The 57671-nt window shown below is 37.2% G+C and carries 54 protein-coding genes (1 of these 54 running past the window's edge); 34 read left to right on the top strand and 20 right to left on the bottom strand.

What is annotated here, in order from left to right:
* Both ACPDHL_RS08350 and ACPDHL_RS08345 read left to right on the top strand, forming a co-directional pair.
* Window positions 1-128, top strand: the end of a protein-coding gene (locus tag ACPDHL_RS08350; protein WP_430532318.1) for a sulfite exporter TauE/SafE family protein. Its footprint begins 568 nt before the window's first position; the window shows 128 of its 696 coding nt (coding positions 569-696); its start codon lies beyond the left edge, outside the window; its stop codon occupies window positions 126-128.
* A 618-nt stretch (window positions 129-746) separates the two neighbouring features.
* Complete coding sequence (locus tag ACPDHL_RS08345; RefSeq protein ID WP_430532317.1) at window positions 747-1145, top strand: hypothetical protein; 399 nt, start codon at window positions 747-749, stop codon at window positions 1143-1145.
* Window positions 1146-1270: 125 nt separating this feature from the next.
* Here ACPDHL_RS08345 and ACPDHL_RS08340 read toward each other — a convergent pair whose 3' ends face one another.
* The gene (locus tag ACPDHL_RS08340; RefSeq protein ID WP_430532316.1) at window positions 1271-1720 is read right to left on the bottom strand and encodes a hypothetical protein; all 450 of its coding nucleotides are present in this window, start codon (window positions 1718-1720) and stop codon (window positions 1271-1273) included.
* A 232-nt stretch (window positions 1721-1952) separates the two neighbouring features.
* Here ACPDHL_RS08340 and ACPDHL_RS08335 point away from each other — a divergent pair, with 232 nt between their 5' ends.
* The 13 genes from ACPDHL_RS08335 (at window position 1953) to ACPDHL_RS08275 (ending at window position 10504) form a co-directional block, all read left to right on the top strand.
* Window positions 1953-2981 carry a cytochrome-c peroxidase gene (locus tag ACPDHL_RS08335; RefSeq protein ID WP_430532315.1) on the top strand — a complete coding sequence of 343 codons (1029 nt, stop codon included), beginning with the start codon at window positions 1953-1955 and terminating at the stop codon, window positions 2979-2981.
* Between the two features lie 208 nt (window positions 2982-3189).
* Entirely contained in the window at window positions 3190-3963 is a 774-nt protein-coding gene (locus ACPDHL_RS08330) for an exonuclease domain-containing protein (protein WP_430532314.1), read from the top strand.
* A gap of 13 nt (window positions 3964-3976) precedes the next feature.
* On the top strand, window positions 3977-4588 hold the full coding sequence (locus tag ACPDHL_RS08325; protein ID WP_430532313.1) for a fumarylacetoacetate hydrolase family protein: 612 nt from the start codon (window positions 3977-3979) through the stop codon (window positions 4586-4588).
* A gap of 6 nt (window positions 4589-4594) precedes the next feature.
* A complete protein-coding gene (locus tag ACPDHL_RS08320) occupies window positions 4595-4948 on the top strand; it encodes a hypothetical protein (RefSeq protein ID WP_430532312.1) in 354 nt (117 codons plus the stop codon).
* The gene (locus tag ACPDHL_RS08315; protein WP_430532311.1) at window positions 4945-6189 is read left to right on the top strand and encodes a competence/damage-inducible protein A; all 1245 of its coding nucleotides are present in this window, start codon (window positions 4945-4947) and stop codon (window positions 6187-6189) included. The genes ACPDHL_RS08320 and ACPDHL_RS08315 overlap by 4 nt, the downstream gene beginning before the upstream one ends.
* An 80-nt stretch (window positions 6190-6269) precedes the next feature.
* Entirely contained in the window at window positions 6270-6506 is a 237-nt protein-coding gene (gene rpmB / locus ACPDHL_RS08310) for a 50S ribosomal protein L28 (RefSeq protein WP_430532310.1), read from the top strand.
* 26 nt (window positions 6507-6532) lie between these two features.
* Complete coding sequence (rpmG, locus tag ACPDHL_RS08305; protein ID WP_002990305.1) at window positions 6533-6715, top strand: 50S ribosomal protein L33; 183 nt, start codon at window positions 6533-6535, stop codon at window positions 6713-6715.
* Window positions 6716-6722: 7 nt separating this feature from the next.
* Complete coding sequence (locus ACPDHL_RS08300) at window positions 6723-6875, top strand: DUF4295 domain-containing protein (protein WP_002990306.1); 153 nt, start codon at window positions 6723-6725, stop codon at window positions 6873-6875.
* 136 nt (window positions 6876-7011) lie between these two features.
* Complete coding sequence (gene ftsY / locus ACPDHL_RS08295; protein ID WP_430532309.1) at window positions 7012-7965, top strand: signal recognition particle-docking protein FtsY; 954 nt, start codon at window positions 7012-7014, stop codon at window positions 7963-7965.
* 8 nt (window positions 7966-7973) lie between these two features.
* Window positions 7974-8408: a lipocalin family protein gene (locus tag ACPDHL_RS08290; protein WP_430532308.1), complete on the top strand. Its 435-nt coding sequence runs from the start codon at window positions 7974-7976 to the stop codon at window positions 8406-8408.
* Window positions 8409-8410: 2 nt separating this feature from the next.
* Complete coding sequence (locus tag ACPDHL_RS08285; protein WP_430532307.1) at window positions 8411-8740, top strand: DUF721 domain-containing protein; 330 nt, start codon at window positions 8411-8413, stop codon at window positions 8738-8740.
* Window positions 8741-9124: 384 nt separating this feature from the next.
* Window positions 9125-9838, top strand: a complete 714-nt coding sequence (gene ric / locus ACPDHL_RS08280) for an iron-sulfur cluster repair di-iron protein (RefSeq protein ID WP_430532306.1) — start codon at window positions 9125-9127, stop codon at window positions 9836-9838.
* Window positions 9839-10051: 213 nt separating this feature from the next.
* Complete coding sequence (locus tag ACPDHL_RS08275; protein WP_430532305.1) at window positions 10052-10504, top strand: CopD family protein; 453 nt, start codon at window positions 10052-10054, stop codon at window positions 10502-10504.
* A gap of 247 nt (window positions 10505-10751) precedes the next feature.
* On the opposite strand, the gene ACPDHL_RS08270 is transcribed toward ACPDHL_RS08275, so the two are convergent.
* From ACPDHL_RS08270 to recF, 4 genes are all read right to left on the bottom strand, one after another.
* The gene (locus ACPDHL_RS08270) at window positions 10752-11327 is read right to left on the bottom strand and encodes an RNA polymerase sigma factor (protein WP_430532304.1); all 576 of its coding nucleotides are present in this window, start codon (window positions 11325-11327) and stop codon (window positions 10752-10754) included.
* Window positions 11324-12430: a glycosyltransferase gene (locus ACPDHL_RS08265; RefSeq protein WP_430532303.1), complete on the bottom strand. Its 1107-nt coding sequence runs from the start codon at window positions 12428-12430 to the stop codon at window positions 11324-11326. Before ACPDHL_RS08265 ends, ACPDHL_RS08270 begins: the two co-directional genes overlap by 4 nt.
* A gap of 62 nt (window positions 12431-12492) precedes the next feature.
* On the bottom strand, window positions 12493-13503 hold the full coding sequence (murB, locus tag ACPDHL_RS08260) for a UDP-N-acetylmuramate dehydrogenase (protein WP_430532302.1): 1011 nt from the start codon (window positions 13501-13503) through the stop codon (window positions 12493-12495).
* 28 nt (window positions 13504-13531) lie between these two features.
* Window positions 13532-14614: a DNA replication/repair protein RecF gene (gene recF, locus ACPDHL_RS08255; RefSeq protein WP_430532301.1), complete on the bottom strand. Its 1083-nt coding sequence runs from the start codon at window positions 14612-14614 to the stop codon at window positions 13532-13534.
* Window positions 14615-14748: 134 nt separating this feature from the next.
* Between recF and ACPDHL_RS08250 the strand changes: the two genes are divergently transcribed.
* The 6 genes from ACPDHL_RS08250 to ACPDHL_RS08225 all read left to right on the top strand — a co-directional run bounded on the left by ACPDHL_RS08250 (window position 14749) and on the right by ACPDHL_RS08225 (window position 20910).
* Window positions 14749-15540 carry a tetratricopeptide repeat protein gene (locus ACPDHL_RS08250; protein ID WP_430532300.1) on the top strand — a complete coding sequence of 264 codons (792 nt, stop codon included), beginning with the start codon at window positions 14749-14751 and terminating at the stop codon, window positions 15538-15540.
* A gap of 1 nt (window position 15541) precedes the next feature.
* Window positions 15542-16030, top strand: coding sequence for a 6,7-dimethyl-8-ribityllumazine synthase (gene ribH, locus ACPDHL_RS08245; protein WP_430532299.1), 489 nt, complete (start codon window positions 15542-15544; stop codon window positions 16028-16030).
* A gap of 155 nt (window positions 16031-16185) precedes the next feature.
* Window positions 16186-18294: a DNA mismatch repair endonuclease MutL gene (mutL, locus tag ACPDHL_RS08240; RefSeq protein WP_430532298.1), complete on the top strand. Its 2109-nt coding sequence runs from the start codon at window positions 16186-16188 to the stop codon at window positions 18292-18294.
* Window positions 18294-19043 carry a rhomboid family intramembrane serine protease gene (locus tag ACPDHL_RS08235; RefSeq protein ID WP_430532297.1) on the top strand — a complete coding sequence of 250 codons (750 nt, stop codon included), beginning with the start codon at window positions 18294-18296 and terminating at the stop codon, window positions 19041-19043. The genes mutL and ACPDHL_RS08235 overlap by 1 nt, the downstream gene beginning before the upstream one ends.
* 1 nt (window position 19044) lies before the next feature.
* Entirely contained in the window at window positions 19045-19869 is an 825-nt protein-coding gene (locus tag ACPDHL_RS08230; RefSeq protein WP_430532296.1) for a rhomboid family intramembrane serine protease, read from the top strand.
* Between the two features lie 3 nt (window positions 19870-19872).
* Window positions 19873-20910, top strand: coding sequence for an endonuclease/exonuclease/phosphatase family protein (locus tag ACPDHL_RS08225; RefSeq protein ID WP_430532295.1), 1038 nt, complete (start codon window positions 19873-19875; stop codon window positions 20908-20910).
* On the opposite strand, the gene ACPDHL_RS08220 is transcribed toward ACPDHL_RS08225, so the two are convergent.
* Entirely contained in the window at window positions 20907-22049 is a 1143-nt protein-coding gene (locus ACPDHL_RS08220) for an MFS transporter (protein WP_430532294.1), read from the bottom strand. The genes ACPDHL_RS08225 and ACPDHL_RS08220 overlap by 4 nt on opposite strands.
* Window positions 22050-22137: 88 nt before the next feature.
* Here ACPDHL_RS08220 and ACPDHL_RS08215 point away from each other — a divergent pair, with 88 nt between their 5' ends.
* The gene (locus ACPDHL_RS08215; protein ID WP_430532293.1) at window positions 22138-22911 is read left to right on the top strand and encodes an AraC family transcriptional regulator; all 774 of its coding nucleotides are present in this window, start codon (window positions 22138-22140) and stop codon (window positions 22909-22911) included.
* 227 nt (window positions 22912-23138) lie between these two features.
* On the opposite strand, the gene ACPDHL_RS08210 is transcribed toward ACPDHL_RS08215, so the two are convergent.
* Both ACPDHL_RS08210 and ACPDHL_RS08205 read right to left on the bottom strand, forming a co-directional pair.
* On the bottom strand, window positions 23139-24314 hold the full coding sequence (locus ACPDHL_RS08210; protein ID WP_430532292.1) for an MFS transporter: 1176 nt from the start codon (window positions 24312-24314) through the stop codon (window positions 23139-23141).
* A gap of 94 nt (window positions 24315-24408) precedes the next feature.
* The gene (locus tag ACPDHL_RS08205) at window positions 24409-24894 is read right to left on the bottom strand and encodes a GNAT family N-acetyltransferase (RefSeq protein ID WP_430532291.1); all 486 of its coding nucleotides are present in this window, start codon (window positions 24892-24894) and stop codon (window positions 24409-24411) included.
* A 366-nt stretch (window positions 24895-25260) separates the two neighbouring features.
* On the opposite strand from ACPDHL_RS08205, the gene ACPDHL_RS08200 reads away from it, so the two are divergent.
* Window positions 25261-25824 carry a DUF1572 family protein gene (locus ACPDHL_RS08200; RefSeq protein WP_430532290.1) on the top strand — a complete coding sequence of 188 codons (564 nt, stop codon included), beginning with the start codon at window positions 25261-25263 and terminating at the stop codon, window positions 25822-25824.
* A gap of 100 nt (window positions 25825-25924) precedes the next feature.
* On the top strand, window positions 25925-27958 hold the full coding sequence (locus ACPDHL_RS08195) for a dipeptidyl-peptidase 3 family protein (RefSeq protein WP_430532289.1): 2034 nt from the start codon (window positions 25925-25927) through the stop codon (window positions 27956-27958).
* A gap of 41 nt (window positions 27959-27999) precedes the next feature.
* Here ACPDHL_RS08195 and ACPDHL_RS08190 read toward each other — a convergent pair whose 3' ends face one another.
* Entirely contained in the window at window positions 28000-28779 is a 780-nt protein-coding gene (locus ACPDHL_RS08190) for a helix-turn-helix domain-containing protein (RefSeq protein WP_430532288.1), read from the bottom strand.
* 89 nt (window positions 28780-28868) lie between these two features.
* Between ACPDHL_RS08190 and ACPDHL_RS08185 the strand changes: the two genes are divergently transcribed.
* Entirely contained in the window at window positions 28869-30077 is a 1209-nt protein-coding gene (locus ACPDHL_RS08185) for a CynX/NimT family MFS transporter (RefSeq protein ID WP_430532287.1), read from the top strand.
* Between the two features lie 217 nt (window positions 30078-30294).
* On the opposite strand, the gene ACPDHL_RS08180 is transcribed toward ACPDHL_RS08185, so the two are convergent.
* Window positions 30295-31539, bottom strand: coding sequence for a T9SS type A sorting domain-containing protein (locus tag ACPDHL_RS08180; RefSeq protein WP_430532286.1), 1245 nt, complete (start codon window positions 31537-31539; stop codon window positions 30295-30297).
* A gap of 232 nt (window positions 31540-31771) precedes the next feature.
* Here ACPDHL_RS08180 and ACPDHL_RS08175 point away from each other — a divergent pair, with 232 nt between their 5' ends.
* Window positions 31772-32476 carry a DsbA family oxidoreductase gene (locus ACPDHL_RS08175; protein ID WP_430532285.1) on the top strand — a complete coding sequence of 235 codons (705 nt, stop codon included), beginning with the start codon at window positions 31772-31774 and terminating at the stop codon, window positions 32474-32476.
* A gap of 822 nt (window positions 32477-33298) precedes the next feature.
* Here ACPDHL_RS08175 and ACPDHL_RS08170 read toward each other — a convergent pair.
* On the bottom strand, window positions 33299-33985 hold the full coding sequence (locus tag ACPDHL_RS08170) for a hypothetical protein (protein WP_430532284.1): 687 nt from the start codon (window positions 33983-33985) through the stop codon (window positions 33299-33301).
* Between the two features lie 125 nt (window positions 33986-34110).
* Between ACPDHL_RS08170 and ACPDHL_RS08165 the strand changes: the two genes are divergently transcribed.
* The 3 genes from ACPDHL_RS08165 (at window position 34111) to ACPDHL_RS08155 (ending at window position 39415) form a co-directional block, all read left to right on the top strand.
* On the top strand, window positions 34111-35328 hold the full coding sequence (locus ACPDHL_RS08165) for a metallophosphoesterase family protein (RefSeq protein ID WP_430532283.1): 1218 nt from the start codon (window positions 34111-34113) through the stop codon (window positions 35326-35328).
* 8 nt (window positions 35329-35336) lie between these two features.
* The gene (locus ACPDHL_RS08160) at window positions 35337-38378 is read left to right on the top strand and encodes an AAA family ATPase (RefSeq protein ID WP_430532282.1); all 3042 of its coding nucleotides are present in this window, start codon (window positions 35337-35339) and stop codon (window positions 38376-38378) included.
* 86 nt (window positions 38379-38464) lie between these two features.
* The gene (locus tag ACPDHL_RS08155) at window positions 38465-39415 is read left to right on the top strand and encodes an energy transducer TonB (RefSeq protein WP_430532281.1); all 951 of its coding nucleotides are present in this window, start codon (window positions 38465-38467) and stop codon (window positions 39413-39415) included.
* A 35-nt stretch (window positions 39416-39450) separates the two neighbouring features.
* Here ACPDHL_RS08155 and ACPDHL_RS08150 read toward each other — a convergent pair whose 3' ends face one another.
* From ACPDHL_RS08150 to ACPDHL_RS08115, 8 genes are all read right to left on the bottom strand, one after another.
* Entirely contained in the window at window positions 39451-39846 is a 396-nt protein-coding gene (locus ACPDHL_RS08150; protein ID WP_182625778.1) for an ExbD/TolR family protein, read from the bottom strand.
* Entirely contained in the window at window positions 39827-40537 is a 711-nt protein-coding gene (locus tag ACPDHL_RS08145) for a MotA/TolQ/ExbB proton channel family protein (RefSeq protein WP_430532280.1), read from the bottom strand. The genes ACPDHL_RS08150 and ACPDHL_RS08145 overlap by 20 nt, the downstream gene beginning before the upstream one ends.
* Before the next feature lie 90 nt (window positions 40538-40627).
* Window positions 40628-41779 carry an MFS transporter gene (locus ACPDHL_RS08140; RefSeq protein ID WP_430532279.1) on the bottom strand — a complete coding sequence of 384 codons (1152 nt, stop codon included), beginning with the start codon at window positions 41777-41779 and terminating at the stop codon, window positions 40628-40630.
* Between the two features lie 91 nt (window positions 41780-41870).
* The gene (locus tag ACPDHL_RS08135) at window positions 41871-46715 is read right to left on the bottom strand and encodes a DNA repair ATPase (RefSeq protein ID WP_430532278.1); all 4845 of its coding nucleotides are present in this window, start codon (window positions 46713-46715) and stop codon (window positions 41871-41873) included.
* Window positions 46716-46833: 118 nt separating this feature from the next.
* On the bottom strand, window positions 46834-48906 hold the full coding sequence (locus tag ACPDHL_RS08130) for a flotillin family protein (RefSeq protein WP_430532277.1): 2073 nt from the start codon (window positions 48904-48906) through the stop codon (window positions 46834-46836).
* 31 nt (window positions 48907-48937) lie between these two features.
* Window positions 48938-49639 (bottom strand): hypothetical protein, encoded by a 702-nt coding sequence (locus tag ACPDHL_RS08125; RefSeq protein WP_430532276.1) that lies wholly within the window; start codon window positions 49637-49639, stop codon window positions 48938-48940.
* Between the two features lie 210 nt (window positions 49640-49849).
* Window positions 49850-51517: a formate--tetrahydrofolate ligase gene (locus ACPDHL_RS08120; protein WP_430532275.1), complete on the bottom strand. Its 1668-nt coding sequence runs from the start codon at window positions 51515-51517 to the stop codon at window positions 49850-49852.
* Between the two features lie 532 nt (window positions 51518-52049).
* Window positions 52050-52286 (bottom strand): hypothetical protein, encoded by a 237-nt coding sequence (locus tag ACPDHL_RS08115; RefSeq protein ID WP_430532274.1) that lies wholly within the window; start codon window positions 52284-52286, stop codon window positions 52050-52052.
* 110 nt (window positions 52287-52396) lie between these two features.
* On the opposite strand from ACPDHL_RS08115, the gene ACPDHL_RS08110 reads away from it, so the two are divergent.
* A complete protein-coding gene (locus ACPDHL_RS08110; protein ID WP_430532273.1) occupies window positions 52397-52978 on the top strand; it encodes a PhnA domain-containing protein in 582 nt (193 codons plus the stop codon).
* A gap of 13 nt (window positions 52979-52991) precedes the next feature.
* Here ACPDHL_RS08110 and ACPDHL_RS08105 read toward each other — a convergent pair whose 3' ends face one another.
* Window positions 52992-53417 carry an NUDIX hydrolase gene (locus ACPDHL_RS08105; protein ID WP_430532272.1) on the bottom strand — a complete coding sequence of 142 codons (426 nt, stop codon included), beginning with the start codon at window positions 53415-53417 and terminating at the stop codon, window positions 52992-52994.
* Window positions 53418-53732: 315 nt separating this feature from the next.
* Between ACPDHL_RS08105 and ACPDHL_RS08100 the strand changes: the two genes are divergently transcribed.
* The 4 genes from ACPDHL_RS08100 to ACPDHL_RS08085 all read left to right on the top strand — a co-directional run bounded on the left by ACPDHL_RS08100 (window position 53733) and on the right by ACPDHL_RS08085 (window position 57376).
* Window positions 53733-54323: a cell wall assembly protein gene (locus ACPDHL_RS08100; protein WP_430532271.1), complete on the top strand. Its 591-nt coding sequence runs from the start codon at window positions 53733-53735 to the stop codon at window positions 54321-54323.
* 41 nt (window positions 54324-54364) lie between these two features.
* Window positions 54365-54742, top strand: a complete 378-nt coding sequence (locus tag ACPDHL_RS08095) for a CD225/dispanin family protein (protein ID WP_430532270.1) — start codon at window positions 54365-54367, stop codon at window positions 54740-54742.
* A 10-nt stretch (window positions 54743-54752) separates the two neighbouring features.
* Window positions 54753-55124, top strand: coding sequence for a DUF2752 domain-containing protein (locus ACPDHL_RS08090; protein WP_430532269.1), 372 nt, complete (start codon window positions 54753-54755; stop codon window positions 55122-55124).
* Window positions 55125-55357: 233 nt separating this feature from the next.
* Window positions 55358-57376, top strand: a complete 2019-nt coding sequence (locus ACPDHL_RS08085) for a S8 family serine peptidase (RefSeq protein ID WP_430532268.1) — start codon at window positions 55358-55360, stop codon at window positions 57374-57376.
* Window positions 57377-57671: the final 295 nt, after the last annotated feature.

Here is a 57671-nt window from a genome sequence, read left to right as displayed (position 1 = left end):
TGAAGTACTATCCCGTTGTAATTGTGTTGATTGGAATGCTGTTTATTATCCGAGGGTTGGGATTAAATATCCCATTTTTGTCTCCAGATACCTTGAATTTGTTTGTAAGAGGAGAAGCAATGTGTTAAAAAATATTTAAAATAGTGACTTTTGTCCGTGACTCTTGTCTTAAGGATAGAACAGCAGCAAGTAAGTATATTATTAGCTATGAAAAAGATTACAAGCCGTTGTTCTATTGCTATAGAAAAAGAGAGAGAAAAAAAAGGAAAGACATCGTCTTTCCTTTTTTTTTGCTTGTATGAGCCTTGGGCTCTTTTTATCGGATAAAAATACAAAGAGCGTAAATCCTAACGCACAAACTGCTAAAATTCAAGCCTTATGCGGAGCAAATCATTCCCCACACGGCCCATTAGAAAGAGTTATTTTATAAAAAATAGGCCTACAACTTCCAATTTAACCTTTGAAAAGTGAATGTTAGTTATTCAAAAATTTCTATTTATTGAGTTTACTCTTAAATTTTTGAATTGTTTACTGCTTTTATATGTGTTTTTGGTGTTAAAATTTTGTATTTGTACTTGATTGTCGGTTATTTTTGTAGTTTATGTGTTTTAATTTAATAAATTGATTTGTTTAAATTTAATTTAACTGCTGTAAAGTTGACTGTTTTGTAAAAGTATAGCTTCATTTTATAAATAAGGTAATATTTCTTAAATTCACAGTAGAAAAAAAATTAAAATTTGTTGTTTATGAAAGCAAAAGTACAGTATAACGATTTCAAAGGTACTGTAGCTGCAGACATATCAGATATGATTGCAGTTAACAAAGGTAATTACATCAGCAGTATTGGGGAGTACTTCGGTGTAGATCAAGAGCGTTTTAAGGTTGTAGGGGTTTCTCTACAAGGAATTCAAGATTTTGAATTAACCATGCTTTGTATTGACAGAGTTAAAAGTACGCCATTCAAAGAACATTTGGTAAAAATGCAATTTGATCTTGATGTAGAAGGACAAAAACAAATGTTAGGTTTGTTATTTAAACGATTAAACGTTGTTCTTTTTGATTCAGGTGAGAACGAGTATGAGAATGATAATTACGATGAGATCGTTAATTATGCTGATCATCACCAAAAGGAATATTTGGATTAACCAGTATTTTAATTGTAAACGAATAAAAAAAGTTCTCAACCTAGTTGGGAACTTTTTTTATGGGATAGCGGGAATAAAAAAAGGACAACTGATTGGGTTGTCCTTTTTTAGTTTTATGGAGGGTATTAATAATTATCTTTTCGCCAAATAGCTACATCGGCCAATATTTTTTCTGTATCGGGGTGGACATCTTCCAAGTAGTTTTCAGTGTATAACGTATAAGTTGCTTTGTCTAGGCGCAATTTTACTTGGCTATTGTTGATAACACGTACTGAGATTTGCCCCGATGAATCTACAAATAATTGATTTCTCTTTGAGGTTTGATCTTCTTCTAACGTAAGGAAAATAGGCGTTTGTGCGCCACCTGTTAGTTTGCTGTCTTGTTGATACACCAAAGTTGCTTTACCGTCTTTGTACGTAAAGTAATAGTTTTTAAACATAAAGGTCTTCGCTGTAAAAACTTTGGTTTTACTTTTATCCAAGGTATAAGGAGAAGAAACTATAGTTTCAGTAGTTTGACAACTCTGTACAAGAGGCGCCAATGCTAGTATGCCAAGAAGAAATAGTTTTTTCATAAGTAAATTTGGTGTGATTCGATAAGACCAAAATAAGATAAAAGTTCAATAAAACAAAATGAAATTTAAATAAAATTAGTTTTTAAGCTCTTTTTAGTTCAAAAGTGGGGGCTATTATACTTGAAATGGTAGTAATTTTTTAAAACAATTTTACTAAATAGCGTGATATTTATCAGGCTTTAAGAAAAAAATTGGCTGTAATTTAATACTAGAATTAAAAGCAGTGTGAATTATGATAAAAAAACTTGTATTAGTTGTCTTAGTGGCATCTTTTGTTGGATGTAAAGGGGATAAGTCGAAGGCGTTCGAATTTGTTCAGAAGGGAAATGCGGAGTTATTAACCCAAGCACAAACGTTCTTTCAACCTATTTCTTCCGTTGAATTGCCTCAATTAGATTCAGCTAAGGTTGCACTAGGAAAGTATTTGTATTTTGATACGCGATTGTCAAAAGAAGGGAATATCAGTTGTAATTCCTGCCATAATTTGAATACCTATGGGGTGGATAATCTCGCTTTTTCACCTGGAGATGACGGGTCATTAGGTGGACGTAATTCGCCTACGGTGTTTCACGCCGCTTTGCACAGCATGCAATTTTGGGATGGACGTGCAAAGGATGTGGAAGAACAAGCAGGAGGCCCTATTTTAAATCCTGTCGAACACAACATCAAGGATGAAAGAGAACTGGAACAACGCCTGCGTAAGGTCGATTTGTATAAAGAGAAGTTCGCTTCCGTTTATCCCGAAATGAAAGAGCCAATTACCTTTTCTACTATTACTAATGCCATTGGTGCTTTTGAGCGTACCTTAATGCCCGCTAGTCGATTTGATCACTATCTAGAAGGGGATCGCGATGCACTAACCCCACAGGAGCAAAAAGGATTGGAAGCCTTTATGGCTGTGGGTTGTACCACGTGTCATAGTGGTGTTGCAATGGGAGGACAGATGTTTCAAAAATTTGGACTCTATGGCGATTATTGGATGGAAACTAAATCTGAAAAAGTTGACAAAGGATTGGCTGATTTAAGTAAAAAAGAAACAGAAAATTACTTTTTTAAAGTACCAGGTTTGCGAAATATCGTTCATACAGGACCGTATTTTCACGACGGTTCTGTACAAGACTTAAAAGAAGCCGTACGCATTATGGCTAGTCTGCAAACCAATATAACGTTGACTCAAGAACAAGTAGAGGATATTACTGTTTTTCTGGGTAGTTTGTCCAGTGATATTCCAGCAGAGGTGAAAAAATCTCCTTTTGAGTAAAATTTTTTGTGAAGCAAGTTTGTAGGCAAACTTTGGCAAGGGCTGTTCTGAAAAGTACAGCTTTTGCTTTTTATAGCTGGGGGATTTTTAAACGTAGTACTGAGGGAGTTACCCAGTCAAAAAGTGAACAACCAAAAAGTTAAGTGGGCAATTTGTATTGGCTAAACTTATACATTTGTTATATTTGTAGCTAAATAAACCAAGAAATATGGAGTTGAAATTACATAGACCTATTTGTTTTTTTGATTTAGAAACAACAGGAATCGATGTGGCAAGAGATAGAATCGTAGAAATCGCAATTCTAAAAGTATTTCCCAATGGAAATAAAGAGAGCAAAACGTGGTTAGTTAATCCTGAGCGTCCAATACCAGAAGCGTCTTCTAAGATTCACGGTATTACAGATGAGCAAGTGGCGAATGAACCGACGTTTAAAGAATTAGCTCCCTTGGTTTATCAAATGATTAAAGATGCTGATTTAGCTGGATTTAACTCGGATCGTTTTGATATTCCCTTACTAGCAGAAGAACTGTTGCGTGCAGGTGTTGACTTTGATTTGGGGAATCGCGTAACGGTGGATATTCAGACTATTTTTCACAAAAAAGAAGAACGTACGTTGAGTGCGGCGTATAAATTCTATTGTAATGAAACTTTAGAAAATGCGCATTCAGCTGCGGCAGACACCCATGCAACCTATGAGATCTTAAAAGCTCAATTGGATCGCTACGAAGATTTGGAAAATGATATGCGCTCGTTAGCTGAATTTACTACGAGAAAGAAAAGCGTAGATTTTGCTGGTTTTATTGCCTTGAATGAAGAGGGGCAAGAAGTCTTTACGTTCGGAAAACACAAAGGTGTTTTGGTAGAAGAAGTGTTGGAAAATGAACCAGGGTATTATGGATGGATTCAAAATGCAGATTTTCCCTTGTACACCAAAAAAGTGTTGACAGCAATTAAATTGAGAAAACTCAATAATAAACTATAAAAAGAGAAGTCGTATGAAAATAATCTGTGTGGGTAGAAATTATGTGGAACACATTGCGGAGCTCCATAATGAAAGACCTGATGAACCGGTTTTATTTATCAAGCCGGATACCGCTCTTTTGGGAAAGGAATTTCCCTTCGTTATTCCCGATTTCTCACAGGATATTCACTATGAGGCTGAAGTAGTAGTCAAAATCACCAAAGTAGGGAAGTATATCGATGCTAAATTTGCGTCCAAGTATTACGAACAAGTTTCGTTGGGCATTGATTTTACTGCTCGTGATTTGCAAAGCAAATTGAAAGAAAAAGGACTGCCTTGGGAAAAGGCAAAAGCGTTTGATAATTCTGCTTTTGTTGGTGATTTTATAGCGAAAGAAACCGTAGGTTCTTTAGACCAACTGGCTTTTTCATTGAAACAAAATGGAACGGTTGTACAACAAGCAACAACGGATCAAATGATTTGGAAAATAGAGGAGCTAATTGCAGAAATATCGAAATATTTCACCCTAAAAACAGGAGATTTAATCTTCACAGGTACGCCTGCTGGGGTTGGACGTGTAGCTCCTGGAGATAGCTTAGAAGGCTTTTTAGGAGATAAAAAAGTATTTGATTTAATCGTAAAATAATTGGTTATGGCACTTTTTTATGATGTGAGATCGCTGTATGACAAACACAATAACAAGGAAGAACTTGTAGTGGAAGAACTGATTGACTACGTGCAACAGATGACAAAGCGATTGGATAAAATGAAAAAGCACATTGATGCAAAAAATTATGAAAAACTTCAAAAACACGTCAAAGTCCTACAGCCAATAATGGAAACCTTAGGCATGGATCAGGCGTATGAAGAATTCAATACGGTGCAGCAATGGTTGGAACAAAAAGGAAAAACCAAAGAGATCAAAGAAGTTTATAAATTGCTGAGAAAACGCATTCGTTCTGCAGCGAAAGAAATCAAGAAAGATTATCAAATAGCAGTAGAATGAAAGCGAGTATCATAACCATCGGAGATGAAATATTGATTGGACAGATTGTGGATACCAATTCAAATTACCTAGCGAATTACCTTGATAAATTGGGGTTTGAGCTTGTGGAAATGTTGTCGATCTCCGATGCGGAAAGCGCGATAAAAGAAGCGATGCAACGCCAACAAGATCGCGTAGATTTGGTGGTAATTACGGGGGGATTGGGACCTACAAAAGACGATTTGACGAAGCAAGTATTTTGTAGCTATTTCGACGATGTATTGGTGGAAGATGCAGCGGTATTTGCTCATGTGAAGGCGCTGATTGAAGATTATTTTAAGCGTCCTATTTCGGATTTGAATCGCAAGCAGGCCTTAGTGCCATCGAAAGCGACAGTACTGTTTAATCAATTGGGAACTGCTCCTGGTATGATGATGCAAAAAGGGCAGACACATTATATTTCACTACCTGGCGTTCCCTTTGAGATGAAGGGAATAGTTTCTTCTGTACTAACGCCGATTTTAAAAGAGAGATTTACCCTGCGTTTTAATGTACATAAAACGATTGTCGTCTATGGCATTGGCGAGAGTTTGTTGGCCGAATACTTAACCGATTGGGAAGATGAACTACCTGCTGAGGTACAATTGGCTTATTTGCCAAGCAGAGGTAGGGTGCGCTTGCGTTTATCCTCTTCGGGAACTGATAAAGCGCGCATCGAAACGAAGTTGGATCAACTTATTGCTGCTATACCGGCGAATGTCAAAGCGCAGATTCGCGCGTATGACGATTTGAGTCGATCTGAAGTGGTGATTGAAAAATTAAAAACTGAAGGTAAAACAATTGCTTGTGCAGAGAGTTGTACAGGAGGGCGATTGGCTGTGCTATTTAGTGAAAAAGAAGGGGCCTCCACCTTTTTTAAAGGAGGAATGGTAACGTATGCCACAGAGGCGAAAGTTGCCGTATTAGGTGTTAAAAGTGAAACCATCGCCCAACACAGTGTCGTAAGTGAACAAGTGGCGTGTGAAATGGCCATTCAGGCTCGTGAAAAATTCAAGGCTGATTATGCGATTTCTACCACGGGAAATGCCGGACCTTCTAAAGGAGATTCGGATGCTGCTGTAGGAACAGTATACTTGGGAATAGCCTCTAAAAATGGGGCCTATGCAATAAAATGCGAATTGGGGCAACCTAGAGAACAGGTGATTGAACGCGCCATTAGCCGTGCTTTGGAGTTGGTTTATAACGAAATATTAAAAAAATAGTCGAAAGATTTTGTTTAATAAAATTCTTTTTCTTTACTTTGCACCCTGATTTTGAATATTGAAATAAAAGATTAGATATAATGTCAAGAGTTTGTGAAATTACTGGAAAGAGAGCAATGGTTGGAAACAACGTCTCTCACGCGATGAATAAAACTAAAAGAAAGTTTTCTGTAAACTTAATTAAAAAACGTTTTTACATTGCTGAAGAAGACAGATGGGTAACATTAAAATTGTCTACCACTGCATTAAAAACAATTAATAAGAAAGGGATTACTGCTGTATTGAAAGATGCAAGAGTAAAAGGATTAGTAAAATAATTCGACCATAAAAAACAAGGAAAACGATGGCAAAGAAAGGTAATAGAATCCAAGTAATCTTAGAGTGTACTGAACATAAAGCATCTGGTTTGCCAGGTACTTCAAGATACATCACAACTAAGAACAAGAAAAACACACCTGATAGATTGGAAATTAAAAAATTCAACCCTATCATGAAAAAAGTAACAATTCATAAAGAAATTAAATAATTAAGTCATGGCAAAGAAAACCGTAGCTACTTTAAGAACATCTTCTAAGAAGTTGACTAAAGCAATTAAAATGGTTAGATCTCCAAAAACAGGTGCTTACACATTTGTTGAGTCTGTTATGGCTCCTGATTTTGTAGATGAATTCTTGAGTAAAAAGTAATTTACCATTAGATATCTTGAAAAAAAGCTGCCTTATTAGGTAGCTTTTTTCATTTGTATACCTTTCAAGTTATAGCCAACTGCTATAAAATGATATACTTTTATTCTTTATATTTGTACAAACTAATAGGAACGTTATGAGTTTTTTTAAAAGAATTTTTTCTTCAGAAAAAAAGGAAACTTTAGATAAGGGATTAGAAAAATCTAAAACGTCTTTTTTCTCTAAATTAACCAAAGCAGTAGCTGGTAAATCCAAAGTTGATGACGATGTTTTAGATAACCTAGAAGAAGTGTTAGTATCCTCTGATGTAGGAGTGAATACGACGCTGAAAATTATCGATCGCATTGAAGCAAGAGTTACTCGTGATAAATACGTTGGAACAGAAGAGTTGAATCAAATTTTGAGAGAGGAAATTGCCAGTTTGTTGTCCGAAACAGACTTAGGTGAATCGACTGAATTCGAAATTCCAAAAGATAAAAAACCCTATGTTATTATGGTCGTAGGGGTGAATGGTGCTGGTAAAACAACAACAATTGGAAAATTGGCCTACCAGTTTAAAAAAGCAGGATTAAACGTAGTATTAGGAGCTGCTGATACCTTTAGAGCTGCTGCGATTGATCAATTGCAAGTATGGGCCGATCGAGTAGATGTGCCAATTGTACGTCAGCAAATGGGAAGTGATCCCGCTTCTGTGGCTTTTGATACGTTGCAATCAGCCGTAACGCAAAATGCAGATGTTGTGATTATCGATACAGCTGGTCGTTTACACAATAAAGTGAACCTGATGAATGAGCTTTCTAAAGTGAAACGCGTCATGCAAAAAGTAATTCCTGATGCACCACACGATGTAATGTTAGTTCTCGATGGGTCAACTGGACAAAATGCATTTGAGCAAGCTAGACAATTTACTGCAGCAACAGAAGTGACTTCTTTAGCTGTGACGAAGTTAGACGGAACAGCAAAAGGAGGCGTAGTGATTGGTATTTCTGATGAGTTTAGAATTCCTGTTCGCTATATTGGCGTAGGAGAAGGAATCGAAGATCTACAAGTATTCAACAAATACGAATTTGTCGATTCGTTTTTTAAATAAACTAGAGGATGCGCAGTATTAAAATTATGTTTAGCCTGCTCTTGGTTGTACTTTTACAGGCTTGTCAATCGAAAGCCGATGTGACCGACATCCAAGCGTATATCAACGGGTATTGGGAAATTGAAAAAGCACAATTACCTGATGGAACCGAAAAAGATTATTCCATTAATGCCACGATTGATTATTTCGAATTAAAAGAAGATCAAACTGGGGTGCGCTATAAAGTAGTACCACAGTTTAATGGGGAGTTTTTGACCAATGATAGACCCGAAGCTTTTGCTATCAAAGAAAAAGAAGGGGCAATTTGGCTGGAGTACAAAACCGAATTTTCTACCTGGGAAGAACAAGTATTGTCAATCAGTGAAGATAAAATGGTGATGGAAAATGAAACTAAAATTAAATACTATTACAAACGAGCACATCCGATACAAATCAAAGAATAAAAGTGAGTAAATACAATCCTTATCAACGCAATAAAGTAAGTCCTCGTGTAAGAGAAGGCAAGGGGATAGCTGATTTAATGCAGCTTTTTAGAACAGAAAACAATTTAGACAATGGGTTGAATGAGTTTGATGTCTATGAGGCTTGGAAAGTTGTATTGGGACCAGGTATCGCTTCTTATACGCAGGATATCGCTTTTAAAAAGAACACGCTCTATGTAAAGTTATCTTCCTCTATTGTTCGAGATGAACTAGGTTATGGCAAGGATAAAATTGTCAAGATGCTCAATGAAGAATTAAAAAGAGACTTGATTGTTGCCCTTGTATTGAGGTAATTAAGTAAAGAAAATAGCAAAGCGATAAGCACGAAAAGACTTATCGCTTTTTTTATTTCACAATAAAAGACTTATTTGTCCTTTATTTGAAAAAATGATGTATCTTTGTAGTGTAAAGTTGAAGTTATGTTTTCTAAAGCTTGTGCATATGCTATTCGTTCTGATGTTTGATTTTGGACAGGTCCTAAAAGGAAAAAGGAGAGCGTTTAAAGCAATAATATAAGTGATAGCTATAGTAGAGTCAGTTGTTATAACAAGTGGCTTAATGTGCAAGCATGACCTGATGGAAAGGTAAAGGAGTGGGAAAGCAATTCCCTTTTTTTATAGTAAAATAAAGGATAAAAAAGTCTTTTAATGACAGTCGAATTAAACTAAAAAACAAGCATGAAAAATAGAACAATAGGCTCTTTTGTAGCAGAAGATTTTAGAACAGCAGCTGTATTCAATAAATACGGAATTGATTTTTGCTGTAAAGGTGGACGTACACTCGATGAGGTATGTGAAAAAAAGACGGTAAACCAAGAGGAATTACTAGGTGAATTAGAACGCGTATTAAGTCAACAAGCTGAAAATAATATCGACTTTAGACATTGGCCATTGGATTTATTGGCTGATTACATTGAAAAAACACACCACCGCTATGTGGAAGAAAAAATTCCGGTATTGCTACAGTTTTTAAATAAACTAAGTAAAGTACATGGAGAAAGACATCCAGAACTCTTTGAAATCAATGAGCTGTTTACGGGATGTGCACAAGAACTCAGTCAGCACTTGAAAAAAGAAGAACTGGTGTTATTCCCTTTTGTGCGAAAAATGGTATCAGCAACAATCACGGGACAAGTAATTGAAGCTCCACATTTTGGAACGGTTGAAAATCCAGTGGCTATGATGATGCACGAGCATGATAATGAAGGGGAGCGATTCCGAAAAATAGCGGCTTTATCCAATAATTACACCCCACCTGCAGATGCGTGTAATACGTATAAAGTGACGTTTGCGATGCTCAAAGAATTTGAAGAAGATTTACATAAACACATTCATTTAGAGAATAATATACTATTTCCAAGTGCTGTGGTACTAGAACAAAAAATGAATTAATTTTTTTGTAGAGAACAAGAGCCGTCGATTGACGGCTCTTGTGTACAAGCAAAGAATGGCTGGAGTCAAGAATGCTATTCGTATTATTTTGTTTAAACAGCCATTTTCTACCGCAAGTTTTCTTTATACGTCGAGGGAAACAAAAAGACAGAAAAAGAGGGAAATGGAGGAGTAGAATCAAGGTTTTATATTCATCTAATAAAAACTAAAGTTATGAATGAGTTACATCTTTTATTGATTCTCCATTTGGTTGGGGCTGCGATTTGGGTAGGCGGACATATATTGTTGTGTACTGTCATATTGCCTCAAGTGTGGAAGGAGAAATCGGTAGAAAAGCTGTTTAATTTTGAACGTCGATATGAGTGGATTGGCATGCCTGCTTTGCTGGTGATGTTGATTACGGGTGTGCGAATGGCTTACCTGTATAATGTAAAAATAGCGCATTGGTTTGCCTTTGAAACGCCAATTGAACGCGTTATTTCACTTAAATTAAGCTTGTTATTCGCAATTGTTATCCTGGCGTTGAGTGCACAGTTTTATGTATTGCCTCGATTGAAAACCAATATACATAAACTGCCATTAATGACTTTTCACATGATTGCCGTAACGGTTATTAGTCTGGCAATGCTAATTTTGGGAAGTTTTGTGCGATACGGTGGACTATAAGATAAGTTTTTTGTCGTTGCTTTTTTGATGTCCCTTGTGTGAAAGACTAGCCACTTTTGTACAAGGGTTATTGTATTATATAGCCTACTTTGAATGAAGGTGATCCTTATTTACTGTGTTTAGAGAACAAAAACAGATCGAGTAAATAAAATAGGAAGACAAGGTATCTTGTAGTTTTCGAGAAATAAGTAATGGGGTAAGAGAATATGTACTCTATTTTGATAAAATGGTCTAGGTATTAGTGGGATTAGATAGTGAAATTTTGATCGATTTGTTTCAAGATAATTTCTGCGAGTAATTTTTTTGCTCGCATAATTTTAATTTTGACGTTGTTTAACGGTTCATTGAGGATGGCTGCAATTTCATTGTACGACAGTTCTTGAAAGAATCGCAATTCAATAACTTCTTGATAATGTGGTTTTAGTAGGCGAATATAATTCTTGAATATTTCTAAATTTTGCTCTCGGATTAATTCATCTTCAATAGTAGCAGAATCGTCTATAATATTGTTGTACTGTTGATTTTCATCAGTGATATCGACAAAATGTACGTTTTTTCTTTTTCGAATTAAGTCGATATGGGTGTTTCTTGCAATGGTGAGTAACCACGTATTAAAAGCGAATTTATCGTCATAGGTTTCAATACTGCTAAAAGCTTTTGAGAAGGTTTCGATAGTAATATCTTCTGCATCCGTTTCATTGCCTGATTGTTTTAGGATGAAATGATATACTTCTGACCAGTATTGATTTAACAGCGAAGTAAACGCAGATTGATCGCCTTGTTTTGCCGCTTCTATATTTTGATTTGTTGAGCTTGTTTTCAAATTTTCTTACGTGTGATAAAGTGTTTAAACGCAAAATAATGGCCAAATAGTATGTGGATAACTTCAAAAAAGGGAAATACCCAAACCAAATCTTTTTCATTGAAGTTCTTTAGCAATTTTGCAAAGTAAAAGGTACTGATTAAATGTCGAATTACAAAGATAGCTAGTACGATTTCCCATTGATATAAGTGCAGTAAAAGAAACACAAGTAGAACGTAGAATATTAAGATACTAAAATGATAGAAGCGCACTTTGAATTGATTGAAAATGCTAGTTCGCTTTAAAAGTAAGTCGTATGTTATCTGAATTTTAAAAGCGTTATTCCACGAACTTTTCTCGTCTAAGCGATTCATACTCTCAGGTGCTATGGTAATTGCCGTATTGGCTTTGGTGGCAATTTGTCTGATGAATTCTTGTTCTTCTCCTTGTGGAATTTTCATTTCTTTAATGAATCCATTTACTTTGTAGAACAGACTTTTCTTGTACGCTTGGTTATAGCTATTGCCATAGAGGGGTTTTCCCATTTCAATCCACACAAAATTGTGTAGGGATTTCAAGAAGTACTGGAACCTTGCGTATTTATTACTCCAACTTTTTTTCTTTTTTTCTAGAGACGTATGGGCAATTACCACTTGTTTTTTGGTGGTAAAAAGTGAGGCCATACTCGCAATCCAATGTGGTGAATTAGGACGTACGCTAGGTTCTGTGAAAAGTAAGTTTTCAAAAGAAGTTATCTTAATTCCCAGTGTTAAAGCGTATTTTTTGTTGCCCCAAAAGGCTTCGTTATTTTCTACGTTGACTAGTTTCGCAAAGCGATGTTGAGCAACAAATTGTTCTAAGATTTCTAAGCTTTCATCTTCTGATGCATTGTTGACTAAAACAAGTTCAAAAGCAGTATAGTCTTGTGCAAGTAAGTCCTCGAGAAATTGCGGAAGCTCAGCTTCATTATCTTTAACATAGACCACAACAGAAACGGGAAGGTCTTGCTGTGTAGGCCTACTTTTTAAGGCTCCATTAAAAGCGATATTGCTGTATAGTACAACATGGTATAGCGCGTGAAATAAAAGAATACCGATCAGTATGTAAAATAAGATGGTGAGCATAGAATATATACAGTTTTAACGAGGAGCAAAGGTATCAATAATCGATTTTTTGTGCAATACATCTAAAAGATATTCACTTCTGCTTCTAAGTGAATATTAAAAATGTTAAAAACTTCATTCTGAATGGTTTCGGATAGTTTTTTTAGTTCAATACCTTGGGCTTTGCCATAGTTAACAAGTACAAGGGCTTGCTTGTCGTGTACACCAGCGTCGCCAATTCGATAACCTTTGTATCCGATGGTCTCAATTAACCAGCCAGCGGGAATTTTGGTATAGGCGTCATTTACGGGATAAAAGGGTAGCGTTGGGTATTTAGCTTGTAAGCGTTCAAATAATTCGTTGCTAACAACAGGATTTTTAAAAAAGCTGCCACTATTGCCAAGTTCGGTAGGATTAGGCAATTTACTGCTGCGTATAGCAATAACTGCATGACTGATGTCTTGAATGGTCGGTGTTGTTACACCCATTGTTTCCAATTCCTTAGTAATAGCTCCATAATTGGTGTGTAAAACGTGGTTCCTTTTGGTAAGCTTATACGTAGCTGAAAGGATGATGTATTGGTCTTTTGCCTCTTTTTTGAAGATGCTTTCTCTGTAGTCAAATTGACAAGCAGCATTGGTGAATTCTTCTATTTCTAGGGTTTTTATATTCAGTGCTTTACAACGCACCATCGTGTCTTTAATTTCAACGCCATAAGCGCCAATGTTCTGAATAGGCGTTGTCCCCACATGACCTGGAATTAGCGATAAATTTTCTAAGCCACCAAAATCTCGAGCTAAAGTCCATTGAACAAAATCATGCCATACCTCACTTGCACTAGCCTCTACAACAACATAGTCATCATTTTCCGCTACAATTTCAATCCCCTTAAGATTGAGTTTAATTACTAGGTTTTCAATGTCTTGCGTCAATAGCATATTACTCCCACCACTTAAAATAAAGTACGTTTGATCAGGCGTTGTTTGAATCAGTTGGATGAGTTCCTCCATGGAATTAGCTTGTGCAAAGCGGTTTGCCTGTACGTCAATGCCAAAAGTATTATAGGGTTTTAGCGAAATATTTTCTTGAATCATAGCGTATTGTAATTGTAATCCGTTTGTTTTATTCTACTGTAAAGATTTTAAAGTCTTGGTTGATCGAATTTAAAAGGGATTCCGTTCGATCCAAGTGTGTATCAGTAATGAACATTTGTCCAAAAGTATCCAAATTCACTAGTTCTAAAATTTGACGAACGCGAAGTTCATCTAATTTGTCAAAAATGTCGTCAAACAACAAAATAGGCGCAATGCCATGTTGTTTCTTCAAAAACTCAAATTGGGCTAGCTTTAGTGCAATTAAAAACGATTTTTGTTGGCCTTGTGAGCCGAATTTTTTAATTGGACTTTCCTTGAGTAAAAAAACAAGATCATCTTTGTGAATGCCGACTGAAGTATACTGTAAGGCGCGATCTTTTTGAATATTTTGATCAAATAGCTCTCGCATACTATGATGTTCCAATTGAGATTCGTATACGAGGTTGACTTCGTCTTTATTTCCTGTAATCAATTGGTGATATTGGTTGAAAATAGGAATAAATTCACGAAGAAAATCGCGTCGAATTTCGTAAATCGGTTGAGCAATGGTTTCAATTTGTTCGTTGTAAATCTCAAGCGTATCGCGATCGTAGTAGTTGTTGGATACAAAGCTCTTTAATAGCGCATTGCGTTGGGTAATCAACTTTTGATGTTGAATGAGCAATTGCAAATAGTTGCTGTTCATTTGAGAAATTACACTATCTAGAAACTTTCGTCTTGTTTCACTCCCTTCTATGATCAAATCGCTATCTGAAGGCGAAATAATTACTAGGGGAATAAAGCCAAAGTGATCCGAAAAGCGTTCGTAGTTTTTATTGTTGCGCTTGAGGATTTTTTTCTGTCCTTTCTTCAAGCTACATAAGATGTGTTCGCTCTGTCCGTTTTTTTCAAACATTCCATCAATAACAAAAAAATCAGCACCCTGTTTGATATTTTGCACGGCAATGGGATTAAAATAGCTGCGGCCATACGCAATATAGTAGATTGAATCTAAAATATTCGTCTTACCAACGCCATTTAATCCAATAAAACAGTTGATTTTAGCATTAAATTCAAAAGATTTATCTTCAATATTTTTAAAATTTAGAAGATCTATTTTTTTTAAATACACGGGAATATAGGTGTTTTTAACGAGTGAGTGATAGTATTGTCTAATTTGGTTGCAAATTATCAAAAATATTAATAGTAAGCACTTTTATATTACAATAAAAATCATATTTTTGCCTTTCATTAAACTTTTTATACATGGCAACTTATAATAAAAGAGGTTATAAAGCTCCTAAACCGGAAGACGAAACGGTAGATAACGAATTTGATCAGTATAGTTCAGTTGATACTGCTAACAGTACTACGGCAGAGGTATTTAATTCCTTAGATCAAGGAGCAAATAGAATGGAAGGTTGGGTAGCGAGAAATCAAAAAGCAATTTTTGGTATCGTTGGAGCTATTGCTTTAGTTACTATTGGTTATGTTGGTTATAATAAGTTTGTGGTTGAGCCTAAAAATGACGAAGCAGCAAATGAAATGTTTCAGGCACAATCGTATTACAATGACGCTTTCACTAACGAAACAGAAAAACAAAACCTATTGAATTTAGCCTTAAACGGTGGAGAAGGAAAATTGGGATTTTTGGGAATCATAGAAAACTACAAAGGAACTGCATCGGCTAATTTAGCACACTACTATGCAGGGACAACTTACCTAAACCAAGGGGAGTTTAAAAAAGCAATTGAGCAATTAGAACAATATAAAGTGGTGAGCGCTGAGGCGATCATTGGTGCTTCAGCATTGGGTGCTATCGGAGATGCTTTCTCTGAACTAGGACAACATGCAGATGCTTTTGATTACTACAAAAAAGCAGCAGCACACAACAAGAATGATTTCAGTACACCAAGATTTTTATATAAAGCGGGAATTGCTGCTTTAGAAGATGGTAAAAAAGCAGAAGCTTTGAAATTGTTTAATGAGGTTAAAAACAACTACTCAACAGCTATGGAAGCAACGTTGGTAGAGTCTTTAATCGGTCTTGCTCAATAATATGGCAACAGCGAATAAAAATTTATCGGCATACGATAAAACAAAATTACCTTCCGCATCGGATATGAAAGTCGGAATCGTGGTATCCAATTGGAATGATACGATTACAGAGGGCTTGTTTGAAGGGGCGAAAAAAACATTTTTAGATTGCGGGTTACAAGAAGAAGGGTTGATCCGTTGGGATGTACCGGGAAGCTTTGAACTGGTTTTCGGAGCGAAACGAATGATTGAGCGTTTCGAAGACTTGGATGCAGTGATTGTGATCGGCTGTGTGATCAAAGGAGAAACCATGCATTTTGAATTTGTTTGTGAAGGCGTTACACACGGAATTAAAGACTTAAATTTAATAGCAGATATTCCCGTTATTTTCTGTGTACTTACAGATAATACAATCGAACAGTCGCTCGCTAGGAGTGGCGGAGATATGGGGAATAAGGGCGTAGAGGCTGCGGTCACTGCCCTGAAAATGATCGCTTTAAATCGTTTATAAAAAAACAAAGAAAAGCCTGTGTAAAAACAGGCTTTTTTTTATTATGCTCATCCAAAAAGTGAAAAAATAGTTAAGGAAGCAATTCCCCTATTTATTTCTTTAAATTTGTAGGAGTAGAGTTAAAAGTTTTAATCAAAAAAACCTTCATTTTTTAAATGTCTAATATCATTCGATTATTACCAGATCACGTAGCCAATCAGATTGCCGCAGGAGAAGTGGTTCAACGCCCAGCTTCTGTTGTAAAGGAGTTGATTGAAAATGCAGTGGATGCAGACGCAACTGAGATTAAATTGGTACTGAAAGATGCTGGAAAAACCTTGATTCAAGTAATCGATAATGGCAAAGGAATGAATGAAACAGATGCGAGAATGGCTTTTGAACGCCATGCTACATCTAAAATATCCAAAGCAGAAGATTTATTTGCCTTACATACCAAAGGATTTAGAGGGGAGGCACTAGCGTCTATTGCCGCTATTGCCCATGTGGATCTAAAAACCTGTTTACGCCATAGCGAATTGGGTACACACCTGATTATGGAAGGATCGAAAGTGATTTCGCAAGAAGTGACTGTAACGCCTCCAGGGACGGTGTTCTCTGTAAAAAATCTCTTTTTTAATATTCCTGCACGTCGAAATTTCTTGAAGTCCGACAATGTCGAATTTCGAAATATCGTCGATGAATTTGAACGTATTACTTTAGTGCATCCTGCTATTAGTTTTACGCTGATTCACAATGGGAGTGAGGTATTCAATTTACCGAGTTCAAATTTGCGTCAACGCATTGTCAATGTGTTTGGCGTAAAGACCAATGAGAAATTAGTACCCATCGAAGAGATAACGGAAATCGTTACGATTCGCGGGTTTATTGGAAAACCAGAATTTGCCAAAAAAAGCCGAGGGGAACAATTCTTCTTTGTCAATGATCGCTATATCCGCAGTGGTTATTTACACCATTCTGTCTTAGCAGCCTATGAAGGATTATTAAAAGATGGCACTCATCCTACCTATTTTATTTACTTAACTGTGCCAACGAATTCCATCGATATCAATATACATCCCACAAAGACGGAGATTAAATTTGATGATGAACAAGCGTTGTACAGTATTTTGCGTTCGGCGATTAAACACAGCCTAGGGCAGTTTAATGTTGCGCCTGTATTGGATTTTCACCGGGATGAAGGACTAGATGTACCCTATGAATTTAAAGATAGGGAAGCGGAAACTCCATTGATCGAAATCGATACGCATTACAATCCCTTTAGCAATGAAGGGCTAAACCCAACAGAAGAAGTTTATAATCCTTTTGAGCAAACGCCAAGTAGTTTGTCAGGTGGTGGGCGTTCGGACTTTGTTGAGCAAGGATTTAATCCTTTTGAAGAAAGTTCATTCTTACGTCAAGAGGAGCCGCAAACGGAAGAGGAAGAAACGGACGTTTTTGAAAGCAAGTTGACGACAAGCAAGTCAGCAATTGATTTTTCTTCGTTTAAACAAGAGGGAAGAAAAGCGGATGAAGCCGTATTTTTTTCGAGTAAGTCCAATAAAACGGAAATTAAAAAGTCATCCGCCACTGAAGTGGGAGCGTGGCAAGAGGTGTTTGAGGGGTTGAAAGGCAAGGGAAGTTCGCTGGATGTCAGTGGAATTACCTTTGAGCAAGAAGAAGTGACAGGAAGCTTGTTTGATGAGAGCACAGAGACTACCTTGGCTTCGCGTACCTTTCAAATTCAGCGAAAGTATATTGTCAGTCCGATTAAATCTGGCATGGTTATTATTAATCAAGGTAGGGCGCATCAGCGTATTTTGTACGAGAAATTTATTGGTAACATAACCAAGTCCAATGCCGTTTCTCAGCAATTGCTTTTTCCCTTAACTTTATACTATGCACCTTATGAAGTGGTTTTGCTAAAAGAAATTAGAAACTCGTTGAAGCAAATGGGATTTGATTTTGAAAACATGGGTGACGATCACGTGATCTTATCAGGATTACCTGTAAATGTGGCAGAAAGCGAAGCGCAAATTGTCCTAGATGATTTGATTATGAGCTTTCAAGAGGGAATTCCCGAAACCAATTATATTCAAACTGAACGCATAGCGAAAACTTTAGCGCAAAGTTTGGCCGTCAAATCGGGAACGATATTAAACGAAACAGAACAAGAAGATATTGTCAACTCTTTATTTGGTTGTAAAGAGCCCAACATATCTCCATTTATGAAGCCTACTTTTATCACGATGAAAGTAGAAGATATTGAACGAAAATTTATACTGTAATGAGACTATCAGAAGGAGTAAAACAGTTATTGATTATAAACATTCTATTTTTTATAGGAAGCCAGTTTGTACCTGCGACCTACGATTATTTAGCGATGTATTATTTTGACAACCCTAAATTTCAGGTTTGGCAACCGCTGACTTATATGTTTATGCATGGAGGAATCATGCATATCTTTTTCAATATGTTTGCGTTGTTTTCTTTTGGGACTACTTTAGAAATGATCTTTGGAACCAAGCGCTTGTATCTATTATTTCTGATTTCAGGACTAGGTGCCGCTTTATTGCATATGGGGGTTAATTACTATTCGGTATCACAAGGTGTTAGTCAATTGGTTGCAGCTGGTTATACCGAGTCAGATATCTATGACTTATTGCGCAATGGAATGTACAATACCCAGTGGGAATCTATTTTGGGATCGGCTGATTTAGGGGCGATGATTGGTGGATTTAATGCGCCAGTTGTAGGAGCTTCTGGAGCAGTTTATGGATTTTTAGTGGCTTTTGCCTATATGTTCCCCAATGCTGAACTAATGATGATGTTTATTCCAGTACCCATCAAAGCGAAGTACTTTGTACCTGGCATTTTAGCGATTGACTTAATCGGCGGATTAACAGGTGGATTCAGTATTTTTGGTGGAGGAACAGGAATTGCTCACTTTGCACACGTTGGAGGCGCTTTAACGGGATTCTTACTCGTGCGCTACTGGAAAAAGAATCAGTTCAAACAAAATCGTTGGGATTTGTAAAATGAATATACTAGATGATGTAAAGAGAAAGCTAAAAACAGGGGATAAAGTACAACTACTTATTATCAGTAATGTACTTGTTTTTGTCTTGCTTTTTGGACTTTCTGCTGTTTTGTCTTCGGTTTACCACAGCGTATTCCCTTATCTCGCTTTTGTAGCAGATGGAGCCGCTTCCTTGACTCGTTTTTGGACCTTTATCTCTTATTCTTTTGTACATGCGAATATTTGGCATGTACTACTGAATATGATTATGCTATTCTTTGTAAGTAATCTATTCTTTACCTTCTTTTCCTCTAGACAATTTTTGGTTGTTTATTTTATGGGAGCCTTGGGTGGAAGCGTATTATATTATGTGTGTTCGTTCTTCTTTTCCATGGGGTATGGTTTAGTAGGGGCTTCTGCCGCTGTGATGGCTCCTCTTATTGCCTTAGCTAGTTTTGCCCCTCAAATGGAAGTGCGCCTAGCCTTGATTGGGAGAATAAAAATGATGTATATTGCCGCCTTTATTATTATCATCGATCTATTTCAATTGTCTTCAAGTAATGTTGGAGGGCATATTGCCCATCTAGGTGGTGCTTTGGTCGGTGTAGGATATACCGTATTATTGAAGAATGGCATTGATTTAGCGAAACGCAAAAAGCGAACAGCAAAAAATAAATCTACATTTAAACAGGTTTACGTTAATAAAAAGGTAGATAAAAGCGTTAATAGAGAAGAAACAACCCAAAAGCAAATTGATGCTATTTTAGATAAGATCAGTAAGTCAGGCTATGAAAGCTTAAACAAAGAGGAAAAAGAGTTTCTTTTTCGTCAAGGAAATAAGTAAAAAATGAAAAAATTATCTTGGTTTAACAAAGCCGTATTTATCTTGAATGTCCTTGTTGCTATAGGGACATTATTGGGATATGTATTGCCTTTCTTAGCGCCAAAACTATTTCCTTTTCTCTCTGTTTTTACCTTGATTCTCCCTTCGTTAATCTTGACCAATTTTGTGTTTCTAGTCTATTGGGCAATCCAAGTGAAAAGGCAAATGATTCTATCGGCTTTAATCTTAGTTTTGGGTATTACTTTTATTACCAAATTCTATAAGATTACAGGTAAAAATGAGCCTACGGAGCCAAGTGATATTGTATTGATGACGTATAATGTTCGACTATTTAATTTGTTTAAATGGATTCCCGATGAATTTGTTCCACAGAAAATTAAAGAATTCGTCGATTTACAAGATCCTGATATTCTGTGCTTACAAGAATACTCAAAAGGTGCTGCCTTAGATTTTAAACAGTTTCCCTATAAATACATTGTTTCCCATGGAGAAAAAATTAAAACGGGACAAGCCATTTACTCCAAGTATCGCATTATTGATAAAGGAGAAATCAATTTACCCAACTCCAATAACAATGTGATTTTTGCCGATCTAGTTATTGATTCGGATACGATACGCGTGTATAGCATCCACTTACAGTCTATTAGTATTAGCCCTGATATTCATGAGAAAATTGACGAGGAGAAGTCTAAACGCATTTTTAGACGTATTTCTAATGCCTTTACCGAACAACAAATGCAATCAGAGTTGATTCAATCCCATATGAAAGACGCCACCCACCGCAAAGTGATTTGCGGTGACATGAATAATAGCGCCTTTTCGTATGTGTATAGCAACATTAAAGGGGATCTCAAAGATGCTTTTATCGAAGCAGGAAGCGGGTTTGGAAAAAGTTACGACTTTCCCTATTACCCGATGCGTATTGATTATGTTTTTGTTGATCCTAGTATAGAGGTAAAATCCTTTAAAACGCATAGTGACTTTCGAAATTCAGACCACTTTCCCATTGTAACGCGTTTGGTGATACCTACACGCGACTAATTACTTTTTTTGCGAGGCAATCCCATTGCTAACAAGAGAGCAATAGTAGCGAACAAGAGCAATACCCATCCAAAATTGGATAGTAAACTACTGCAATACAACCCCAAACCAATCAACAAGTAATACAACAATCCGAATAAAGCACCTGCAGAACCGATGGCTGTTTTATAGTGAACGAGTGCTTGACTCAAGATGTTGGGAATCGCCATTCCAAAGGAGGCAACAATCAATAGTACAGGCAGTAAAAACCACATCGAGTCTACTAAAACTGAAGCAATTCCTGCGCTACTTAGTGCTAAAATTGCGGACCCTCGGATTAGGGTATTTCCTGAGATGCCTTTGCTCAGACCTATTTTGTTGAAGTAACTGCCCACAAAAGAACCTAGCGCTAAAATTACACCACTATAACCATAAACAGAAGCGTCATATCCATTGGATTCAAAGATAAAAGGCGCAAACGAATAGTAACTAAACAACAGTACATTATAACTCATAACCAAAAGTGCATAGCGCCAGATGCTGCGATCGGTGTACATTTTTTTTGCTAGGGCAAAAAGTGCAGTTCGCGTAATTTTATCTTGGGTTTGCTTGGTTTCAGGTAGCTGAAAATACGCTTTGATGACCAAAACCAAGGCCAAGGCGGCCAGTAGTGCAAAAACGCCAAAATGCGCAAAAGTCGAAACGGTTAAACCACCCAATAACAACCCTAGTACAGGGCTGATTGACAAGGCAATTCCCATGATGGAGAACACTTTGCTTAGTTCAGCTCCTGTATAAACATCACGCATCATGGTTTGGGTAATTACAGAACCAACAGCAATACCAAAAGCAGCCATAACTCGAGCAACTAATACAATTTCAAAAGTCGGAGCAACTAACGCGACTAAAGAGGCAACCATATAGGTACTTAGGCCCCAAATCATTGCTTTTCGCCTTCCGATGTAGTCGCTCTGAATGCCCCACCAAATCACACCAAAGGCAAAAGCAATAAAATAAGTGCTAATAGTGAGCAACGCCTGTGTTTCGGTGACTTGAAAATGTTGCGTAATACTCGGTAAAGCTGGGCTGTAAATCGTTTCTACAAACTGCGGAAACATCATTAAAACCACCATAAAGCCCAATTGTAATTTTGTTTTCATGTCTCTTTATTATTTCTGATGCAAAATTCTAACGAATTAAGGTTATCTTTATAACAGGATAAATACAAAAAATATCAAAAGTAGGACAATGGCGTATTTGAATAAAGAACAAGAACTACACTTGTCAGCGATTGAGCAAGAAGTGATTGGATTAGCCTCTGATTTGGTACAGCACGATTCGGGCTTCCACAGCCATGAAACCCATGCTCAAATTCTCTATGCCCCTAGTGGATGTATGACATTGCTTACTCGTCATCAACAGGTTATTTTACCTCCTCAAAAGCTGATGTTTATTCCTGCGGGATTGGAACACCGCGTTACCTTTCGCAATGTGGTGGCTTACCGATCGATCTATTTGGATATTCGAAAAGTAAACGTGGAAACGTTAGGATTAGAAGTTCGCGTGGTCTCACCTTTACTCGCTGAGGTTATTGAGCGTATTTGCCAGTGGGGATGGGAGGGAGAATATACACCAGCTCAACACAATATTTTGACCGTATTTTGGGATGAATTCCACCAAGCCCAAAAAGAATCCTATCAGTTGGACATCCCCTCGGATTATCGCCTACAATCTTGGATGGCTGCTTTTATGTTGGAGAAAAAAGTACCTCCATTCTTGCATGAACTCGCCCAATATGTAGGGGCAAGTGAAAAGACAATCACCCGCATTTTTAAACGAGAAACCCATATGTCCTACCAAGCTTGGCGTCAGCAATGGCGCGTATATCGTGCGATCGAGCTTCTGGCAGAAAACACAGTGATTTCAGAGATAAGTGATCAATTGGAATTCTCTTCTGATAGCGCTTTTATCGAATTTTTTAAGAATCACACAGGAAGAACACCTGCGAAATATTTTGTGTAGTTTTTTTTTGTTCTTTGTTCTTTGTTTTTTGTACGTTGTAAGAATGTTCTTCACAAACCGCACGACGAACGAACCGCGCGACGAACGAACCGCGCGAAAAACGAACCGCACGACGAACGAACCGCACGACGAACGAACCGCGCGACGAACGAACCGCGCGACGAACGAACCGCGCGAAAAACGAACCGCACAACGAAGGAACCGCGCAATGAACGAACACTTGCCAGCTAGTTTGTCTTGAATTTCCTAGTAAGCATATAGACTAAGCTCAGTATAATAATAGCCGAACTGATATACATAATTGTTGGAATGTGATCGATGTGATCTTTGTAGTACCAGCCTGCAGCAAACGCACCTCCCCCAATACCCGCTTCGAGGGCAATATACATGGTTGAAACGGCTTTTCCACGTTGATCTGGCGCACTGAAGTCGATGGTCCATGCATTTAGTGCAGGAGACAAGACTCCTAGGGATATACCATAAACAAAAGCCCCCAAGTATAAGCCGTTGATTGTTTGGAAAAAGGCAATGATCATCAGTGAAATAAATAGGATAACCAAGCCGATATTAATAATCAAGACACGGCCATAACGATCGGATACTTTTCCTGCAAAGAAGCGAACCAACAAGGAGGAAACAGTAAAGATCATAAAGAAAACGCCCTTATTCTCTAAACCTAAATGCCCCGTCCAATCGGGAATTAGCGTTAAGATTACCCCATAGGCGATATAGGATAAAAACGTAACTAACGCAGCGGGAAGTACATTAAAATCAAACAAGTCTTTGCGTGAAATTTTAAAAAGAGAGAAAGAGAATTTTTCTTTTTTCTCTAGGGTTTCCTTCATATTCAACAAGATCAAGATCGAGAGTAGAGCAAATAAAGCTGAGGTATAGAATAAAAAGTTAATCGAGGTATAAATCTTAATAGTACTTCCAATGGCAGGACCAATGGCCATTCCTGTACTAAAGCAAATCCCGTGTAGTCCCAATGCTTCTCCCCAGCGTTCTCTTGGAACAATGTCAGCCACATAGGCCGCTGTTGCCGTGGGCTTAAAACCCGTAGAAAATCCATGTAAGAGTCGCAAGAATAAGAAACCAGAAACCGTAGTTAAAATAGGGTAGAGCAAGCTGCAAATAAAACAGACAATAGAGCCAATGGCCATAATGGGAACACGCCCTATTTTATCGGTTAACTTACCGCTAAAAGGTCGTGAAATTCCCGCTGTAATGGTAAATAAACCAATGATTAAACCTTTGTATTCTGCTCCCCCCAAACTCGATAAGTAATCGGGTAATTCGGGGATTAACATGTTGAAACTAGCAGAAAATAACAAAGAACTCAAACAAACCAACATAAACTGAAGGTTGTATATCGGGTGTACAGAACGGGCAAATAAGGACATAGCTGAAATCAATTGCCGCAAATTTATTGGAATAAATCGGACTGGACAAGTTTGTTAACGGTTCAGTTTCAGTTCACCGTTTACGCATTACCAACTAAACCCAATATTCAAAATAACTCTTGTCTGCTTTCTGTTTAATAAAAGTAAAATTCATGCGTTCCATCATGCGAACGGATTTTTCATTAGCTGTCTTGGCGATACCGACAATGCGTTTAATTTGCGGTTCGCGTTGTTTAATCAATTCGATTAATCCCCAAGTTCCCTCTGTCCCATAGCCTCCTTTCCAAAACGCTCTGCCGATGGAAAATCCAATTTCTACTGATTCAGCATCGAGATAGGTATAAACAGCAGTACCCATTAGTTCATGGGTTTCACCGTGTACAAAGGCACAACGGAATTTCTTTCCTGAAGCTTGTTCGCGTTCTACTTGATCGAGAAAAGCTTTAACGTCTTCAAGGGTTTCAAAAGGCAGACTCGTTCTGTATTGCATAGCATCTTTGTCTGAATAAATTTCTAATAAAGCGGCTTCATCTTGAGCGGTAAGTGCTCTAAAATAGGTTCGTTCCATTTGTAGTATCATGGGAAGATTGTAGTTGATTCCTTGCAAAGAAAAAACATTTGTAGCGAATTATCAGTTTAAAAAAGATTTTTAGCTAAAATAGGAAAACCTAAACCAAGATGAGATTAAGAAGAATCAAAAAAAAGCCCTATACGTAATTTTGGGGGGCGTATAGGGCAAATGTAGTATGAAAAAAAGTTTCTAATAGAAATACAATTACTATGCCAAAAAAATATTTATTTAATCAAAAAACATTTAATAATCAACTAATTTTAGTGGATAAACAACTGTGTGCTAATCGTATGACCTATGCAAGTTGTTTTTTGTTACAGAACGTTTTATTTTTTTATAAAATGAAGTAAATTAGAGGAAATCAAAAAAATAACCATGACAATACAGGAAGTACAAGGCATTCGCAAGCAGTTTGAATACTACCGTATGCTAGCAGATAAAACAATACTCCTTCTTTCACAAGAAGAGTTGAATTGGCGATACAATGAAGAAAGTAATTCAATCGCTATGTTGATGCGCCACATTTCAGGCAATTTAGCCTCTCGCTTTACCAATTTTTTTACAGAAGATGGCGAAAAACAGTGGAGAGATCGCGACAGTGAATTTGCCCTAGGCGATTACAATAGACATGAGTTAATTACCAATTGGGAGAAAGGATGGAGCATTCTCTTTGAGGTATTGGATTCAATTACCGCTGAAAACATTGAAGCGATAGTTAAAATTCGAAATCAAGACCATACGGTAGGAGAAGCATTATATCGCCAATTGGCCCATTATCCCTATCACATCGGACAAATCGTCTATATTGGTAAGCTCATTAAAAATGAAGCTTGGCATTCTCTTTCTATTCCCCGAAATAAATCCAACGATTACAACCGTGAAAAATTTAATAATCCAAGTACAGATAGTCATTTTACTGATGATTATTTAAAGAAATAGGAGGATAAAAATAGAAATAGTTTTTTTTTTGACGGATAGAAAAGATACGGTGTATACCCATATTTTATATATTTGTTGAAAGACGAATAAAGCATTACTTATGAAATTAAACACAATGGCATGTATTGTATTGGCTTCGGCAATGGCATTATCATGCGGTAAAAACAAAGAAAAAGAAGCGGATAAAACAGCGGAAGCAATAGAGAATTTCGAATTTAGTGTCGATCAATTTGCTGATATTGAAGTATTGCGCTATCAAATTCCAGGATGGGAAGATTTGACGCTAAAAGAAAAAGAATTGGTGTACTATTTGAGTCAAGCTGGATACGCAGGACGCGATATGATCTGGGACCAAAACTACAAACACAACTTAAAAATCCGTCAAGCGTTAGAAAGTATCTATGTGAATTTTGCTGGCGATAAAGAAAGCGAAGACTGGAAAAACTTCGTAGTGTATGTAAAACGCGTGTGGTTCTCCAACGGAATTCACCACCACTATTCCAATGATAAAATCAAACCTGCTTTTGATAAAGCGTATTTCGAAACGTTGTTAGCTGAAACGAAAACAACATTAGATGCTGGTGTTGTGGACATTTTGTTCAATGATGTGGATAATAAGAAAGTAAATTTAGATCTAGCGAAAGGCTTAGTAGAAGGATCAGCTGTAAACTTCTATGGGGAGGGAATCTCAGAAGCAGAAGTAGAAGCTTTTTACAACAACATGAAAAGTCCAGATCCTTTGCGTCCACTTTCGACAGGGTTAAACTCTAAAGTGGTAAAAGAAAATGGAAAATTAGTAGAGAAAGTTTGGAAAAGTGGCGGTATGTATGGACCAGCTATCGACAAAATTATCTACTGGTTAGAAAAAGCAGTAACTGTAGCTGAAAACCAAAAACAAGCGGATGCTTTAAAACTACTTATCAAATACTACCAAACGGGAGACCTAAAAACATGGGATGACTACAACGTAGCTTGGGTAGAAGCAACAGAAGGAAATATTGATTACAACAATGGATTTATTGAAGTATACAACGATCCATTAGGACATAAAGGATCCTATGAAAGTGTGGTACAAATCAAAGACTTTGATATGTCTAAAAAGATGGAAGTACTTTCTAAAGAAGCACAATGGTTTGAAGATAATTCTCCTTTGATGCCAGAGCACAAAAAGAAAAATGTAACAGGAGTTACGTATAAAACGGTAATTGTAGCTTCAGAATCTGGAGATTCTTCTCCTTCTACGCCAATTGGAGTGAATTTGCCTAATGCGGATTGGATTAGAGCAGAACATGGGTCGAAATCAATTTCGTTAGGAAATATCATTGATTCGTATAATCACGCGGGTGGATCTGGTAAATTGAAAGAATTTGCTCACGATGAGGAGGAAGTGCAATTAGAAGAAAAATACGGCGAGTTAGCAGATAAATTACATACGGCTTTACACGAAGTAATTGGACATGCTTCAGGACAAATTAACCCTGGAATTGGTCAACCAAAAGAAACCCTAAAAAGTTACGCTTCTACTTTAGAAGAAGGACGTGCAGATTTAGTTGGTTTATTCTACTTATACAATCCTAAATTACAAGAAATAGGACTAGTAGAAGACTGGAAAGCAGTTGGTATGGCAGCTTATGATGGCTATATCCGAAATGGTTTAATGACGCAATTGGTGCGCTTAGAACCAGGGGCTGATATTGAAGAAGCTCACATGAGAAACCGCCAATGGGTAAGTGCATGGGTTTTTGAAAAAGGAAAGAAAGACAATGTGATTGAAAAAGTAGTTCGCGATGGAAAAACGTATTTCAACATTACGGATTATGAAAAATTACATGCTTTATTCGGAGAATTACTAAAAGAAACGCAACGTATCAAATCTGAAGGTGATTACAAAGCGGCAAAACAATTGGTAGAAAACTACGGAGTAAAAGTAGATCAAGCGATTCACAAAGAAGTATTGGAACGCAATTCGAAATTTAATTCGGCTCCTTATAGAGGATTTGTAAACCCTTATATTGTTCCTGTAACGAATGACAAAGGGGAAGTTACAGATTACGTAATTAAACAGCCTAAAACATTTGAAGAACAAATGTTATTCTACGCAAAAGAATATAATTTCTTACCTGTAGAAAACTAGTACATATAAAAAGCCAACGATTTCGTTGGCTTTTTTTATCTCTATTTCACAAGGGGTTCAAAATACGCACTGGGGCGTTTACCCAACAATTTCATAAATACATTGCTGTAGGACTGTGCGCTGCTATATCCCACGCGAAAGGCAATCTCACTTATGTTTAATTCTCCCTCACTGAGCAATTCCAGTGATTTGATGATGCGCACCATCTGAATGTACTTCGCAAGACTAATGCCCGTTTCTTTTTTAAATTGTCGTTCTAAGGTTCGCACGCTGACAAATCCCTTGGTAGCTAAATCGTCAATAGAAATTGGCGCTCCATAGGCTTGGTGAATAAAAGCGGTTACGGCAATTAAATTAGCCGATTTGGGAACGGGAGTAATCAAGGGAATAGATTCTTGAATAAACGAAGGTAATTCCTCTAAAATAGCCAGTAAAAAGGTTTGTTCACTTTGACGATACTCCATATTCAACGACCATTTTTCGGTGTACATGATCATTTCACGTAGTACAGGGGGAACTGAGAATAGGTAGAGGTCATCGTAAAATGGAGGCATGCCATCCGTATTGAAATACAAGGTACGCAATGATACAGATTCTGAAGCAGCTGTTGTTTTATGTGGCACGTTGGATGGAATCCAAGCGGCGTGATGTTGGGGCAATAAAAACTGATTGACCGTCGTATGCAAGTATTGATAACCCGAATCAACAAAGACCAATTGAGCCTTGTGATGATGGTGAAACTCATTGTTGTGTTTCCAATTTTCCGCATGCCAAACAAAACCGTTTTTTTTGACTTGATCCACTAATTCAGGTCCATTCATGCTTGTCGTTTTAGTTTTGATATATGGCGAATATAATCATTTAATTCCTTATAATTTTGTGCTTTAAAAACAAACTCAAAAAATAAAAAATGAATCATTCAGATGATAAGGGAGTGGTAAAGGTGTCAAAAGCGAAAGAAATACTCATGCTCTTAGGCGTTATTTTTATTGCGTCTAACCTTCGTGCTCCATTAACTGCAGTTGGTCCAGTAATTGGGGAAATTAGCAAATCACTGGCTTTATCGAATACAACAGCAGGTTTGGTTACCACCATACCGTTGATGGCCTTTGCGCTGTTATCGGGATTAGTTCCCAAGTTTTCTCGCAAGTATGGTATGGAATTGGTCTTGTTGATCTCCTTAGTTTTATTGAGCATCGGCTTGTTTATCCGTCCATTGGGAAATATTGTTTCCCTGTTTTTAGGAGCCGCTCTAGTGGGAACAGCAATTACAGTGGGTAATGTATTAATGCCCGCTTTTATTAAGAACAACTTTCCACACAAGGTGGGCAGTATGATGGGAATTTATTCTGTCGCTATGAATTTAACGGCTGCATTAGCGGCTGGCTTTAGTATTAGTCTAGGTTCATATACGAGCATGGGATGGAAGGGATCTATTGGTATTTGGTTAGCGCTTTCTTTGGTGACAATCTTTGTTTGGATTCCACAAGTAAAGAAAAAACAAGTAGATACTGTTAAGGGAGATTTCGCCATTGAAGAACAAACAGTCAACTTATATAAGTCTGGGTTAGCTTGGGCAGTAACCGTTTTTATGGGAGTACAATCGCTCTTGTTTTACTGTTTAGCTGCTTGGTTGCCTAAAGTAATGCAAACCTGGGGCATGTCTGTCGAAGATTCGGGATGGATTTTATCCTATGTACAATTTGCTCAATTACCCATGACTTTTATCGGTGCTATTATTGCAAGTAAAATGAACAACCAAAAGTTATTGGCTTTACTCGTAGGGGTTCTGTTTATGGTGGGAATTAGTGGAATTATTATTTTCCAAACGCAGTATATTGTCGTTTGGTGCGTGATGATTGGTCTTGCTAGTGGATTAGCATTTAGTTTATCAATGTTGCTATTCGTTTTGCGTACGAGAAGTACCGTACAGTCAGCAGAGTTATCGGGAATGGCTCAGTCTTTCGGTTATTTAATTGCCGCTTGTGGTCCTCCGATTTTTGGAGCATTATTTGATTTTTCTAAAGATTGGATCTATTCCTTAGTCTTTTTATTAATTATGGCTGCAACACTGCTAATCTCTGGGCTTATTGCCGGAAAAGATACCTGGGTGAAGTAAGAAATAGCAGTTGTTTGCTATTGATTTATATGTTTTTAGGTCATAAAAAAAGGAAGCTCGTAGGCTTCCTTTTTTTTACTCTATAAAGTTGATGGTTGGGTAATAAATAGACAACTGTATAAAAAATGTATAAGGTGAATTAATAATTAATTTATACACAGTTGTAAAACTAGGTAAAAAAATTGAATGATTTCTTTTCTTTCCTTAAATAAGTCAATTATTTTACAATAAATCTAACTTGTTCTTGCCCTTTTGCTGTTTTTATTTGAAGAATGTAAATCCCTTTTGCCAAGTGATGCACATCCAGTTGATAGGATCCATTTTGATGGGTTACGGAGCTATTGAGTTGTTTACCAGCCCTATCAAAAATCATAAAAGACGCCTCGCTATCAAGCTGAACAAAGAGTGACTCGCTAGTAGGATTAGGGTATACTGCAAAGTCAAGATCTTCAAATGAGGTTATACTGAGTGTTTCGATGGTCACTATATCTTGTACCGTATAGGTTTCATTACAGCTTGTCACCGTTAAGGTTACTGTGAATTGACCTAATTCTTCATAACGGTGTTGGGGATTGGACTCTGTTGAGGTAATACCATCACCAAAATCCCAGCTAATTCGTTCTACATTAGGGGTGGTATTGGTGAATTGAACTGTAGGAGCATCAATAATTTCATACTCAAATCCCGATTTGTTGTAGTGTACGCCAATATACCATTTTTCAAAATCATCATAGACAACTTCTTTCACAATGCGCTTGATATTTGTAGCTTGTTCCACTGTTATACCTGTATTGTAAGGAACTAAAGTAGGATCTTTTTTAAACAACACAGTATAAAAGGTATAAGCAGCAGCCATAGACCCCAGTAAGGATGGGTGGGATTTATCTTCACTATACAATTTATACGCTGGATATTGTTCGCGAATTTTTCGCCACACGCGTCCTACTGGCGAGACTTCCGCTCTGTTATCTAACGCCATTAACATATATGTATCATAGATTTTATCATCCATGACTTCGTACGTACACATCTGAGTCATCCCTTGGTTACACAAGTTTGCTTCTCCATTTTCTCGTCCCCAAGTCATGTAAAACAAGGTTTTGGCACAAGGAGATGAGTTTTTAATGCGGTCATTTAATATTCGTGCATAAGGTACACTGTAGTTATCGCCTAAGGCAGGGCGCAAGCTCTGTTCCTGTAAGACTACATAATCCCAAGCTTTGCTATTGATCTTGGCGGTAACCGCATCATTGTAGATGTGATCTTGAAAAGAGGAGCCACCGGGAACATGTTCTTCATAGTCCAGAAAGTCTCCTGTTGATCGCGCCATCTGCTGAATGAGTCTTGGAATATTCTCTGTATACGTATAGCTATTCCCGATAAAAAAGACTTGCTTTCTTATTTGAGCATGGGATAAAATAGCCGTTAGTATAAAAAGTAAAAAGAGGTAAAGGTGTTTCATAGTTACAGGTTATTTTTACAGGTTAAAAATATTAAAAAAATGTTAATATCAATTAGCGTTGTTAAATTAAAAATGGTCAAATTGTAAGGTAACCTTTTTATATTCGGTGGATTGATGTGAAAGGCGTGAGCGGATCTGTTAAAAGTGTAGGTAGAAGTCCGCGGTAAATCGTATATTTGAGAAATAGGGGGGTAGTTGATTTCCCCTATTTTAATTTTAAAAAAGTAGAGAAATGAAAGTAGAAATATGGTCAGACGTGATGTGTCCTTTTTGTTATGTCGGAAAGAAACACTTTGAAAATGCATTAGAGCAACTGCCTTTTAAAGATAAGATTGAAGTAGAGTGGAAGAGTTTTCAATTAGATCCTACTTTACCCGTAGAAGGAGCTTCTGAGTCAACAGTAGAATACTTAGTAAAACGAAAAGGAATGCCCAAAGAGCAAATCGAAGGGATGATGAATCACTTACAACAAGCAGGAGCAGCTGTGGGAATTGACTTTAGACAAGATATTGCCATACCCGTAAATACATTCAGAGCCCACCGCCTCATTCATTTTGCACAACAACACGGCAAGGGAAATGAAATGGAAGAAGCTTTATTCTTTGCGCATTTTACAGCAGGAAAGAATGTAGGTGATCTTGAGGTGCTAACAGCATTAGCAACAGAAATCGGTCTGAATAAAGAGGAGGTAGTCGCTTTGTTGCAAAGTGAAACTCAAACGCAAGAGGTGAGAAATGATATTGACGAAGCTCAAGCGTTGGGTATTTCTGGTGTTCCTTTCTTTGTCGTAGATAGAAAATACGGAATATCAGGAGCACAACCGATTGATACCTTTGCAGAAGCACTTACCCAAGCATTCGAAGAGAGCCAACCTAAATTTGAAATGAAAGGCGATCAGGATGCCAATGCATGTGGACCTGAAGGATGTGAGATTTAGTTCACAGTTCACATAAAAAAAGAAGCTGTCTAATAAGCGTTACAAGATAGAACCTCATCTAATTTTAGGTGAGGTTTTTTTGTGAATGTTGCCTTGATTGTCGCTGTTTGTGTTGGGATGACACGAGATATTTTGCTCAACTGGCAACCCCTTGTTATTGCCCTACTTAGTGGTATTCTATTTTTTCAAAGGCAAAAAAAATCTAAACAAAGAGTTCTTTTCCATTATTTTTCGAAACAAAAACCTATAAATAACTGAATTTCATTATTTTGAAGTAAACAAGCAAAGTACTTGTAAAGGGTTTGTAAGGGGATAGTTAATACGTACAAGGGTTTTAGGCCTTTTTACCAATGTTACCCCTTACAAACCCCTTACAAACCCTTAACCATCTACTTATGTACTCACACTTTACCAATCCGTCAATCAACGTTTGTTGTAGTAACGAATCATGGCGTGGTGGAGGAAGCAATAAGAACATTATCGATCGATATTCCCACAAGAGCTTCCGCTTCTGCAATATTGATGCGCTCTACTGCTTCCGTTGGCTATACAACTGGTTTTTGTTCGGTGCCTTTACATGCATATAAAGCGAATAAAGCTAAAATGGCGATTACTTTTTTTACCGTTTTTTATCGATGGCTCACTTGTTTTTCACAAAAAAAAGAGACTGATAATTGAAAACAACAAATTATAAGTTTAAAATTCGTTCTAATGGCAAGAATTTTTAATCAAAGAAGAAATTACTGTTTTATTTTGGGAGTTGAGCAATGGATAATTCGCTCATATAAAAAAGGATTTATTATGATAGCTGATTGAATCGTATTAGTTTATCAATAACCAGACCTCGTCAAATGATCGTTTTATATTAGAATTATGCTCATAGTGACCATGTTGGATAATATCTAATAAGGCTTGTTTTTCAGTGATATTATTATTTTTATTTAATTCCAGCGTTATTTCACTCATTCGCTCTAATCGAATTAAGATGTTAAATTTCCATTGCTCGTTTTCATTAATGAATTTTAGGGGATATAGTTTTGAAGTATGTGCAGTAGCTATAGGACCACGAACTTCGAGGTCGTCGAGATTAACAATCATGTTCTCTTTGTCTGATTCAGACGCTGATTCAGGTAATTTATAATAGTCTAATAGGACTTGAAGGAACTGTTGCGCATCTATTTTTTGAAGTTCTTCATCTTCTAGAAGCATAAGAGCCACTATACAATCGCTCTTTTCGCTATAAGAACCTTGTATTTTTTTTGTTTTTGTGTTTTGAAGTAAACGGTTGTAGTATTGAATAGATTCTTGATCTAAATTTTCAAAGAGTAAAGAAGCATCGCTATGTTCAAAAGCATAATATACTGTTTTGACAAGGGAGGTGAAAATCTCTTTATGCGCATTTATTTCATCTGGATTAGTTAGCAGAGGGACTTCTTCCACTTTATTTTTACAAGAAATAAAAGAGAGTAAAGCGAACAGACTACTAATTAAAAATACTGCTTTTTTCATTTTCTGGGGGTTTTAAAACAAAAGTAGTATTTTATTTCCCTTTTTTTGGTGTACTGAAATGAAATAAAACGCTAGCGATTGCTTGATTTATCCTTTATCTTTGAGAGGTAAACATCAAGGATAGAATGAAAGTTAAGATATTACACACAGCAGATTGGCATTTAGGAAAGCGATTGGATAATTTTTCAAGAATCGAGGAGCAAAAAGAGGTATTGGATGAAATCTGTGGTATAGCGGACGAGCAGCGAGCAGATATCATCCTGATTGCAGGTGATTTGTTTGATGCATTTAATCCACCAATTGAAGCAGAGGATCTATTTTATAAAACGCTTCGCCGTTTGACGCGCAACGGACAGCGACCTGTTTTGGCTATTGCGGGAAATCACGATAGTCCTGAGCGAATTGACGCTCCCGATCCTCTAGCCCGCGCTTGTGGAATTCTTTTGGTTGGCTTGCCCAACACGGTAGTTCAGCCCCTAGAGGACAATGATGCTTTTACCTTAATCCATGCTGTAGAAGGTTTTATTGAGCTAAAGTTAGCACATCTCCCTTTTCCCATCCGTATTATTCACACGCCTTATGCCAATGAAGTGCGATTGAAAAAGGCGTTGAATGTCGCGGATAAAACAACAGCTTTAAATGAAGTATTGGAGAGCAATTGGCAAGGATTGGCTACAGAATATTGCGATACGAAAGGGGTAAACCTCTTAATTTCTCATTTGTATATGATGAAAAAAGGAGGAGAAGAACTGGAGGAACCCGATGGAGAAAAACCATTAAAAATCGGAAATGCAGATTTGATTTACAGCGATAGTATTCCCAAGGAAATTCAATATACCGCTTTAGGTCACTTGCATCGCGCACATCAACTAGGAGAAGTCGATCGCCCAGTTGTGTATGCAGGTAGCCCTTTGTGTTATAGCTTTAGCGAGGCAGGACAAGAAAAGTATATCATGATGGTGGAAGTAGCTCCAAATGAAACGGCAACCTATCAAAAAATAGCCTTGACAAAAGGACGACCTTTAACGCGTAAAAAGTTTTTTTCCGTTGATGAGACTGTCGATTGGCTCCAACAAAATCCAAATCACTTGGTAGAATTAACGCTCGTTAGTGATACCTTTTTAAAAGCAGATGATATTAAGCGAATTAACCAAGCTCACGATGGAATTATCACCATTATTCCCGTTGTGAACCTCCAAGATCAAGCAGAGGGAAATAAAAGTATACAGGTAAATTTAGAACAAGATATCCAAGGACTTTTTGCCGATTACTTCAAACAAAAAAACAATGGACAAGAACCCAATAGCGAATTACTGGATTTGTTCAATGAAATTATAAACTAACCGTACGCATGATACCTATTAAACTAGCTTTAGAAGGCTTTTATTCCTACCAAGAAAAACAAGTCATTGATTTTACCCAATTGATTCAAGCGGGATTGTTTGGCATTTTCGGTAAGGTAGGCTCAGGAAAATCGTCTATTTTAGAAGCCATATCTTTCGGATTGTATGGAGAGAGTGAACGATTAAATGCCCAAGATAAACGCGCATATAATATGATGAATTTAAAATCAGATCGCATGACGATTGATTTTGAATTCTTTAATTTTAAGGAAGAAAAATATCGTATTTACAGAGAGTTTAAACGAAATTCGAAGCGTTTTGAAGACGTTAAACGAGGAGATGCAGTTTTGTATCATTGGAAAGAAGAGGCGTGGATTCCGTTACCCGATTTAAATGTTGAAGCAGTAATCGGGTTGAGCTATGAAAATTTTAAACGCACCATTATTATCCCACAAGGTAAGTTCAAAGAATTTATTGAATTAGGAGGAAGGGATAGAACGAAAATGATGCAGGAGATTTTTGGTCTAGATCGATTTGATTTATCTGGAAAAACAAAAGCTCTATATAGTACAACACGTCAACGCTATGATCATTTGCAAGGACAGTTACAGCGCTTTACTTTACTGACCATCGAGCAGATTGAAGAAAAAAAGACGCTACATCAATCAGAGGAAAAACAGCTCAATCAACTACTGGAGACTTTTAAAAAAGAACAAGAACTCTTTCAACAGCTAAATGCCGTAAAAAGTGATTTCGAAACCTTGGAAACTAGTAAAAGAGAACTACTCAGTTTAGAAGCACAAGAAGGCCAAATTCAATCACAACAACGAGAATTAGCTCAATATGAACAAGTCGATAAGTCCTTTCGATTTGTATTGAAGGAACAAGAGCAAACAGCAGCTAAATTTGTAGATAAACAAGCGGTTTTAGCTAATAAAACAAAAGAGCTTCAAGAGAAGCAGATGCAATATACCAAAGTAAAAGAAGAATTTGTACAGGTTGAGCAACAGTATGAATCCCTCGAAAAGGAAAAAGCAATACTTCTTGAATTGCAGTTGATTCTAAGCATCAAACAGACAGAAGAAGCACAAAAAGCATTGGGTGAACGCTTGAGAAAAGGCAAGGAAGTGGTCGTGCAAACCAAAAGAGAACTGCAAGAAATTCAACAAATTATTGCTTCGGTTGAGCAACAAGTACAAGCATTAAAAAACAATCGCATTGATCCCATGCGCTTGATGGCTTTGGATAAGTGGTTTATGGAGTGGGAACACCTACAGCGAAATCGAAACGAAGGACAAGCGAAAAAAACGCAAGTACAGGGTGAAATCCAGCAATGGACTAAGGCATTGGATGCCTTGGATTTTATAAATGAAGAGAACTGGCAGCTACATCTAGCTCAAAAAAGAGAATTAAGTCAGAGCATTCAAGCGTTGCTCAGCCAAGAATTGGATCAATTGCGCGTCGCTCAGCAATTAGCGCATTATGCAACGGCTTTAAAAGAAGGAGAAGCATGTCCACTTTGTGGGGCTTTAGAACATCCTACTGTTCTGGCTTCAGCTGATGTTTCGAGTTTACTTGCTGAATTAGAACAAAAACAAGAAAAACTTCGACAAGAAGCACTTGTATTGAATCAAAGAGAAAGAGAGGTTCAAGCCCTAGTGGATAAAAGACATCTCTTGTTGGTACAAGAAGGGGAAATCAATCAACAACTAGAGGAAAAACAACAACAGTTGCAACAATTGCAAGCTACTTTTGTGTGGACTGAAATTGAGAGCGGGAACAAAGCACAACTGGAAGAGTTGAAAAAACAAGCTGTTCAAGTCAATGAAGCACTCGAACAAGCAGAAAACCACTACCAACAGCAAGTGAAAAAAGCGGAAGGTGTTCGTGCAAACGTGGAGTTGTACACAGCAAAGCTTGCAGAAATAGAACTGGATCAGGCGAGAATGGATGCGGATATTGCTGCCAAAGCCAAACAAATTCGCTTGTTGAATCTTACTGTACTATTGCAACGTGAAAAAGAGGTCATTGCGCAAGAAATAGCAACAAAAGAACAACACATTATAGCAGTAGAACAGCGCTATAAAACCTTGACGCAAGGCATGCAACAACTCGTTCCTGCTTTGGCCGCTTTGGAAACAGAACAAAAAAATCTACAGTTGACCTTGACAGAATTGACACAAGTTCAAGATAACCTGCAAGGACAGATTCAGCAATTGCTTCATACCTTTCAATTGAAAGATGTGATTTTTGTCAAGGAGATTTTGGCTAAAAACATTGCCATAGAAGAAACAAGAGCAATGATTCAGGCCTTTGTCCTTAAGCTCGAAGTATTGCGCAATCAGGTAAAACAATTAGCGACTAAATTAGAATCCCTCGCTTTTGATCCCGTGCGATTTCAAGCGCAAACACAACGTATGGAAACCTTGGATCAACAGGTGAAAGAGCAAACAACAGTCGTCGTTCGTTTAGCAAGTGAAATTGAACGCATGGAACAGGATTACAAAGAGAAAGCAATCTTGTTGGATGAATTTGATCAAGTGGAAAAGCGATTGAAAAATATTAATCTACTGGATAATATGTTCAAAGGCGCTGGATTCGTTAACTATGTATCGAGTATTTATCTGAGCAATCTTTGCAATAGTGCCAATCAACGTTTTCATCGCTTGACCAATAATCAGCTAAGTTTACAGCTAAATGAAAGCAATGAATTTGAAATTATAGATTATCTAAACAATGGAAAATCGCGCAGTGTAAAAACGCTGTCTGGAGGCCAGAGCTTTCAAGTGTCGTTGTCCTTGGCTTTAGCCTTGGCAGAAAGTGTACAAAGCCTTTCGAAATCCAATAAGAATTTCTTCTTTATTGATGAAGGATTTGGAACACAGGATACTGAATCGGTAAACATTGTTTTCGAAACGTTGAGCAGCTTGCACAAAGAAAATCGTATTGTAGGCATTATCTCTCATGTGGATGAGTTGCAAGAGCGTATTCCCTTGTCGTTGTCTGTTGTAAAAGACGAGGAAAAAGGAAGTGTGATAATGACTTCTTAAAAAGAAGGGTAGAAAAAGAGTTGAACCAAAAAAATAAGTACATTTGTTAGATATAATGAACGTTTTAATCTCAGGCATTAATTAATATGAATTTTAGATATTCAAAAGAAGAAAAAACTTCGATCCTCATTACCTTGGGGGTTACGCTATTGCTTTTCCTTCTTTTATTCTTCATTAAATTTATGGATAGCCATACGTCTTACACCAATTTTGGTGGCGGTGGCGGTGGCGGAAATGGCGTAGCTATTTCATTAGAAGGAACACCAGGAGATCATTTAACGACCTCTTCAGATCCTGTGCAAGTAGTAGAAGAAGAACAACAGATAGCCAAGGCTGAACCGGTAGAAGAAGAGCAAGTTTTAGCGTATGAAAAAGGGGAGGAAACGACTGTTGTTGTAGCTAAAAAAGAAGAAACAAAAAAAACAAAACCCGTTGTTGAAAAGCAAACAGAACATGTGGCTAAAAAAACAACAGAGAAGAAAGTAGAAACAACAGAAAAGAAAGCGACTACACCAGCTAAACCCGATGTTTCCAATACAACTAAGGATGCGATTAGCAGTTTTATGAACGGCGGAAATGGTTCTGGTGGTGGTGGTACAACAGGAAGTGGACAGGGTGGATTATCGACGAATGGTGGATATTACGGCACAGGTACTGGAAGTGGTACTGGAAGCGGATCTGGTGTAGGTAGTGGTACAGGTACTGGCGTAGGAAGCGGATCAGGTGGTGGAGTAGGTAATGGACATGGTAACGGAAGAGGGGATGGAATTGGCTATTCACTAGAGGGTAGAAACGCAACAGTAAAAGCAATTCCAAAATACACGTGTAACGAGATCGGAACTGTTGTTGTTGAGGTATGGGTAAACCAAGCAGGAACAACTGTTGATGCCAGAGCCGGTGTAAAAGGAACAACCAATACAGCCAACTGTTTATTAGAGCAAGCAAAAATTGCTGCACTACAAACGAAATGGCAACCCAATGATAAAGCACCCGAAAGACAAGTAGGGAAAATCGTATATCAGTTTAAATTAAACTAAACAAAAAAAGGAGCGATCTCAATCGCTCCTTTTTTTTATTGCTTTTGTGTAGCTATTACAAATTTAATGTTGTGTTTTACACCAATTTGCAGTACATCTACAAGTTCTTGAATCTGTGAATTAAATGGAATTCGAATCACAACAGATTGATCTGTATTACCTCCTAGTTCTGCTAAGAGCATTTGTTCTAACTCCTCGTATGGGACTTCTGTCTTATTGATGAAAAAACGTTTGTCTTCTGTAACTGAAATGGTCAGGTGCTGTTTATTCGTTTTTTCATTTGATGCCGCTTTGGGCAACATCATTTTTATCACATTGGGATTCGCTAATGTCGATAAAATAAGAAAGAATAAAAGCAAGAAGAACATAATGTCACTTAAAGAGGAAGTCGCAATTTCCGCTTTAAAGCGTTTATTTCTTTTGATTGCCATTTGGTCGCTGTATTGCATTAATAAAATCTAAAATCGTTTGTTGTGTATGCAACAAATAATTATCAATAGACGAGTTCAATAGGTGATAGGCTGCATATGCAATAATACCTACAACTAGACCCGAGCCACTACTGATCATTTTTTCATATAGTCCTCCTGAGATATTAGCAATACTGATATCCTCAGAAATACTAATGTTATAGAAAATACGAATTACCCCCAAAATGGTTCCAACGAAACCTAAAGTAGGTGCAATACCGGCGATTAATCCCAAGTGACTCATCTTCTTTTCCATTTTTCCAATCTCAATAGTAGCTAAACGCTCCATATTGGCTTCGATCTCCGTAATAGGTCTACCGATTGAATGTGTTCCTTCTAAAATTACTTTCGTGTAGGAATTATTATCTCTTGACAACGTCAACTCAACAGAATCCATTTGACCTTTTTCCAATAGGTTGAGAGTATTGGGAAGTACAGTTGCGTCGTATTTTGTTTGTTTTCGAATATACAAATATCGCTCAATGGATAGATAAATGGTATAGATAAACAAAAGGATAATAGGAATCATGAAAATTCCCCCTTTGAGAACAAAATCTAACGCCGAAATTTGACTTTCTTGAGTTACTACTTCGTTTAAATCCGTTACGGCAGTAGTAATTGCATCTGGTGAAGCTTGCAAAAATGTAAACATTAATGATAGTTTAAAATATGATCAAATATAAAAATAAAAATAGACAATCGTATGGGGTTTAGCGATTCAATTGTTAGAGAATATATAAAATTATTTCGAACTGTCTAGTTTGATAAAGCAATTTAAAAGGGTAATGGATAATCCGAAAAAGGCAATAAGGGCAAAAGCGGTTTGTAAGGAGGCCTGTTGTGCGATAAAACCAATTACGGGTGGACCTAGAAAAAAACCAATAAAACCAATACTTGTCACTAAAGTTAAGGCTTGTTGTGGAGGCATAGTTTTGCTATTTCCTGCAAGGTGATACACCATGGGCACCACGGCGGAAACACCAAATCCAACCACCATAAACGATAAAATGGTCGTGTAAACATGAGGAAATAGAACCGCTGCACCTAATCCTAAAAAGATTAGTAATCCACAAACGGACAAAGTTTTGCGTTCGCCGTATTTTCGAACGGTATAATCGGAAATAAAACGCCCACTAGCCATCGTAAACATATAAGCAGTTAATCCATAGCCAACTAACTCAATCGGCGCTAGGGCAATGTGCTTCATGTATTCGCTGGACCAATCAGTCATGGTACCCTCTGTAACCATCGAAAAGAAGGCAAGCAACCCCAAGACTGCTAAATTCTTATCGGGCCAGTTCCTCTTTTTTTGTTCTTGTTTTTTGTCCTGTTCTACGGGAATCGTATCAGGGAGTAAAAATTTAAAGAGGAAGAGGGAAGCAATAATCCCAACCGTAGAGAAGTAAATAAAGTGATGCAGGGGTGGAACATAGCTACTAATCATTTCTGCACCTAACCAAGAGGCCGCAAAACCACCAATACTCCAAGTGCCGTGAAGGGATCCTATAATTTGACCTTTATAGTGTTTGGATACATTAATAGCTTGGGTGTTGATGGATATATTCGTCAGGTTACTAAAAACACCAAAAAAAATCAAGTTTATCTTGAGTTGCCACAGGATGTCCCAATATCCGATACCAATCAAAAGCACAAAATAGGCAAGTAAGAAATAAAAGGTCGCTCGCTTACTTCCTAATTTTGCAATGATAGTTCCCGCAAAAGGCAAGGAAATCAAGGTTCCGATTGAAATGTATAATAAGACAAATCCCCATGCAGCATCATTTACACCAAAATACGCTTTGATTGTGGGAATTCTCGAGGCCCAAGAGGCGGATATACCACCGAAAAAGAAGAATAAAACCGTGACAGCTATTCGGGCAAGGTGCTTTGACATAAAAGAGAATTAGAAGCGATAAATTTGTTTGTTTTCGACAGTAAATGTATAAAAAAGAAGAACGACCTGTATGGTTCAGGTCGTTCTTCTATTATTTTATTTTAATGGCTTGAGCAATGTGTTCTAAGTTTTGATTGAAATCCATCAATTGACTTAAAACTTGTGCTGCTTGATTATCTTGTCCCACAAAGCCCAATTTGTTCTGTTTGACAAATATCGCTTTGATCGTTTCCCAGCGCTCGCGCTCTGTTGTTGAAAGTTGATGTGCCAGTTCTTTTAATTTTAAGAGATTTGCCTCCGTATCTGAAGTTAACGTTTGAGATTCATTTTCATAATGAGTCAAAATAAGTTCTTCAATTTCTTTGTCATTCATCAAAGGGACTACCTTGCTAATCATTTTATTCATATCGCGATAGGAGCCTTGTAATTTAAAAGCAGGCTCAGTGCGATAGGCATTATCCATACTTGCACTGAGGATATATTGCTGGTTGACTTTAATCACCAAATCGCGAATGATCAGCGATTTTTTCAGTACGGCTGTGAAGGTTTCAATCTCTTGTGGACTAAAATTGCCTTCCAAAGAAAGTGTTTCTTCTGATTTGGTTTCGATGTGATTAATCAGTCGATAGAAATCATCCAAACTAGTACCACTTAATTGTTGTAAGTAGGTGTTCTCAGCTATGGCATTTTCCAACAAACTCAGTTTGAACAGCTGTTCTGTACTGCCAATAACATCACCTAAATTATAGGTGTCTGCCCGGTTGGCTAACATATCGGGAATTTGAAATTTTTCTCCAGATTCCGTGTAGGGGTTTCCTGCCATAATAATGCAGAAACGCTTCCCTCTTAGATCATAGGTTTTGCTTTCTCCTTCAAAAATACCATCCATTTTGCGTTGACCATCGGCCAGTGAGATAAATTTTTGCAAGAATTCAGGACTACAGTGTTGTATATCATCTAAATACAACATCACGTTATCTGCCATTTCAAAGGATAAGTTTATTTTCTTTAATTCTTCTCTAGCGCCTGAGGTTTTTGCTTCATTGGGATCAATAGAGGTAATGGAATGCCCAATTGTCGGACCATTGATTTTGACAAAGTGCAATCCTAAGGTATTCGCTAAATACTCCATTAATGTCGTTTTTCCATAGCCAGGAGGTGAAACTAAAAGCAACATGCCCATACGCGCCGTGCGTTTATTTTCTCCATGGACGCCAATTTGTTTGGCCAAGTTATTTCCTATCAACGGAAAGTAAACTTCATTAATTAATTTGTTTCGGACAAATGACGTCAAAACACGCGGTTTTAATTCGTTGATTTTTAAACTTTGTTTGTATTCACTCAACAAGCGTTCTTTAGTAGCAAGAAATGTGCGAAACAAAGGTACATTTGTTGCTTCAAATGACGCTAGTTTATCCATGTATAAATGATAGTCAAGGAGGTAGGTGTCTTGAACAAGAATTGGATGATTACCCTTGAGTGTTTTGATTAATTGTTGATCCTCACTCTCTTTTACGGTATAGTTGTAGTGTTTCTCAAAGAGAAGTAAACAACAAGCCTCGTCGACGTATTTATGTAATGCTTTAGATTCAGCCTGCTGATCCAAATACGAATACAACCAATTTTGAATCAGGTAGAAACGATCCAATGTCGTTAGAAATTCCGCTTGACTATCATGCTCAAAAGTAACGAGTGCATTGTGCTGTTGTAAAAAGGCAATAAACTCTTTTTTGAGTTGATTGGCTTGTTTGGATTTTGTAAAATACGTGCCATCGGCAAATTCTTCAAACAAGTATTGAGCTACAGTTTGTTGAGAATCAAGCAGACGAAAAGGCGATTCCCATTGCAGGTACAATTCTTCTATTTGATTCAAAATATACTGGTAGTTTGAACTAGAAGGAAATAGTTTTTGTACGGCAGTTGCACTGTTGATTTGTTTCAACAAGGTTTCGCTCCATTCTTCTTTTAATTGATACCAAAAAAGCTGAGCCGATACGCGAATAGCAGGTCTATAGGTAAGAATACCCAAGGCTGCCTTTAATTGTAAAAGCGCTTGTGTAATTTCTAAAGCATCAAAATCGTGTACACCTTTGAGATAACCTTCAGCATAATTTTGTTCTGCGCGCAGTTTAATTGCTTCTTGTACGGTAGTCAATGCCGTATTGGCCGAGGATTGCCATACCTGATAAGCTAAGTATTCCGCTCGGTATACCTGATTGTTTTCCGAAACGAGATCCTGATTCCAAATTTCTTTATAGGCGTATAAGCTATCCTCTTGAATGAGCGAAGTAAAGCTCGTTCCTGTCAAGTGGTAGTACAAAAGATCATTTTTTCGAATAATGGTTAGGTCAAGCGGTTGTTTATTTACTGCAAATTTGTGTGTGCCTAAACTGATAATATTTTCGCCATCAACAAATAAATCTTGCTTGTCTCTTAGTGTGCGCAAGGCATCTTCTTGACTTGTTTTTACACTGTTCTCTAAGTTTTCTGCTTTGGAAACATCACCTAAATCACGCAGTTCAATAATCAGTTGACGTACTTTGTCTACCATTAAATCTGTAGAAAAGAAAGCCAAAATTTCTTCTTTTGTTTTAAAAGAAGCCGATTTGTTTTCAATGTTTTTTAAAATGCGAACGCCAATTTGCTCTAAAGCATTGGTACGTCGATTGATTTGTTCAACGAGTTGTGTTTTTCTCGTGTCAAAAGCTTTGGATACTTCCTCGCGTTTATCGGCGATTTTTAAGATGAATTCGTCAAAATCGGCAAATTTACTTTCCAGTTCTTCTACTTGAACACTCACTTTTGAATGGTATTCCTCACATTTTTCAGGTGAATTGGAAAGTTCTAAAAAGTTGATGATACTCTGATCGAGTAGTGTAAGTTGAGCGTGAAATTCTGCAATAGACTCATTGGTGCGCAACGCATCTATTTTGCGTTTCAATTGAGCGCGTACTTCATTCAACGAGGCGAAAATAACGGATATTTTGGCTATAATCTTTGTTGCTTGTGTAGTATCGTCTATTTTTAAACTGTTGAGTATGTCAATCAATAGTTCTAATTCACTCGAAATCGATTTGCAACTGTTGTCAATAGCATTGGCATCAATTACTTTGGTCACCCCTTGCACGTTCTCTTTTTGATCGAGTACTTTCTGTTCATAGGGAAGCAAGGCTTGTTCTTGTAAGAGAAAATCAATCGTTTTATCAGAAAGGGTTGCATTGGTTTTACCCAATTTTTCTTGGTAGCCATCTAAAACGGCAACGTCAATGTATTTAATTTGACGCGAGCTGATAATCTCACCCAAGAGCTTTCGGTTTTCAGCAAGTAAGTGAACCAAGCTTTCCAAGGTATTGCCTTTAGCATTGGTTACATTGAATAGCTGTTTTTCAACAATTCCCTTTAATTCTGTTAATCGATTAGCGGCCCTTTTGCGTTGTTCTTGTACCTTTTCAAATTCATCAATGGCCGTATTAGCAATGCGTTTAATTTGATCTAAAGGTTCATTTAGCTGCTTAGTCTCTGCTGTGTTAATCCAATAGTAAGCGTCGATAACGTCATTCGCTTTCTTTGCAATATCATCATAAAGCCCCTCATATGAATCTTCCTTGTCGATGAGGTGAATAATCTCTTGACATTCAGCCATCGCTTTTACAAGGTCTTTGTTGCCTATTTTATAGAGCTGATTTTCTTTTTGCTCCTTGTTTTCAATTAATGTAGCCGTATAAGGAGTTTCCCAAATCTGAACCACATGGTGTTTCACTGCTTCGTTCTCCGAACGGAAATAGATGAGCTTTCCATCGTTAAACAACGTAAATCCACTGCAAACAATTGGCGTTTCGATTTGTTGTTTAATGATGTTATACGACATCAAGGTATAGATGTGATGTTCGGCTTGATAAAAAATATACAAGAAATCCTCCCCATTATGCGAGGGAATCTGCTTGATGAATTCCAAGTTTTTGATGTTGTTGTCAAAAATCTTGTATTCTCCACTTTGTAAATAATACCCATTGGAAAAAATAATCCCTTGTCCATCAGGAAGTAAAATTCCCGTGTGATTCAAGGCGGGTACATTGATGACTTGTTTGGTTTTGGTATTGAAGATGAAGGCGCGGAATTCCTCCTGATACGGCTTAATGCGAATGCTGATAAAGTTTCCTAAGTCTGCATAGTAGTACTCCGCATCGTCCAATTGTTGATCAATATTTTTTACGGGCTCTGAATAAATACCTTGTCCATTGCTCGTATTGTCTTCAATTTTAAAGGTAATGTCACCGCCGACTGCTTCAATAAAAACTTTGTCCTGAATAGAAACGTGTGGGTGTACCCCTAATCGTCTGTTTTCAAGGGTTGTTTTATTCCAATCAAATTCAAATTGAGGCGTTTTTACTACTTCGTGAATGCTGCGATCATCCTGATAATGCAGTTGATTGTCTTTAATCAACCACTTAAAAGCCTTTAAACTATCGATATTCTTACTGGTTTGAAAAACCATATAGAGGTAGTTCTCTGTTTTTTGAAATCGATTGAAAATGGAGTCTCTGTAGTATTTATATAAATTTTTATAGTCTTCAACAAAGGTTGCATCGTGGATAAAATCCAACGGTTGAGGAATAAACTGATTGTTCTCAAAGCGATAGATACTGAATACATCGCTAAGTTCGATGGCAGTTTTCAATCCAAAGTGTACATTATACCCAAAAATACAAAGGTTGTCAAAGGCAATAATCCCTCGAGCTGTACAATTGTTTTCCGTGGTAATGCGTTGATTGGCGATAAGTTTCAGATCAACAGCGGTAAAAACTTCTTTGCGATCATCATTCAGTGCTTGTAATCGTTGGATTAAATCACTTTTCTGTTGCTGAAGTCTACGCTGTATAATCTCATACGTATTCGAATCCAAAGATTCTATAGGTTGGTTTTCTAATTCAGCCATATATAAAGGATACTTAGTACTAGAATGAAATCTAATACGGAGGTAAATTAAAAATAGGGTAGCGGTCTAACGAATAAAAAGTCACTCTTTCTAAAAAAAGAGTGACTACTGTATTTTGTTAAGATAATTTCTTATTTCCTATACCTAAACGCTGTACGGCATCGGAGATTGTTCCCAATAGCCCTTGATTTTCTTCTGTAGCATTGTGTTGCATTTTCATTACTAAAGCAGCAATACTCAGATTTTTTAGGTCTTCCGTTGTCACATTAAATTGTTGAGCGTAGTATTTGATATTGTTGAATAGGTCACCTTGGTTGATGGAAGTACCATCGCCTAAAAGAGCCGTTTTAACATCTTGTGCATTTTGACTTTTTTCAACTAATTGATCGAATCCTTTTGCACGGCTTACTTGGTTAATAATGTTCTCAAAGAACATTGTTTCACCACCAACAATGTCAATTTTTGCTGTTTGTAAAGCAGAAGAAAGGACATCGGCTTGTGATTTAGCAATGTCTTTTTGAATGTTTAAAGCCGCTAACTCTACTTCTTTTTCTTTTTGAAGCTGAAGTTTGAACTCTTCGTGCTCTTTGCCAACACCATCCATTTGCTTCATCGCATCTGCTTTTTCTTTTAATCCATCTGCATCGGCAATTGCTTTTTCTTTGATTACTTCTGCTTCTGCTAAACCTTCTTTGCGTTTGGCTTCCGCTTTGGCTGCAATTCCCTCCGCTTCAGCTGTAGCAATACGTTGGATTTTAGAAGCCTCTACAATACTTTCTTGCTCGATTGCTTCTGCTTTTGCTTTGATTACTTCTGCTTCTGCAAGTCCTAAAGTAGCATCTTCACGGGCTTGTGCATCAGCTAATATCTTACGTGCTTCGGCCTGTTTGATTGACGCTTCTTTTTGTGCTTCTGCTTCGATTAACATTTGTTGCGAAATCTGTTCCTGTGCAAATTTCTTCGCTTCTGCTTCTTTAATTGTTTTGATTAAGTTCTCTTCTGCAACTTTACTTGCCTGGGTAATACCAACTTGTTTTTCTCTTTCTACTTCTCTGAAAGCTTCTACATCTTTGATGCCTTGTTGTTCTTCCACGACACCTTTCTCTAATTGAACGCGCTCGCGGATAACATTCTGAATCGTTTTCTTCTCTTCTTCTACGGCGCGTTCTTTGTTTATTTGAGCTAACGACACAATGCGCTCGCGTTCCGTTTGCTCCAAAGCGCGATCTTTTTCTACGCGTTCGGTTTCAACAGCATCTGTGCGCTCCTTGTTTTTCGCTGCAATAATAACTTGACGTAGTTTGTTCTCTTCCAATACCGCTAAACTCTCTTCGGTGGCAATGCGCACACTTTCTGATTTTAAGCGCTCTTCTTCGCGTACTTTTTGAATTTCTGCTTCTTCACGCGATTTGATATTATCAACTTCTCGACGTTGTTTTTCTTCTTTTTCTGATAGCTGTCTTTCTAATTCCAAAATAGCTTCACGTGCTTCCACGTCTTGCTTCTTGATTACCTTTTGCTCATCACGGCGAATCAAATTCGCATTGATGTTTTGTAAAGCTGTTAGTTCTGTAATTTTCTTAATCCCTTCCGAATCCAAAATGTTTTGTGGATCCAAGTGCGAAATATTCGTTTGCTCTAAATAATCAATCGCACAGTCATCCAAGATGTAACCATTTAAGTCGCGACCAATAATATTGATAATCTCATCTCTAAATTCACGACGAGCCTCATATAATTCGATAAATTCAAATTTCTTTCCCACTGTTTTTAACGCTTCAGAAAACTTCGCCTCAAAAATATTGCGCAGTGTTTCCACATCGCTTGCGCGTTCACATCCCAACGTTTGGGCTACGTTAATTACATCTTCTATGGATTTGTTGACGCGAATAAAAAAGGCAACCTTAATATCGGCACGGATGTTATCCTTACAAATTAATCCCTCTTTTTGCATACGGTCAATTTGAAGCTTTTTTACAGAAATATCCATGATTTCCATTTTGTGAAATACAGGAACTACATAAATCCCTTTATTAAAAGCAACTTTGGTACCGCCAATACCCGTTCTAACAATTGATTTTCCTTGCGGTATTTTCTTGTAGAAAGTAGCGAGTACTGCAAAGAATAATAGAATTAATAGAAATAAAGCACCAACGATGATTGCTATTATTGTTCCTAATCCGAAGTCCATAAAATTTGTTTTTTAGTGATTGATAAAATGATTACATGCGTTTGACCACATAATATAAGTTAGGTGTTTGAGCTCTTTCTATAATATATACCCGATCTCCAAATTGAATAGGAGCACCATCCCAACTAGCCACCATGACTTTAATCGGATCTTGGTTGACTACTAGTTGCATAATTCCGTGCTTTTCAGCTTCGATACTCGATTGCATCACCCCCTCACGCCCAATAAAATCGATAATTTTATCTCCGTGATAGCCCGTTCTTTTTAGGAAATTACCCAAAGGAAGTGTTGCATAATGAGTGAGTATAATGGCGACAACGGCCAAGGGAATCAAAATGATCACAGACCAATTGCCTAAATTGACAACCTGAGGCGATAGTGTACTTACTAGAGAACCAGCCCAAGTAAAAAACTTGAAAATAGTCAATACCATCATAAAAGGAACTTGTCCAACATTCATATAATGCAGTAACTTCGCTACAAGGCCTGACTCATGAGATACGACTGGCTCATCCAGATCCGGTTCTTTATCGTGAAGAATGTCGATGTGATTCTGTTGTAAGTCAAAGCTGGTATCTACATCTAGATCCACGCTTGGTTCTGATGCAATATCTATGCCATCTAGACCACCCATTATTGCAGAAAATAACCAGTAGATGACAGAAATAAGCATTAAAACGGTCATGATTGCATTTGAAATTGGGAAAAATAGGTGGTGAATGATATCTTTCATTAAAATTAGGAGATATGTGTATTTTTATTTGCTATTTTTTCTAAATTTTCTCAAATATAATGAATAATGGTTTTGTTTGTTAAGTAGAATTTGTTAAAAATTAAATTATAAATAACAAGGGGGTATATTTATGTAATTCACAGTTTAGGGAATAAAAAAAAGCGAAAAATTCAATTTTTCGCTTTTACTATTAAATGCGTTGGATGTGGGTTAGCTTAACCCTTCCACTAAACCATTCACTAAATCAATTTTTGTTGCTTGTGGCACTTTGGGAAGTCCAGGCATACGCATAATATCACCAGCAATAGCCACAATAAATTCAGCTCCATTATTGATTACAATATCGTTAATCGCAATTGAAAAATCTTTTGCAACACCATAAGCATGGGCATCAGCAGAGAATGAATACTGCGTTTTTGCAATACAGATAGGGAATAGATTCATTGCTGTAGCTTGAATCTGATTGATCTTTTTCTGTGCAGCTGGACTAAAACTAACGGAGGAAGCCCCGTAAATTTTTGTAGCGACTGCTTTTATTTTTTCTCCAATTGACATCTCATCTGTATAAGGGAACTGTAAGGATTGACTTGGGTTTTGTTCAATCATCTGTACAACCTCTTCTGCTAAGGCTATAGCCCCCGTACCTCCTTCAGTAAAGGCATTGTTGATGGCAAACCCTAAACCATTTGCCCGACAGTAATCTTCCACCAATTGAATTTCTTCTAAACTATCCGTAGCATATTTATTAAAAGCAACGACAATAGACTGTCCAAATGAGCGCAAATTCTCTACGTGTTTTTGTAAGTTTTCAAGTCCTTTTTCAATGCCTTCGATGTGTTTGTTTTTGATCTCTTCGATTGGAATTCCTCCATGCATCTTCAATCCTTGTGCCGTAGCAACAACTACCGTTAGTTTAGGTGTTAAACCTGATTTTCTACATTTGATATCGAAGAATTTTTCCGCCCCTAAGTCTGCACCAAAACCAGCTTCTGTAATTACATAATCTCCATAGCTCATCGCCATTTTCGTTGCAATAACTGAATTACAACCATGGGCAATATTAGCAAAAGGCCCGCCGTGAATAAAGGCTGCTGTATTTTCTGTTGTTTGAACTAAATTGGGGTTTAAGGCATCTTTTAAAAGGACCGTGATTGCGCCAGCGACACCTAAATCTTTCACGGTGAACATACTGCCGTCATGGCGATACCCCAAAAGAATATTTTCAATGCGTCGACGTAAATCATCTATATCTGTTGCCAAACACAGGATGGCCATGATTTCTGATGCAGGAGTAATATCAAAACCACTTTCTTGCGGAATACCATTGGCATTTCCTCTTAAACCAGAATTAATATAGCGCAAGCTACGGTCATTCACATCCAAAACTCTTTTCCATAAAACCTCTTTGATTCCATTAGCTTCGGCTCTTGTTTGATACATATAGTTGTCAAATAAAGCACTTAGTGTATTGTGTGCTGAAGTAATCGCGTGAAAATCTCCAGTGAAATGCAAGTTGATATTCTCCATGGGCAAAACCTGTGCATAACCTCCACCTGCTGCACCACCTTTCATTCCAAAACAAGGGCCTAACGAAGGTTCTCTCAAAGCGACAATGGCATTTTTGCCAATTTTGTTTAATCCCAAAGCCAACCCAATCGATACCGTTGTTTTTCCAATTCCCGCTTTGGTAGGCGTGATAGAAGTTACTAAGATTAAATTGGATTTTTGTTGTTGCTCTTTTTGATTAGCCTGAAGGTGAACTTTCGCCATATTCTTGCCATAGGGAATTACGTGTTCTTCTGGTAAGTGGATATTTTTAGCAATTTCGTAAATGCTTTTTAAATCACTTTCCCTTGCAATTTCAATATCTGTTTTCATAGTAGAAAAATAATGTGTTGTTAAGGAGTAAAGTTAAGTCTTTTGATAGAATATTGAAATAGGGAGAATGGAAAAGGGAGAATGGAAAAGGGAGCTTCTTTACGCGGTTGTTGTTCGTCAGCTTCTTCTATTTATCTCACCTAGTTTATATTTGTTTTGGTATTCGATGGGTCTACACTGCGTTACGATTTGTGCTTTACGCGGTTCGTTGTTCGTCAGCTTCTTCTATTTATCTCACCTAGTTTATATTTGTTTTGGTATTCGATGGACCTACACTGCGTTACGATTTGTGCTTTACGCGGTTCGTTGTTCGTCAGCTTCTTCTATTTATCTCACCTAGTTTATATTTGTTTTGGTATTCGATGGATCTACACTGCGTTTCGATTTGTGCTTTGTGCAGTTCGTTGTTCGCCAGCTTCTTCTATTTATCTCACTTAGTTTATATTTGTTTTGGTATTCGATGGACCTACACTGCGTTTCGATTTGTGCTTTGTGCAGTTCGTTGTTCGTCAGCTTCTTCTATTTATCTCACCTAGTTTATATTTGTTTTGGTATTCGATGGACCTACACTGCGTTTCAGTTTCCCATTTCCATTTTCCCATTTCCATTTTCCCATTTCCATTTTCCCATTTCCATTTTCCCATCTCCATTTTCCCATCTCCATTTTCCCATCTCCATTTTCCCATTTCCATTTTCCATTTTCCCATCTCCATTTTCCCATCTCCATTTTCCCATTTCCATTTTCCCATCTCCATTTTCCTATTATCAAATTAGAGGTATTCTCATGTTTTTACTTTTAATCTAAAGGACTTTTATTGGTTTTTATAAATAGATTTTTAACGTTATATTTGCATTTTTAAATTATATTCTATCAGTATTATGAAAACGGAAGCGGAGTTAAAAGAGAGAAGTGGAAATAAATGTGAGCTATGTGAATCTACAGGACAGTTGAAGGTTTATGAAGTTCCGCCAGCAGCTGCTAATGAGGCAGATAAGGAAATTTATATTTGTGAAACTTGTTTGGATCAAATCGAAAAAAAACAAGAATTAGACAGCAACCATTGGCAGTGTTTAACGACTTCCATGTGGAGTGAGGTACCTGCCGTTCAGGTAGTAGCATGGCGTATGTTGAATCGCTTCAGACAGGAAAGCTGGGCAGCCGATAATTTAGAAATGATGTATTTAGATGATGAACTGATGGAATTTGCTAAAGCTACTGGTGATCATACAGGAGATGGATCAGTGGAATTGCACAAAGACAGCAATGGAAATATTTTATCCGCGGGTGATACGGTAACATTAATTAAAGATTTGGACGTAAAAGGATCTTCATTAAACGCAAAAATTGGTACCGCTGTACGAAACATCCGTTTAGATCCAAATAATGTAGAATTCATTGAAGGTAAAGTAGATGGTCAGACGATTGTCATTCTAACCAAATTTGTAAAGAAACAAGGGTAAAAAATAGAAAATCTCAGTCACAACTGAGATTTTTTTGTTTTAACCATAAAGGAATACTAAACTCTTGAAGGAGATGGGCGAGGGGAACTTCTGAATACGTATCATAGGTAAGCCATTTAATCTCTTCTAATTCTGCATGTGGAGTAAAAGAAGTGAAAGTAGTTTTGATGTGAAAAACTGTCGCATGCACAAGTGTATTGACTTCATTAACGGCTTGTGTTTGATGTGTGCCTAAATAACGAATGTCTTCAGGCGTTAGGATAAAGTTTAACTCTTCCTCTAATTCACGCTGTAGTGCTTGAAGCGGAGTTTCCCCCATTTCAATTTTTCCTCCAGCCATCATATAGTAGACTGATCCCTTTTTGCGAACAGTTAACAGGTCTCCAACAGCATTTGTAATCAGGGCAGAAGCAAGGTAAATCGTTTTATATTGACTCATTGGACGTTTTTTTACGCTCAAAAATAAGAGAATTTAGCCAATTGAAACCCTAAGGCGAAATTCAGTTTGTCGAAAGTAATCGATAAAATGCCACTTTTGATTGATAAAAAGAACCGATGTATGCGTTTTTTTTGATTGAATGTCATAATTTTATAGCATGATTAAAGAAAAAAATAAGAATGTTTGCAGAATTGTTTTTTGTAAAAGAAAAAATTTTATCTTTATTCGATCAAAGCAAGGTTGATAAATGAAAGTCAAATCTTGTATAGTTTAATTTAATTTAAGTTGAAAATAGAGCCTCTATCCAAGGCGAAAATGAACAGTACAATGGTAAAACAAGAATTTACTGCATTATTTAAAGGGTACAAAATTCCTAAGGAATTGAAGAGCTTATTAGAGTTTCAAGTATCAGAAAACATCCCATCTTATTATTCAAATGCGATTTATTTAATGACAGAAGAAACGTCGTTGATTGAGAATTACTCAACAGATGAAGCGTTTCTAAAAGCTTTTATTCCCTTCGCTGAGGCAAATAGCTCCGGAAGTATTTATGCATTTTGGATCCAAAACAGCGAAGAAGATTTGGCAAAAGCACCAATAGTCGTTTTTGGTGATGAAGGCGGGATCTTTGTCGTAGCTCAAAATATTCAAGAATTGCTACAAATAGCTGCTTATGATGTGGAAGCAGTGGTGTATGAGGATGAGTTTTATTTCCAAGATAAAGAAGCCTTAGAAGAAGATGGTGAATTTACAGCAGCAGACTTCAATATGGAATATTTAGACTGGTTGCGCAGTGATGCGAAATTAAAGCCAATTTTGACAATTGACGATGTAGATGCTCTTGTGGATGAAGCTCAAGCGAACTATCAAGAAAATTTGGAACAGTATGTAAAACGTTTTATATAATACGATCAAAAAAGTAGTATATTGCGTTAAAATTTTAAGAAATGGAACAAAGTAATTTCAATCAGAGTTTTGATGCTTTTTCAAATCAAGCACAAAATCAAATGCCACCTAAACCAAATAATTATTTGGCTTTATCAATCGTATCAACAATTTTAGGATTTTGTTCTTGTATTGGGCTTTTAATCGGTATTGTCGCTATTGTAATGTCAGCTCAATCTGGTAAAAAGTATGATCAAGGAGATTACGAAGGATCAGTTAAAGCTGCTAAAAACGCAAAAATAATCAGCTTGATTGTATTGGGTATTTTTGTTATTCATATCGTTTATGCTTGGTATAATATCCAACAATTAGGAGGATGGGATGCTTATATAGAGTCAATCCAAGAAGCAATGAGAATGGGACAAGAGGCTAGAATGTAAGTATAACCGTATGCGGATTTTTTATCGAATCCTTTTGTATGTTGTCCTACCTCTAGGAATTGTTCTTACTTTTGTCAAAGGATTTAATAGTTTTCCCACGATAGTAACGTGTTCAATCAAAGACTATACAGGATTAGATTGCCCCGGTTGTGGAGGTCAAAGAGCTATAGCGTCCCTAGTAAAAGGTGAACTGAAACAAGCGTTCTATTACAACCAGCTGATCTATGTTTATCTCGGAGTATTTGCATACATCTATGTGCTCTTTGTTGAAACTTATATCATGAAAAATAAAACCTTCGCCCAGCGATTCGGCTTTTCTAATGCCTTCGCTTATGGTTTTCTAGGTTTGATACTCTTGTTTTTTATTATAAGAAATATATAAAAGTTTGAATGCTCGCATTCAAACTTTTTTTTTGCAATTATGCAGACTTCCTTTTTTTTACCCGCTATAATTTTGTGTTATTCGTATTCTATCTCGAAAAACACTCGTTTATACTTTTGAATTTGTTGTAAAAGATCTATTTTATGCTATTTTTAGTTAAAATTAAGTCGACTTATGTGAATTATGCTTAACTTTCCAATCCCAAAACTAGAACAATTAAAATATACCGCTTTATGAAAAAAAATACTTTGTTGCTATTTAGCTTATTTTCTCTGTGGGGAGTGAGTGTAAATGCTCAAAATGCTCAAATTAAAAAGAAGGTTACCGCTACGTATGGTACAACCCAAGTAGAGGAAATCAAATCAGTAGAGAAAAAACGCACCTTAGCAAAAGAAGTTGCTTACAAAGCTGCGGAAAAAATGGGTAGACCCACACAAGGGGTTACACAGGATGGAAGAGTGTTTTCACTACAGCGAATTGATGAGAAAGGAAACTTCTTTTATTATATAACAAGTAATGCTGGAAGTAGAACAACAGCGCGTGTAAATGATATTGCTCCAGGCGGAAGTTTAGGTTTAAACCTCGATGGGAAAGGAATGACTGTTGCTGTATGGGATGGGGAGCCAGCATTGGATACGCATGTGGAGTTTCAAGGCGGACAAAATGGAGGTAGCCGTATGGAATTGAGAAATCCAGTGCAAGATTTACAAGCAATGAGTTCTATAGATCGTCTGGTCTTTGAAGAAGGACGTTCACATGCTACCCACGTATCGGGAACAATCGGTGCAACAGGAGTCAATGCCAATGCAAAAGGAATGGCGCCAGAGGCGAAAATCCTAAGCTATGATTGGGAAAATGACGCCTCAGAGATGATGAGGGCTGCTGCACAAGACGCTTTACTAGTGTCTAATCACTCGTATGGTTTTGCAGCATTGGATGATTCTGGTCGCCCTGTATTTCCAGCAGAGATTTTTGGAACGTATATGGAGGCTAGTATCGAATTTGATCAAATTGCACATCGATATAAGTATTATCAACCTGTAATTGCTGCAGGGAATGATAGAGAGGAGTATCGACTAATCAATCCAAGTAAAAACGGAAACGATCTATTGACAGGAACAGCTGTTTCTAAAAATACGGTAGTAGTAGCTGCTGTTGAACAAGTGAATTCGTATACAGGCCCTGAAAGTGTTACTATGTCTTCTTTTAGTAATTACGGACCAACCAATGATTTCCGTATTAAACCCGATATTTCAGCAAAAGGAGTTCGCGTATTTTCATCGAATTATGAGTTGCCTAGACCAATTTCTGCTACACCTAGTACAAATAAATATATAACTAATAATGGAACTTCTATGGCTGCGCCAGGGGTAACCGGAATTTTTACACTATGGCAGCAATGGGCAATGGAAAAAAGAGAAATGCCATTGAAGTCTGCAACTATACGTGCTTTAATGGTGCATACAGCGGATGAAGCGGGAACGGCTCCAGGACCAGACCATAAATTTGGATGGGGATTGATCAACGCTAAAGCAGGTGTGCAAATTTTAGAAGGAAGTAGAGTAAGCGGTGTTGTATTAGAGGAAAATGAATTAGCGCAAGGAGAAACGTACGAAAAACAATTTAACGTTTCTGATAGTGGTGTTAAGATTTTAGTGACGATCGCATGGACAGATCCTGAAGGAAGATATTCAGATAATAATTATGACGAAGATTATGCGATGAATAATCCTTCTTTAGTAAATGACTTGGATTTACGTGTGTATAAAGATGGAGAAGAGTACTTCCCTTGGAAATTAAATAAAGATTTCAATAATCTAACAGCACTCAAAGGTGATAATGACGTGGATAACGTGGAGAAAGTGGAGATTGAAGCAGCTGAAACTGGAACCTATGTTGTTAAGGTTACACATAAAGGAACGTTAAGAGGAGGTAAACAAGAATATTCTCTTATTATGAGCCGTAGTGATTTCGATAATTTATCAACAGAAGAATTTGAATTAGACGATTCCTTATTTGCTATTTGGCCAAACCCAGTGATGGAAACATTAAATGTAATGGTTCCCGAAGATGCAGATTTGAACGGAATGTCGATTGAATTATTTGATTTTAGTGGTCGTCGTATAAAGAATATTACGGCAATAACAAGTAATCAGGTCGAAGTAGATGTTAATGGATTATCTTCTGGTGTATATATAGTAAAAGTAAAAGGCAATGGTTTTGAAAAAACAGAACGCATTGTGAAGAAATAGAAAAAAGAGAGCCTAGGCTCTCTTTTTTTTTGCGGTTCGTTTTTTGTGCGGTTCGCGCGGTTTGTTTTGATGTATCTGTAAGAAGTAGATTTCTTCTCTATTATATATGTAGATTTCTTCTCTATTATATATAAGGAAGAATCTTTCTTAGTATTGAATCGCGAAATTAAACCGAGCGAACCTCACGACGAGCAAACCGCGCCTTCAAGAACCTCACAACGAGCAAACCGCGCCTTCAAGAACCGCGCAACAAACAAACCGCGCCCCAACAAAAAAGCCAAACGCCAAAAAAACT

The organism is Myroides sp. C15-4, from assembly GCF_050522745.1.
Classification (GTDB): domain Bacteria; phylum Bacteroidota; class Bacteroidia; order Flavobacteriales; family Flavobacteriaceae; genus Flavobacterium.
Note: the sequence above shows the minus strand (reverse complement) of the source record. Positions and strands in the feature narration are given on the sequence as shown.

Excerpts from the sequence above, each read along its gene's own strand:
- ACPDHL_RS08345 (WP_430532317.1), top strand. The coding sequence starts at position 747 with ATGAAAGCAAAAGTACAGTATAACGATTTCAAAGGTACTGTAGCTGCA.
- ACPDHL_RS08340 (WP_430532316.1), bottom strand. The coding sequence starts at position 1,720 with ATGAAAAAACTATTTCTTCTTGGCATACTAGCATTGGCGCCTCTTGTA.
- ACPDHL_RS08335 (WP_430532315.1), top strand. The coding sequence starts at position 1,953 with ATGATAAAAAAACTTGTATTAGTTGTCTTAGTGGCATCTTTTGTTGGA.
- ACPDHL_RS08330 (WP_430532314.1), top strand. The coding sequence starts at position 3,190 with ATGGAGTTGAAATTACATAGACCTATTTGTTTTTTTGATTTAGAAACA.
- ACPDHL_RS08325 (WP_430532313.1), top strand. The coding sequence starts at position 3,977 with ATGAAAATAATCTGTGTGGGTAGAAATTATGTGGAACACATTGCGGAG.
- ACPDHL_RS08320 (WP_430532312.1), top strand. The coding sequence starts at position 4,595 with ATGGCACTTTTTTATGATGTGAGATCGCTGTATGACAAACACAATAAC.
- ACPDHL_RS08315 (WP_430532311.1), top strand. The coding sequence starts at position 4,945 with ATGAAAGCGAGTATCATAACCATCGGAGATGAAATATTGATTGGACAG.
- rpmB (WP_430532310.1), top strand. The coding sequence starts at position 6,270 with ATGTCAAGAGTTTGTGAAATTACTGGAAAGAGAGCAATGGTTGGAAAC.
- rpmG (WP_002990305.1), top strand. The coding sequence starts at position 6,533 with ATGGCAAAGAAAGGTAATAGAATCCAAGTAATCTTAGAGTGTACTGAA.
- ACPDHL_RS08300 (WP_002990306.1), top strand. The coding sequence starts at position 6,723 with ATGGCAAAGAAAACCGTAGCTACTTTAAGAACATCTTCTAAGAAGTTG.
- ftsY (WP_430532309.1), top strand. The coding sequence starts at position 7,012 with ATGAGTTTTTTTAAAAGAATTTTTTCTTCAGAAAAAAAGGAAACTTTA.
- ACPDHL_RS08290 (WP_430532308.1), top strand. The coding sequence starts at position 7,974 with ATGCGCAGTATTAAAATTATGTTTAGCCTGCTCTTGGTTGTACTTTTA.
- ric (WP_430532306.1), top strand. The coding sequence starts at position 9,125 with ATGAAAAATAGAACAATAGGCTCTTTTGTAGCAGAAGATTTTAGAACA.
- ACPDHL_RS08275 (WP_430532305.1), top strand. The coding sequence starts at position 10,052 with ATGAATGAGTTACATCTTTTATTGATTCTCCATTTGGTTGGGGCTGCG.
- ACPDHL_RS08265 (WP_430532303.1), bottom strand. The coding sequence starts at position 12,430 with ATGCTCACCATCTTATTTTACATACTGATCGGTATTCTTTTATTTCAC.
- murB (WP_430532302.1), bottom strand. The coding sequence starts at position 13,503 with ATGATTCAAGAAAATATTTCGCTAAAACCCTATAATACTTTTGGCATT.
- ACPDHL_RS08250 (WP_430532300.1), top strand. The coding sequence starts at position 14,749 with ATGGCAACTTATAATAAAAGAGGTTATAAAGCTCCTAAACCGGAAGAC.
- ribH (WP_430532299.1), top strand. The coding sequence starts at position 15,542 with ATGGCAACAGCGAATAAAAATTTATCGGCATACGATAAAACAAAATTA.
- mutL (WP_430532298.1), top strand. The coding sequence starts at position 16,186 with ATGTCTAATATCATTCGATTATTACCAGATCACGTAGCCAATCAGATT.
- ACPDHL_RS08235 (WP_430532297.1), top strand. The coding sequence starts at position 18,294 with ATGAGACTATCAGAAGGAGTAAAACAGTTATTGATTATAAACATTCTA.
- ACPDHL_RS08230 (WP_430532296.1), top strand. The coding sequence starts at position 19,045 with ATGAATATACTAGATGATGTAAAGAGAAAGCTAAAAACAGGGGATAAA.
- ACPDHL_RS08225 (WP_430532295.1), top strand. The coding sequence starts at position 19,873 with ATGAAAAAATTATCTTGGTTTAACAAAGCCGTATTTATCTTGAATGTC.
- ACPDHL_RS08220 (WP_430532294.1), bottom strand. The coding sequence starts at position 22,049 with ATGAAAACAAAATTACAATTGGGCTTTATGGTGGTTTTAATGATGTTT.
- ACPDHL_RS08215 (WP_430532293.1), top strand. The coding sequence starts at position 22,138 with ATGGCGTATTTGAATAAAGAACAAGAACTACACTTGTCAGCGATTGAG.
- ACPDHL_RS08210 (WP_430532292.1), bottom strand. The coding sequence starts at position 24,314 with ATGTCCTTATTTGCCCGTTCTGTACACCCGATATACAACCTTCAGTTT.
- ACPDHL_RS08205 (WP_430532291.1), bottom strand. The coding sequence starts at position 24,894 with ATGATACTACAAATGGAACGAACCTATTTTAGAGCACTTACCGCTCAA.
- ACPDHL_RS08200 (WP_430532290.1), top strand. The coding sequence starts at position 25,261 with ATGACAATACAGGAAGTACAAGGCATTCGCAAGCAGTTTGAATACTAC.
- ACPDHL_RS08195 (WP_430532289.1), top strand. The coding sequence starts at position 25,925 with ATGAAATTAAACACAATGGCATGTATTGTATTGGCTTCGGCAATGGCA.
- ACPDHL_RS08190 (WP_430532288.1), bottom strand. The coding sequence starts at position 28,779 with ATGAATGGACCTGAATTAGTGGATCAAGTCAAAAAAAACGGTTTTGTT.
- ACPDHL_RS08185 (WP_430532287.1), top strand. The coding sequence starts at position 28,869 with ATGAATCATTCAGATGATAAGGGAGTGGTAAAGGTGTCAAAAGCGAAA.
- ACPDHL_RS08180 (WP_430532286.1), bottom strand. The coding sequence starts at position 31,539 with ATGAAACACCTTTACCTCTTTTTACTTTTTATACTAACGGCTATTTTA.
- ACPDHL_RS08175 (WP_430532285.1), top strand. The coding sequence starts at position 31,772 with ATGAAAGTAGAAATATGGTCAGACGTGATGTGTCCTTTTTGTTATGTC.
- ACPDHL_RS08170 (WP_430532284.1), bottom strand. The coding sequence starts at position 33,985 with ATGAAAAAAGCAGTATTTTTAATTAGTAGTCTGTTCGCTTTACTCTCT.
- ACPDHL_RS08165 (WP_430532283.1), top strand. The coding sequence starts at position 34,111 with ATGAAAGTTAAGATATTACACACAGCAGATTGGCATTTAGGAAAGCGA.
- ACPDHL_RS08160 (WP_430532282.1), top strand. The coding sequence starts at position 35,337 with ATGATACCTATTAAACTAGCTTTAGAAGGCTTTTATTCCTACCAAGAA.
- ACPDHL_RS08155 (WP_430532281.1), top strand. The coding sequence starts at position 38,465 with ATGAATTTTAGATATTCAAAAGAAGAAAAAACTTCGATCCTCATTACC.
- ACPDHL_RS08150 (WP_182625778.1), bottom strand. The coding sequence starts at position 39,846 with ATGGCAATCAAAAGAAATAAACGCTTTAAAGCGGAAATTGCGACTTCC.
- ACPDHL_RS08145 (WP_430532280.1), bottom strand. The coding sequence starts at position 40,537 with ATGTTTACATTTTTGCAAGCTTCACCAGATGCAATTACTACTGCCGTA.
- ACPDHL_RS08140 (WP_430532279.1), bottom strand. The coding sequence starts at position 41,779 with ATGTCAAAGCACCTTGCCCGAATAGCTGTCACGGTTTTATTCTTCTTT.
- ACPDHL_RS08135 (WP_430532278.1), bottom strand. The coding sequence starts at position 46,715 with ATGGCTGAATTAGAAAACCAACCTATAGAATCTTTGGATTCGAATACG.
- ACPDHL_RS08130 (WP_430532277.1), bottom strand. The coding sequence starts at position 48,906 with ATGGACTTCGGATTAGGAACAATAATAGCAATCATCGTTGGTGCTTTA.
- ACPDHL_RS08125 (WP_430532276.1), bottom strand. The coding sequence starts at position 49,639 with ATGAAAGATATCATTCACCACCTATTTTTCCCAATTTCAAATGCAATC.
- ACPDHL_RS08120 (WP_430532275.1), bottom strand. The coding sequence starts at position 51,517 with ATGAAAACAGATATTGAAATTGCAAGGGAAAGTGATTTAAAAAGCATT.
- ACPDHL_RS08110 (WP_430532273.1), top strand. The coding sequence starts at position 52,397 with ATGAAAACGGAAGCGGAGTTAAAAGAGAGAAGTGGAAATAAATGTGAG.
- ACPDHL_RS08105 (WP_430532272.1), bottom strand. The coding sequence starts at position 53,417 with ATGAGTCAATATAAAACGATTTACCTTGCTTCTGCCCTGATTACAAAT.
- ACPDHL_RS08100 (WP_430532271.1), top strand. The coding sequence starts at position 53,733 with ATGAACAGTACAATGGTAAAACAAGAATTTACTGCATTATTTAAAGGG.
- ACPDHL_RS08095 (WP_430532270.1), top strand. The coding sequence starts at position 54,365 with ATGGAACAAAGTAATTTCAATCAGAGTTTTGATGCTTTTTCAAATCAA.
- ACPDHL_RS08090 (WP_430532269.1), top strand. The coding sequence starts at position 54,753 with ATGCGGATTTTTTATCGAATCCTTTTGTATGTTGTCCTACCTCTAGGA.
- ACPDHL_RS08085 (WP_430532268.1), top strand. The coding sequence starts at position 55,358 with ATGAAAAAAAATACTTTGTTGCTATTTAGCTTATTTTCTCTGTGGGGA.